This window comes from Streptomyces sp. NPDC047971, from assembly GCF_040653355.1.
In the GTDB taxonomy this organism is placed as follows: Bacteria; Actinomycetota; Actinomycetes; order Streptomycetales; family Streptomycetaceae; genus Streptomyces.
This window is the reverse complement of the sequence record NZ_JBEZNW010000008.1, coordinates 107,420-162,933: the sequence shown is the minus strand read 5'-3', so window position 1 is coordinate 162,933 and position 55,514 is coordinate 107,420. Positions and strand designations below refer to the sequence as shown.

Here is a 55,514-nt window from a genome sequence, read left to right as displayed (position 1 = left end):
GGGTGCGGAGCGGTCGGCGGCAGCGGGATGTGCGTGGGGTAACGGTCGGTGAAGGCCCGGTTGCGTCCGGCTCCGCGGCCGCGGCTCGCCACGTCGTGGAGGTCGTCCTCCGCGCCGGCCCGGAGGTCGTCCTCGGGGTCGGCCGGGTGGTCGTCCTCGGGGTCGCCCTCCGAGCCGCTTCGGAGGTCGCCCTCCGGGAGGGCGTCGGCGTGTGCCCCCGGGGCCGGTTCCGCGCCGTCCGTCCCGGTGGCGCGGGACGCGGCGCCCTCCGCCCCTTCCCCGGCGGGGTCGCCCTGGGTGCCGTCGGGCCGTGTCCGGGCCTGGGCGCCGGTGTCCGTGCCGTCCGGCCCCGTCCCGGGGGCGGAGCGGCCTTCGGACCCGAGCGGGCCGGGTGCCGCGTCGGGGGCCGGACCCTCCGGTCGGCCCGCGCCGCGGGGTTCCGGGCTCGGCCGCTCGGGAAGGGTGCGTGCCGGCCCCGGGATGCCCGGCAGCGAGGCGACGTCACGGAAGCCCGGCTCACGGACCGGGACGCGCAGGACGGTGCCGCAGGCGCAGCCCAGCTCCGGGTGCGGCCACTCGTCCTCGCGCCCGCAGGAGACGCAGCGCACCGCGACCCATTCGTCCGTCCAGTTGCGGTGCGTGACCGGCTCGCCCGTCGCCCCGGGTATCACCGGCGGCACCACCGGCGTCCCACAGGCGCACGGGAAGACCGGCGCAGCGTACGGCTGCGTACGGAGGCATTCCGGGCAGCGCACCGGCACCGACTCACCCACACCGAAACCCACGCCGAACCCCCTGTCGTCCCGCCCCCATCGTCCACCAATCCGCCACGGGAAGGGAGGGAGTTCGGCCAACGTCCGAGCCCCGTCCCTTGACGGCCCTCGGCCCCCCGACCTACATTGCTTCCACATAGTAGAACAATACTTCCGCAATACGGAAACAGCCGCCGAGATGGTGGGCGACTCGTTTCCGCCTGGCCGAAGCAGGAGCCCTCCCATGCCTCGTATGACCGCCGCCGCAGCGGCCGTTGAGATCCTCAAGCGCGAAGGCGTCACCAACGCGTTCGGCGTGCCCGGCGCGGCGATCAACCCCTTCTACCGCGAGCTCAAGAACGTCGGCGGGATCAACCACACGCTCGCTCGCCACGTCGAGGGCGCGTCCCACATGGCCGAGGGCTACACCCGCGCCGAGGCCGGCAACATCGGCGTCTGCATCGGCACCTCCGGCCCGGCCGGCACCGACATGATCACCGGCCTGTACTCCGCGATCGCGGACTCGATCCCGATCCTGTGCATCACCGGCCAGGCCCCGGTCTCGAAGCTCCACAAGGAGGACTTCCAGGCCGTCGACATCGCCTCGATCGCCAAGCCGGTCACCAAGGCCGCCACCACGGTCCTGGAGGCCGCCCAGGTCCCCGGCGTCTTCCAGCAGGCCTTCCACCTGATGCGCTCCGGCCGTCCCGGCCCGGTCCTCATCGACCTGCCGATCGACGTCCAGCTGACCGAGATCGAGTTCGACCCGGAGACCTACGAGCCGCTGCCGGTCTACAAGCCGTCCGCGACCCGTGCCCAGGCCGAGAAGGCCCTGAGCTTCCTCCTGGAGGCCGAGCGCCCGCTGATCGTCGCCGGTGGCGGCATCATCAACGCCGACGCCTCCGACCTGCTGGTCGAGTTCGCCGAGCTGACGAACATCCCGGTCATCTCCACCCTCATGGGCTGGGGCACCATCCCGGACGACCACGAGCTGGCGGCCGGCATGGTCGGCGTCCAGACCGCGCACCGCTACGGCAACGCGACCTTCCTGGAGTCGGACACCGTCATCGGCATCGGCAACCGCTGGGCCAACCGCCACACGGGCTACAACCTGGAGGCGTACACCAAGGGCCGGAAGTTCGTCCACGTCGACATCGAGCCCACCCAGCTGGGCAAGATCTTCGCCCCGGACTACGGCGTCGCCTCCGACGCCAAGGTCGCCCTGGAGCTCTTCGTCGAGATCGCCAAGGAGTGGAAGGCCGCGGGCAAGCTGCCGGACTTCTCGGCCTGGGCCGCCTCGGCGCAGGAGCGCAAGGCCACCCTGCAGCGCCGTACGCACTTCGACAACGTCCCGATCAAGCCGCAGCGTGTCTACGAGGAGATGAACAAGGCCTTCGGCCCGGAGACGCGCTACGTCACCACCATCGGCCTCTCCCAGATCGCCGCCGCGCAGTTCCTGCACGTCTACAAGCCGCGCCACTGGATCAACTGCGGCCAGGCCGGCCCGCTCGGCTGGACCATCCCGGCCGCGATCGGCGCCGCCACCGCGCAGCCGGACACCCCGGTCGTCGCCCTCTCCGGCGACTACGACTTCCAGTTCATGATCGAGGAGCTGGCGGTCGCCGCCCAGCACAAGGTCCCCTACGTCCACGTCCTCGTGAACAACGCCTACCTGGGGCTGATCCGGCAGGCGCAGGGCGGCCTGGGCATCAACTTCGAGGTCAACCTCGAGTTCGAGAACATCAACACCCCGGAGATCGGCGCCTACGGCGTCGACCACGTCAAGGTCGCCGAGGGCCTGGGCGTCAAGGCGATCCGCGTCACCGACCCGGAGAAGCTGGGCGAGGCGTTCGAGCAGGCCAAGAAGCTGGCCGTCGAGCACCAGGTCCCGGTCGTCGTCGAGGCCATCCTGGAGCGCATCACCAACATCGCGATGAGCAAGACGGTCGACATGAGCGACGTCACCGAGTTCGAGGAGCTCGCCACCGAGCCCGGTCACGCTCCGACGGCGATCAAGGCCCTGAAGGTCTGATCATCCGCCAGAGGTGACGGCCCCCGCTCCGAGAGCACCGGAGCGGGGGCCGCTCCGCGTCCGCGCCCCCGCGCGGCCGCTCACCGCGACGCCGGTCCCTGCGCCGCTCACCGCGACGCCGGTCCCTGTGCCCGTACCAGCGTCGCCCCCGCCTCCGTCCAGTCGTAGAGGACGGACCTTCCCGCCCGCCTCCGCCGTACGAGACGGGCGTCGAGCAGCACCTTCAGATGCCGCCCCACCGAACCGAGCCCCTGTCCGGTCAGTGCCACCAACTGGCTGGTGGACTTGGGTGTTTCGAGGCGTACGAGCACCCCGGCCCGCGCGCTCCCCAGGAGGACGCCGAGCGCCTCGGGGACGGCCGGGCCCTCCGCGTCGGCCAGCGCGCCCGCGCACGGGTAGACGATCGCGAAACGCTCCGTGCCCTCCCACGACACCCATCCCCGGCGCGGCGTCACCGGTACGAGGAACAGGCGCCCGCCCGCGGCCGACCGGGGCGGAAAATCACGGGTGTTGACCTGCAGCCGCCCCTCGCCGAGCCAGCGCGTCCGCCCCGGTGCCAGCTCGTCGAGCGCCGCCGCCCACCCGCCGGCGGTCAGCCGCGCGGTACGGGCCACCACGTCCGCCTCCAGGACGCGCCGCCGCCGCGGCCAGGTCGGCAGGACCGCCTCCCGCCAGACCCAGGCCAGCAACTCCGCCATCCGGTGCGGCAGATCGGTCGCCGACGCGAGCGGTTCCGGCACCGGGCCGCCCAGCGAGACCGCCAGATCCGCCGACGCCGCCGAGGGCGGGGTCTCCCGGATCCTGGCCAACTCCTCCTCGAAGGACGGCTCGCCCTCGCCCAGGGGAGTCGGGGTCACGAAGTCCGCGTTCCACGCGGTCCCGAGCGCGGCCCGCACCAGCGCGGCGTCGAGCGGCTCGGCCGCCAGCCGTGCCCGGTAGGCGGGCAGACGGTCCGTCAGCCACGCGCGCTCGCCCGGATGGGCGGGGTCCGGCAGGTCCAACGCCTGCAGCGCCGCGATGGTCTCGGCCAGCGGGGACACCAGGAACCGACTGCCCGCGAGCGCGTCGGCGTCGATCTGCCACCAGCCCATGTTTCGCCTCCCCGCGAAACAGTACCGGCGGCCCCCTCGCCCTCGGAGACTCCGGCCCATGCGCAGCTATCAGGAGCTCTTCCGCACACCGGAGTTCACCCCGCTCTTCCTCACGGCGGCCGTGCAGGTCGCGGCCCAGACGATGGCCGGTCTGGGTCTCGCCACGCTCGTCCTGCGGTCGACCGGCTCCCCGTTCCTCTCCGCCCTCGCCCTCTTCGGTCCCGCGCTCGCCCAGGTCGTCGGAGCCGCGACGCTCCTCTCGGCCGCCGACCGGCTGCCGCCGCGCGCCGCGCTGGCGGGCATCTCGCTCGTCTTCGCCCTCGGCACCGCGGCCCAGGCCGTGCCCGGGCTGCCGACGGGCGCCGTCTTCGGCCTGCTGCTGGTCCAGGGCCTCGTCGGCTCCGTGGGCGGCGGGGTGCGCTACGGACTCCTCGGCGAGGTCCTTCCCCGCGCGGGCCATCTGCTCGGCCGCTCGGTGCTGAACATGGCCGCCGGCGTCTGTCAGATCGCCGGGTTCGCGGCCGGCGGGGTGCTGGTGGCGACGGTCTCGCCACGCGGAACGCTGCTGATCGCCGCCGGTCTCCACCTCGCCGCCGGGCTCCTCGCCCGTCGCGGCCTGTCCCGCCGCGGGCCGCGCGCGACCGGCCGCCCCTCGGCCGCCGAGACGTGGCGCACCAACGCGCGTCTGTGGTCCTCCCGCCCGCGCCGCCTCGTCTACCTCGCCCTCTGGGTCCCCAACGGGCTGATCGTCGGCTGCGAGTCGCTCTTCGTCGCGTACGCCCCCGACGCCTGGGGGCCGTCGGGGACTCCCGACAGCGCCGGGCTGCTCTTCGCCTGCGCCGCGCTCGGGATGCTGATCGGGGACACCGTGGTCGGGCGGCTGCTGCCGACGGAGCGGCGGGCCGGGCTCGGCCCGCCGCTCCAGGCGCTCCTGGCGGCCCCGTACCTGCTCTTCGCGCTCGACCCGGGGCTGCCGCTCGCCCTGGTCGCGGTGACGGTGTCCGGCGTGGGCTACGGCGCGAGCCTGATCTTCCAGGAGCGGCTGCTGGCGCTGGTGCCGGACGAGCTCCGTGGTCACGCGCTGGGGCTGCACTCCGCGGGGATGCCGGCGCTCCAGGGGCTGAGCGCGGCGCTGGCCGGCGCCGTCGCCCAGCTCACCTCGCCCGCGGTGGCGATGACGGTGCTCGCCGCCGTCTCACTGGCGGTCGGCGGGGCGCTGGTGCTCACCGAGGGGCCGTCGAGCGGACCACGACCGTCTCCTCGCAGGGCCCGTCGGCGAACAGCTTGAGTGCCTCCACCTCGTCCTTGTCGGCGCTCAGTCCCCAGCGCAGCTTGGTGCCCAGCCATTCGGCGACGTAGCGGCAGTACTGGGCCGAGGAGGACGGGACCCATCCGGCGGGGTCGCGGCCGGCCTTGTCCCGCTGGCTGCGGGCGGTGACGGCGGTCAGGGTGCCGGGGGCGCCGAGGTCGTTGGCGTACTTCTCGCGCCGGGCCGTGGTCCAGCCCGAGGCGCCCGATTCCCACGCCTCGTCGAGGGAGACGACGTGGTCGACGCGGAGGGCGGCCGGATCGGTGACGGTCTGGCCGTCGTAGTACGAGGTCCACCTGCCGCCCGTCAGGGTGCAGCCGGGGCCGGTCTTCGGTGCGTCGACGGCCTCCTCGAGGAGGACCTCGGCGCGGGTGTCGCAGCCGTCGGCGGGGTCGAGCCCCTTGTTCCAGTGGGGGAAGGCGGACGCCTGGTATCCGGCGGGGTTCTCCGCCGCCTCCGTGAGGTCGGCGAGCGCGTCGGGGAAGAGGACCACGTTCGCGGAGAGCGCGGGGGAGGGCACGGCGACGGGGGACAGGATCAGCGCGAGCGGAGCCAGGCCCCGCACCAGGTTCTTGATCATGTACGAGTGGATAGCGGCGGCGGAGGGGCGCACAGGGGGAGAACCGCGGTGCGCTCGCCCGTGCGGGTGTGGATCTTCACCGCAGAAACGATGCGCTGTCCGGCGCGGGTGGAGGGCATGCGAAAGAGCGCGGAACCAGGGACCGTAAACCTGGTTCCGCGCTCTCGTTGTGCCCGCCCGACGGTGCGAGGCTGGCGCGACAGGACGTTCGCGCCGCCGGGCGGAGTCTTGGGGGGAGGTGGGGCGTTGGGACCGCGGCGGTGACGACGGGCTGATCGGGGATCCCTTCCTTCAGGTCAAGAAGGGGCCCGTTCCGCCCTTACCACCGCACTGGCTCGCACACCGCCGCGGTCCTCACGCTGTCCGTTCCGCCGGCCACCCCTCATCCGGGCCGTCGGTCCGGACGGCGTACGGCAGCTGACCTCCCGTCAAGTGCCGTACGCGGTCTGGAAACCGGGATCAGTCCTCGCGCAGGGCGCGGACCGCCTCCTCCACGCGCTTGCCGTAGTCCGCGTCGGCGGCGGCGAAGTGCGCGATGTTCTTCTCGATGACGTCCTCGCGGGAGACCTGGGAGAGGCCACCGGCGATGTTGGCGATCAGACGCTGCTTCTCGGCCTCGGACATCAGGCGGTAGAGCTCGCCGGCCTGGAAGAAGTGGTCGTCCTTGGCGTGCTCGGGCGCCGCGTGGGTGCCGGTCCAGCCGTGGATCGCCAGCGGGGCGGAGGGCGCCTCGTCGGTCTGCGCCGGGCCGGAGTACGAGTTGGGCTCGTAGTTCTTGTCGTAACGCGAACCCTGGCGGGTCGCCATGTAGCCGTCGCGGCCGTAGTTGTCGGCCACCGTCGCCTTCGGCGCGTTCACCGGCAGCTGGGTGTGGTTGACGCCGAGGCGGTAGCGGTGGGCGTCCGCGTAGGCGAAGAGGCGGCCCTGGAGCATCTTGTCCGGCGAGGGGCCGATGCCCGGCACGAAGTTGTTCGGGGAGAACGCGGCCTGCTCGACCTCGGCGAAGACGTTGTCCGGGTTGCGGTCGAGGACCAGGCGGCCCACGCGCTGCAGCGGGTAGTCGCTGTGCGGCCACACCTTGGTGAGGTCGAACGGGTTGAAGCGGTAGTCCGCGGCCTCGGCGGCCGGCATGACCTGGACGTACAGGGTCCACGAGGGGTTCACACCGCGCTCGATGGCCTGCAGCAGGTCGGTCTGGTGCGAGTTCGCGTCCTGGCCGACGAGCTCGGCGGCCTGCTCGGCGGAGAGCGAGCGGATGCCCTGGTTCGTCTTGAAGTGGTACTTGACGAAGAAGGCCTCGCCCGCCTCGTTGGTCCACTGGTAGGTGTGGGAGCCGTAGCCGTTCATGTGGCGGTACGAGGCCGGGATGCCGCGGTCGCCCATGAGCCAGGTGATCTGGTGCGTCGCCTCGGGGGCGTGCGCCCAGAAGTCCCAGACGTTGTCCGGCTCCTGCTTGCCCGTGAACGGGTCACGCTTCTGGGAGTGGATGAAGTCGGGGAACTTGATCGGGTCCTTGATGAAGAACACCGGGGTGTTGTTGCCGACGAGGTCGTAGTTGCCCTCTTCGGTGTAGAACTTCAGGGCGAAGCCGCGCGGGTCACGGACGGCGTCCGCGCCACCGAGCGAGTCGGCCACGGTGGAGAAGCGCAGGAACGTCTCGGTCCGCTTGCCGACCTCGGAGAGGAAGTCGGCCTTGGTGAAGCCGGTGACGTCGTCGGTCACCTCGAAGTAGCCGTACGCGCCGGAGCCGCGGGCGTGCACCACGCGCTCCGGGATCCGCTCACGGTTGAAGCGCGCGAGCTTCTCCAGCAGGTGCTGGTCCTGGAGGAGGATGGGGCCACCGACGCCGGCGGTGGCGGAGTTCTGGTTGTCGGCGACGGGGGCGCCGGACTCGGTCGTAAGCACGCGCTTCGACATCGTGACCTTCCGTACGGGAGCTGCACTGCTGGGTGCTCTGGAGCGTAAATACGCCCGGAACGAGACGTCAACAGTTTGTTGAAAATGAAGTGTGGTGTTCCGGACGGCGGCGGCGCCTGGGCGCGACAGGACAGTTGTCAGCGCCGCCGCCGTCCGGAAATCAGGGCCCCGTGAGGGGGTGCGTCAGACCTGCTGGCCGGAGAGGCGCTCGACGGCGCGCAGCAGGGCCGAGTGGTCCAGGCCACCGTCACCCTGCGCACGCAGGGAGGCGACGAGCTGGGCGACGACGGCACCGACCGGGAGGGCCGCGCCGACGTTGCGGGCGGCGTCGGTGACGATGCCCATGTCCTTGTGGTGGAGGTCGATCCGGAAGCCGGGCTTGAAGTCCCGGTTCAGGAAGTTGTCCTTCTTGCGGGTCAGGACCGTGGAGCCGGCCAGGCCGCCGTTGAGGACGTCGAGCGCGGCGTTCAGGTCCACGCCGGACTTCTCGAGGAAGACCACGGCCTCGGCGCACGCCTGGATGTTGACGGCGACGATCAGCTGGTTGGCGGCCTTCACGGTCTGACCCGAGCCGTGCGGACCGCACAGCACGATGGTCTTGCCGAGGGCCTCGAGGATCGGCAGGGCCTGGTCGAAGTCGGCCTGCTCGCCACCCACCATGATCGACAGGACGGCCTCGATGGCGCCGGCCTCGCCGCCGGAGACGGGGGCGTCGATGACGCGGATGCCCTTCTCCTTGGCGTTCTTCGCGAGGTCCACGGAGGTCTGCGGGGTGATCGACGACATGTCGACGATCAGCGCGCCCTGCTTGGCGTTCTCCAGGATGCCGTCGGGGCCGTAGGAGATGGCCTCGACCTGCGGGGAGGCGGGCACCATCGTGACGATCACGTCGGCGTCCTTGACGGCCTCGGCGATCGACGGGGCGGCGGCGCCGCCGGCCGCGGCGAGACGGTCCAGCTTGTCCTGCTCCAGGGTGAAGCCGGTGACGGAGTAGCCGGCCTTGATCAGGTTCTCGGACATGGGGGAGCCCATGATGCCGAGGCCGATCCACGCGATCTTGGGGAGGTTGCTCATTGGGGGTACCTCTCGGGGTTGTGCGATGTCAGGGGGAGCTGACGCCCGGCTGGGGCGGGCGGGGGTGTCGGCCCCCGTCCGGTGTCAGCGGGCGGCGCGGGCCTCGGCCGGGAGCCACTCGAAGGACGCGGCGGCGTCGGCGGCCTTGTACTCCAGGCCGACCCAGCCCTCGTAACCGGCCTTCTTCAGCTCGTCGAGGAGCTGCTCCAGCGGCAGGTCGCCCGTGCCCGGCGCGCCACGGCCCGGGTTGTCGGCGATCTGGACGTGGCCGGTCTTGTCGGCGTACTGCGCGATGACCTGGCTGACGTCCTCGCCGTTCATCGACAGGTGGTAGATGTCGAGGAGGAACTTGGCGTTGCCGAGCCCGGTGGCCTGGTTGACCTTGTCGACGACCTCGATCGCGGACGGGGCGCTCACCAGCGGGTAGAGCGGCGACTCCGGCTTGTTCAGGGTCTCGATCAGCAGGATCGCGCCGATCCGGTCGGCCGCGCGGGCGGCCAGGACCAGGTTCTCCAGGGCGAGGGCGTCCTGGATCTGCGGGTCGACGCCTTCCACGCGGTTGCCGTAGAGCGCGTTGAGCGCCTTGCAGCCCATCGAGGCGGCGAAGTCCGCCGCCACCTCGATGTTGGCGCGGAAGCGGTCCGACTCCTCACCCGGTACGGAGAGGGCGCCGCGGTCGGGGCCGGGCAGCCGGCCGGCGTAGAAGTTCAGGCCCACCAGCTGGGTGCCGGCGTCGTCCAGAGCCTTCTTGAGCGCGTCGAGCTCGCTCTGGTCGGGGGTGGCGGTGTCGATCCAGGGCCACCACAGCTCGACCGCGGTGAAGCCCGCCGCGGCGGCGGCCGCGGGGCGCTCCAGGAGCGGGAGTTCCGTGTAGAGGATCGACAGGTTCACATCGAAGCGCTGGTCCGTGTATCCCATGAGGGGCGGCGCTCCTTCCGTATTGCGGAAGTAAGTTTCTGTCTGACGGAATGTTGCAAGCGGTGCGCCCCACTTGTCAAGAGGGTCCGGCAGCTCAGGGCTGCCGTCGGCCGACTCCTGGCCAGTAGCGTGGGGGCATGGTGCGTTTGAAAGTGGAGTTCACGACCGAGCCGTTCGACCTCGACGAGGCGCCGGCGCACGCGGTCGTGGCTCGTGAGGTCATCCAGGCGGCTCGGCTGGACGCGGTGGATGTCGGTCCCTTCGGAAACACGGCGGAAGGGGGCGCCGACGAGGTGCTGACGGCCGTGGACGCGCTGCTGCGCAAGTCCCTCGCGGCCGGCGCGACCCGTGTCTCCCTCCAGGTCAACGTGATCGGGGAGGAGTCGTGATCGAACATCCGCTGATCGCCGCGGTGAAGCCGCTGGCCGACGCGATGGGCGCCGAGATACTGGGCCCCGAGCAGGCCGAGCGCGACGACGTGGTGCTCGCCTGGGAGGGGGAGGACGTCCTCGCCGTGCGCCTGCCGCAGCTCTCGGAGTCGCTGGACCACATTCTCGCCGCCATGGAGCGCAGGCACGGGATGCCACTGGCGGAGCTGGACCGCAAGACGAAGCAGGAGGCCGTCCGGATGCTGGAGGCGCGCGGCGCCTTCTCCGTGCGGCACGGCGTGGAGACGGTGGCCGGGGCACTGGGTGTCAGTCGCTTCACCGTGTACAACTACCTGAACAGGGAGACCGCCCTGAGCAGGGAAAAGGCCCCCAAGGAGGGCTAGTTGATCATGTGGGGCCACGGGCCGTCGTCCAGATGTCGGGACGACGGCTTTTGTGTCACCGAGTTTTCAACAAAGTGTTGACGTGATGTCGGCAAAGGGCGTTAGCTATCCGCAGCCCGTCCGACGCACAGCGAAAAACAGCCACGGAGGCTTCCCGTGACTTCAGGTACGACACCGGGCCTCACCCGGTTCAACACCTCGGCGGACAGCGACGCTGTCGCCGCGCTCCACGAGGTGTGTTCCAGCTCGGCGTGGGGGAGCAAGGTTCTCGCCCAGCGCCCGTACACCACCGCCGAAGCCCTCTTCCTCGCCAGCGACGCCGCCATGGCCGAGCTGACCGCCGAGGATCTGGCCGAGGCGATGGCGGGCCACCCGCCGATCGGTCGTCCGAAGGCAGGGGACCCGACCTCCTCCCGCGAGCAGAGCGGGATGGCCGGGGCCTCCGAGGCGCTCAAGGCCGAGATGCTCGAACTCAACCTGGCCTACCAGGACAAGTTCGGTCATGTCTTCCTGATCTGCGCGACCGGCAAGACCGGTGAGCAGATGCGCGACGCGGTCCGTGAGCGGATCGAGCACTCGCCCGAGCAGGAGCGGGAGATCGTCCGCACCGAACTGGGCAAGATCAACCGCATCCGGCTGACCGGTCTCGTAGAGCGCGCAGAGAACGAGGAAGAGAACGCATGAGCACCGACACCACCGCTTCGGTGTCCACCCACATCCTGGACACCAGCATCGGCCGCCCCGCCGAGGGCGTGGCCATCACGCTCGCGGCCCGCAGCGGCTTCGACGCGCAGTGGGTCACGCTCGGTGGCTCCGCCACCGACGCGGACGGGCGCTGCAAGGACCTGCCGGCCCTGCCGGAGGGCACCACCCACGTACGTCTCGACTTCGAGACCGAGGCGTACTTCTCCAAGAAGCAAGCCGAGGCGCAGCAGGACGCCCCCCGCGTAAGGGACAGCGGTGCGTTCTTCCCGGAGGTGGCGATCACGTTCGCCGTCACGCCGGGCGAGCACTACCACGTACCGCTGCTGCTCAACCCGTTCGGCTACTCCGTTTACCGAGGGAGCTAGCAGACATGCCCACGATTCTCGGCCAGAACCAGTACGGCAAAGCAGAGAACCGCGTCGTCAAGATCACGCGGGATGGCGCCACCCACCACATCAAGGACCTGAACGTCTCCGTCGCCCTCTCCGGCGACCTCGACGACGTCCACCTCACGGGCTCGAACGCCCACTGCCTGCCCACCGACACGACCAAGAACACCGTGTACGCCTTCGCCAAGGAGTACGGGATCGAGTCGGCCGAGCAGTTCGGCATCCACCTGGCGCGTCACTTCGTGACCAGCCAGGAGCCGATCAAGCGGGCGCGCATCCGGATCGAGGAGTACTCCTGGGAGCGGATCGCCAGCTCCGACGCCAACTCCAAGTTCATCGGCTCGGACGAGGTGAACCACTCCTTCGCCCGCAAGGGGCAGGAGACCCGCGTCTCGCAGATCACCTACGACGGTGAGAAGTGGGAGGTCATCTCCGGCCTCAAGGACCTCATCGTCATGAACTCCACCAACTCGGAGTTCTGGGGCTACATCAAGGACAAGTACACGACCCTCCAGGAGGCGTACGACCGCATCCTGGCCACGCAGGTCTCCGGTCGCTGGCGGTTCAACTGGACCGACGACGAGCAGCGGATGCCCAACTGGGAGCGGTCGTACGAGCAGACCCGCAAGCACATGCTCGAGGCCTTCTCCGAGACGTACTCCTACTCGCTGCAGCAGACGCTGTACCAGATGGCCACCCGGATCATCAACCACCGTTCGGAGATCGACGAGGTCCGCTTCTCGCTCCCGAACAAGCACCACTTCCTGGTGGACCTGGAGCCCTTCGGGCTCAAGAACGACAACGAGGTGTACTTCGCCGCCGACCGCCCCTACGGCCTCATCGAGGCCACGGTGCTGCGGGACGGAGCCACGGCGCAGATCCCGGTCGACATGACCAACCTCTAAGCGGCACCTCGTGGCCGCCCCCGCCCGCCCGCAGTCGGGCGGGGGCCGCCACCACCGGAGGGACCTACCCATGGCACAGCCAGCATCGGGGCCGGCATCCGCAGAAGGCCCGTGTTCCACACCGTCGGAGACCTCGACGGCCACCTCTTCGGCCGTTCTCGCAGAGGTCCACCCGGTGGACGAGAAGCTCCCCGCCTCACGGCTCGTCCCCGCCGCGCTCCAGCACATCGCCGCCATGTACGCGGGAGTCGTCACGCCCCCGCTGATCATCGGGCAGGCTGTCGGCCTGGACGCCGCCGGAATGACCCGGCTCATCGCCGCGAGCCTCCTCATCGCCGGCTGCGCCACCATCCTCCAGACCCTCGGGGCCGGCCGTTTCGCCGGAAACCGGCTCCCGTTCGTCAACGCCGCCTCGTCCGCGGGCATCGCACCGATGCTGGCCATCGCGGAGACCAGCGCTCCTGGCCACCAACTCCCCGCCATCTACGGTGCGGTGATGGTCGCCGGCGTGTTCTGCCTCGCCGTCGGGCCCTTCTTCGGCAGACTGCTCCGCTTCTTCCCGCCGCTCGTCACCGGCGTCGTGATCACCCTGATCGGCGTCACCCTGATGCCCGTCCCGGTGAGCTGGGCGCAGGGCGGGAACAAGGAAGCCGCCGACTTCGGCGCCATGAAGTACCTGGCGCTCGCCGCCTTCACGCTCGTCGTGATCCTGCTCTTCCAGCGCTTCGCCAAGGGCTTCGTCAAGCAGATCGCCCTCCTGCTGGGCCTCTTCATCGGCACGCTCGCCGCGATCCCCTTCGGGATGGCCGACTTCACCGCCCTGCGCGAGGCGCCCGTCGCCGCCCTGCCCGGACCCTTCGCCTTCGGCGCACCGGAGTTCCAGCCCGCGGCGATCCTCTCGCTGTGCATCGTGATGCTGGTGCTCATGACCGAATCCAGCGCCGGGATGCTCGCCCTCGGTGAGATCTGCGAACGCCGGAGCGACGGACGTACGATCACCCGCGGTCTGCGGACCGACGGGATCGCCACCCTGATCGGCCCCGTCTTCGGAGGCTTCCCCACCTCCGCCTTCGCCCAGAACGTCGGAGTGGTCTCGCTGACCCGGGTCCGCTCCCGCTATGTCGTCGCCGTCGCCGGGTGCGCCCTGCTCGTCCTCGGCGCCTTCCCGGTCCTCGGCGCGGTCGTGTCGATGGTCCCCATGCCGGTCCTCGGGGGTGCCGGCATCGTCCTCTTCGGCTCGATCGCCGTCTCCGGAATCCGTACCCTGTCGGAAGCCGGACTCGACGACAGCTCCAACATCATCCTGGTGGCGGTCGCGCTCGGAGCGGGCATCATCCCTCTCGCCGCGCCCACCTTCTACGCCGAATTCCCGGCCTGGGCACAGACCGTGCTCGGCTCCGGCATCAGCGCCGGAGCGCTCGTCGCGGTCACGCTCAATCTGTTCTTCCACCATCTCGGCACCCGGACCCGTCACGCGGCTCCGGCACTCAAATCCTCCTAGGGTCCTGCCGTGCCCTCCCCCTACGACGTCGTCGCGGGGGAATCCCAACCCCCGAGGAATGAAGGAAGCACCGCCATGGCAGCACCTTCGACTGTCGAGCGCATCGTCATCGAGAACTGTGCGATCGCGACCGTAGACGCCAACGACACCGAGTACGCCACCGGTCACCTCGTCGTCGCCGGCAACAAGATCGAGTCCATCGGAGCCGGCAAGGCCCCCGAGGGCCTGGAGAACGTGGTCCGCCGGATCGACGCCACCGGTCATCTGGTGACGCCCGGTCTGATCAACACCCACCACCACTTCTACCAGTGGATCACCCGGGGCCTGGCGACCGACCACAACCTCTTCAACTGGCTGGTCGCGCTCTACCCGACCTGGTCGCGCATCGACGAGTCGATGGCCCGCGTCGCCGCGCAGGGCTCGCTCGCGATGATGGCCCGCGGTGGTGTCACCACCGCCATGGACCACCACTACGTCTTCCCGCAGGGCTCCGGCGACCTGTCCGGCGCCATCATCGGCGCCGCCAAGGACATGGGTGTCCGCTTCACCCTCGCCCGCGGTTCCATGGACCGCAGCGTCAAGGACGGCGGCCTGCCGCCGGACTTCGCCGTCGAGACCACCGAGGGCGCCCTCGCGGCCACCGAGGAGACGGTCAAGAAGCACCACGACGCCTCCTTCGACGCGATGACCCAGGTCGCCGTCGCCCCCTGCTCCCCGTTCTCCATCTCCACCGAACTGCTCAAGCAGGGTGCCGAGCTGGCCCGCCGCCTCGGCGTGCGGATGCACACGCACGGTTCGGAGACGGTGGAGGAGGAGAAGTGGTGCCACGAGCTCTTCGGCATGGGCCCCACCGACTACTTCGAGTCGACCGGCTGGCTCGGTGAGGACGTGTGGATGGCGCACTGCGTCCACATGAACGACTCCGACATCGCGGCCTTCGCCCGCACGAAGACCGGTGTCGCCCACTGCCCCTCCTCCAACGCGCGGCTCGCCGCCGGCATCGCCCGCGTCCCGGACATGCTGCGCGCCGGCGTTCCCGTCGGCCTCGGCGTCGACGGCACCGCCTCCAACGAGTCGGGCGAGCTCCACACCGAGCTGCGCAACGCGCTCCTCATCAACCGCCTCGGTGCCCACCGTGAGGCCGCGCTCAACGCCCGCCAGGCGCTGCGCCTCGGTACGTACGGTGGCGCCCAGGTCCTCGGCCGCGCCGACAACATCGGTTCTCTGGAGCCCGGCAAGCTCGCCGACTTCGTGCTCTGGAAGATCGACGGCATCGGCCACTCGTCGATCGCCGACCCGGTCACCGCGATCGTGTTCGGCGCCGCTGCCCCGGTGACGGCCTCGTTCGTCAACGGCAAGCAGATCGTCGAGAACAACCGCCTGCTGTTCGCGGACGAGGAAGCGATCGCCCGCGACGCGCGCGCGGAGGCCCAGCGCCTGGCCCGCATCACGGCCCAGGGCTGATCCTCCCCAAGGAGTCCGACCGAGGGGGACGGCCCTCGGTCGGTCGCCACGGACCCGAGCGGGGCCCGTGGCCGGCTGGACGGGGGGTGCCCGTACGTAAAGAGGTACGGCACCCCCCGGACAGTCGATGTGTGTCAGCCCTCCCGGCCTCCCCGGACACACGACGCCGTACCCGAGGACGCAGAACCCCCCACCACCTCATGAGCCCGCACCCGTGAGGCGCACCGCACCGCTTTGCACCACCTCCATGACACCCACGTCACCGCCGACGTGTTACCCGACCGGAGGAACCTCCGTGGCCTTCAAGCCCAGGTTTCGCAGTGATGCGCAAGACGCAGGCGCCGACACCGACGACCAGAAGCATCCGGTCGACGAGACTCTGCCGCCCCTGAAAATGTTCACCAGCGGTCTCCAGCACGTGGCCGCCATGTACGCGGGGGTCGTGGCCCCGCCCCTGATCGTCGGCGCGGCCGTCGGACTCTCCGGCACCGAGCTGACCTTCCTCACCGGAGCAAGCCTCTTCACCGCGGGACTCGCCACCTTCCTGCAGACGCTCGGCGTCTGGAACATCGGCGCCCGCCTGCCGTTCGTCAACGGCGTCACCTTCGCCGGTGTCGCCCCCATGCTGGCGATCGTCGACACGACGGACGACAAGTCCGACGCGCTGCCGATCATCTTCGGCGCGATCATCGTCGCGGGTCTCCTCGGCTTCATAGCCGCCCCGTACTTCTCCAAGCTCGTCCGCTTCTTCCCGCCCGTGGTCACCGGCACGGTCATCACGCTCATCGGCGTCTCGCTCCTCCCGGTCGCCTTCGGCTGGGCCCAGGGGCCGAATCCATCGGCCGAGGACTACGGTTCGACGACCTATCTGACCCTCGCGGCGATCACGCTCGTCGTCGTGCTGGTCCTGAGGCGCTTCACCCGCGGGTTCCTGAAGCAGATCGCCGTCCTGGTCGGTCTGGTCATCGGCACCGTCATCGCGATCCCCTTCGGTGTCACGGACTTCGGTCCGGTGGCCGAGGCGTCCGTGATCGGCTTCCCGTCGCCGTTCCACTTCGGCGCCCCGCAGTTCGCGCTCGCCGCGATCATCTCCATGATCGTCGTGATGCTGGTCTCGATGACCGAGTCGACCGCCGACATGCTGGCGCTCGGTGAGATCGTCGAGCGGCCGGCGGACGAGAAGACCATCGCGGCCGGGCTGCGCGCCGACACCCTCGGCTCCGCCATCAGCCCGTTCTTCAACGGCTTCATGTGCAGCGCCTTCGCCCAGAACATCGGTCTGGTCGCCATGACGAAGATCCGCAGCCGGTTCGTGGTCGCCTGCGGCGGCGGCTTCCTGGTCCTCATGGGTCTGTCGCCGGTCGCGGCCTCGCTGATCTCGGTCGTCCCCCGTCCGGTGCTCGGCGGCGCGGGCGTCGTCCTCTTCGGCTCGGTCGCCGCGAGCGGCATCCAGACGCTCGTCAAGGCCGGTCTGGAGAAGGACAACAACGTCCTCATCGTCGCGGTCTCGCTGGCCGTCGGCATCATCCCGATCACGGCGCCGGAGTTCTACCACGCCTTCCCGGAGACCGCGAAGATCATCCTGGACTCGGGCATCTCGACCGGCTGCGTGGCGGCGGTCCTGCTCAACCTGGTCTTCAACCACCTCGGCAAGCGCGGAGACGAGGACACGGTCACCGCGCCCATGGAACCGGGCGAGGAGATCTCCGAGACCCGCGCGGGCAAGACGGCGCACGTCCACTGAACAGGCCCCGTCCCTCCGACGCTCCGGTCCCCGCGTCCCCCGCGGGGACCGGAGTCGTGCGTGGGTCCGCGGAACCCGGCGGACGCGCGGACGCACGGGCGCGGTCCACGGCCTCCGCCGACCCCGCCGCGGTGCGCACCGTCGTCCTCGTCAACCCCAACTCCTCGACGGACACCACCGCGATGATGACCGCCATCGCCCGGCGGACACTGGGGCCGCGGGTCCTCGGGGTGACCGCGGAGCGCGGCCCCCGGATGCTCACCGACCCGGCCGCCCTGCGCGCGGCCGCCCCGGAGGTGGTCGCCGCCGGCCGGCGGGCCCTCGCCTCCGGGACCTGCGGGGCGCTCCTGGTGGCCGCGTTCGGCGACCCGGGGCTCGCGGAACTCCGGGCCCTCACCCTGGCCTCGGCGCGGGGGCCCGTGCCGGTCGTCGGCATCGGAGAGGCGGCCCTGCTGGAGGCCGCCGCCTCCGGGCGGAGCTTCGGCATCGCGACGACCACGCCGCTGCTGGAGGGGGCCATCGTGGAACGCGTCGCCGCCCTGGGCCTCTCCGACCGCTTCACGGGACTCCGCCTGACCGAGGGCGACCCGGAGGCCCTGTCCGCCGATCCAGAGTCGCTCCGCGAGGGACTGGCGCGCGCGGTCCGGCAGTGCGTCGTACGGGACGGGGCGCGGGCCGTCGTCATCGGCGGAGGCCCACTCGGCGAGGCGGCCGACTCCCTGCGAGCCCGGTTCGAGACACCGGTGATCGCCCCGATCCCGGCGGCCTGCCGCAGGCTGGCACGACTCCTCGCGGCCACCCCCGGCACCGCGTGGTGATCATCGTCTCTACGCTCTGACCATGACGATCGACTGGACGGCCGAGGCCCGACGCCTGCACCAGGGACACCGCTTCGACGCGTGGAGCGGCCGGACCTGGGAGCAGTACCGGGAGCCGACCCCGCCGCCGCTGTCCGCGTCGGAGGTCCAGGAAGCGGAGGAGGAGCTGGGGATCACCTTCCCCGCCGAGTACCGGGACCACCTGCTCCGCCACAGCGCCGGAGGCGGAGTGAACCGGCTCCGCCGAGGAACCGCCGGCTGGGTCTGGCACGGCGACTCCGAGACCAACTACGACCTGCTCACCACGGATTTCCCCCACCCCGACTCCTACCGCGCCTACGAGGACGAACTCGACGAGCGCGAGCCGCTGAGGGAGCACTTCGGGGACGACGGCCCCTTCCAGCGGGCCTGGGACGACTGGGAGGCCGCATACGAGGTCCACCAGGAACGCAAGACCGCGGGAGCGGTGTTCATCCGGGAGCACGGCTGCGGCTTCCACGCCCTTCTCGTCGTCACCGGACCGCACCGGGGCACGATGTGGTTCGACGGGCGGGCCACCTGCGACCAGATCCTTCCCTTGACCCTGGGCGGCCGCCCCCTGTCGTTCGCGGACTGGGTCGACCAGGGGCAGCCGATGCCCTGGTGAACGACGCGGGGCGGCCCGCCATGGCCGCCCCACGGTCGGGACGCGTGCGCGCGCCGGCCGGATCGGCGGGCCGGCGCACGACCGTCGGATCAGGACGCCGATCAGGACACGGGCGGTCGCCAGTCCGGCCGTCGGCCGCTCAGGCCCACCACCCGGTCGAGCGGGGGCGCGTCGTCCGGGACCGGGACGACCGGGCCGAAGAAGCCCTCCCCGTCCGACCCGTCCTCCTGCGGGGTCAGCAGAGCCTCGGACACGGCCAGTTCCCCCTCGCTCACCTCGTACGCCTGGCCCGTGGAGCGCGCCAGGTCCCAGCCGTGGATCACCAGCTCGTTGAGCGCGACCATGCCCATCACGGACGCGGGCATGCCGACGCCGCCCGCCTCGGTGTCCCCCTCCCAGGCCCCCGGCTCGCGCCAGGCCGCCGCCAGTTCGTCCAGGGCCTTCGGCAGGGCCGTGCGCCAGTCGTCCTCCAGAACCGGCCGGACCGAGCCGGGCGGTGTGCCGGTCGTCGCCCCGAAGTCCTTGCGGGCCGCGTCGCGGAAGGCCACGCTCAGGCTCGCGACATGGGCGAGCACCTCCCGTACCGCGTACTCGGGACAGGGGGTCGGGTCCCCGAGCCGCTCGTCGCCGATGCCTTCGGCGAGCCGTGCCACGCGCTCCGCGGCCGTTCCCAGATCGATGTGCTCCGTCGTCTCCATACCCCTTGAGACCGGCGGGGGCGCCGGAACTCATCGCTCGGCTCCGATCCGGCGCCCGCACTCCGTCGCCAGGGCGGGGTAGGCCGCCGCGATCGCTTCGTACAGCCGCCTGTCCAGCAGCCGTTCCGCCTCGGCCCGGCCCGTCGCTCCGTACAGCCCGTCGAGCAGCGTCTCGTACCGCGACAGCGCGTGCCGCAGAAAGCTCACCTGCCACCGCACCAGCGCTCCTGCCGCGACCCCTCCGGGACTGCGGGCGCCGAGCAGATGGCGATGGCGCACGGCCCGCCGCTCCAGCTCGGCGGCGGGGAGGCGTGGCACCCGGATCGGCTCGGCGCGGATCGCCGCGAGCACCGCCTGCCGACGGGCCTCGGCCCCCGCGCGCGCGGCAGCCGATCGGCGGCCCGCGACGGCGGCGCACCGTGCGAACTCCGGTGTCCGCTCCACCGCCTCCACCCGCTCCAGTCGGTAGAGCCGCACCGGTGCGACCGACCACCGGCGCGGATCCCGCCCCTGCACATCGGGCGCCCCCAGCAGGTCCCGCACCATCGCGTCGCTCCATCCGCGCCCGCGGAGCCCGGCCGGCGTCACATAGGTCGTACGGTCCGTCATGAATTCCCCCTCTATTGCTCACGGAGAGTGACGAATCCAGTGAAGCGCACCCGACTGACAACGACCCCTTGCCGAGACCCTCCCCTCCGTGCCATACAGGTCTGGACCATTCCGACGGACGGAGGCATTCCTGTGCAACGCCCGCTCGCCGCAAGCGTGTTGACCGTCGCCGCCCTCGCCGTCGCGGCCTGCTCCAGTGGACCCGAGACGGACACCCGGAGCCCCGCCGCCCCCACCGGAGTCACCGCTTCCGCGGGCAGCGCGAGCACCGTCCACGTGATGTGGAACGCGGCCACCGACGACCGCGGGGTCACCGGCTACGAGGTCTACCAGCAGGGCCGCAAGGTGAAGGACCTCCCCGCCACGACGCTCATGGTCGACATCGTGAACCTCGCCCCCGCCACTCCGTACACCTTCACCGTCCGCGCCCGCGACGCCGCCGGGAACCGCTCGGCCCCCAGCCCTCCCGTCCCCGCCACCACCCTCGCCGCGACCGCCCAGGACCGCACACCCCCGACGACCCCGCAGGCGCTGCGCGCCACCCCCGACGGCAGCCACGCGGCCACCCTGACCTGGACCCCGGCCCGCGACGACACCAAGGTCACCGCGTACGACGTCTACCAGGCCGACGCCCGCGTCCACACCGTCCCCGGCACGGCGACGACCGCCCGCGTCACCGGCCTGCGTCCCGGCACGGTCTACTCCTTCACCGTCCGCGCCCGCGACGCGGCGGAGAACTCCTCCCCGGACAGCGACCCCGCCGACATCACCACCGCCCCGGCTCCCGGCGCCGGCCCCAGCACCGCCCCGACGAACCTGAAGGCGACCGCCCGCAAGGGAGAGATCACCCTCACCTGGACCCCGCCCGGCACCGGCGCCCCGGTCAAGGAGCACCAGCTCTACCTCGACGAAGCCTTCGCCACGACGATCATCTGGGGCGCCGACCCCCCACCCGGCACCGCCACCTACACCTTCACGGTCCCCACCGGCCCCGGCACCCGCTACAGCGTCAAACTCCGCGCCCGCCTCCCCGACGGCACCTGGGGTGACTTCTCCGCCCAGCGGACCGTTGTCGTCCCATGACGGCACCGCCACAGGCGTCGTCGTCCGGCGCGTGCCGGAACTACCCTGGGAAAGGTGGCAGGGACCGTGCTCTCCAACACCGGGCTCGACGCGTTCCTCGACGGAACACCGGAGCTCCGCGACCCTCCGTCCGCGCGCGCCGCCGACGCCGTGCTCGCGTTGTTGTCACTGCGCGGGGCCGACCGGAGGAGCGGGCTGCCCGAGCCGACCGTCCCCCTCGTGCGCCACCTGCTGATCGAGGACGTGCCGGCGTTCGTCTACGCGACGCCCGAGGAGCTGGCGGCCTATCCCGCCGTGCTCGTGGCGCTCACCGAGCGCGTCCGGGAGGCCGGACGGCTCAACGGGAAGCGGCAGGCGCGGATCGTGGCCGCCGTCCAGGAGGCCGTGCCCGACTTCGAGCGGGCGATGCGGGACCCCGGCAATCTGACCTGGCAGCGCTGGTACGCCTCGCTGCTGCGGGCCGACGGGGCGGACGCCGGGGACCCCGCCGCCGTACGGGCGTGGCTCGCCGCCCACGACGGGGTCACCCCGCCGGACGGCCTGCGCAGGGCCGACCTGATGAACCGCAGCGAGGTCGCCGACATGGTGCTCGCCGAGGCGCTCACCGGCGCGTACGTGCGCGAGGCGGAAGCACCCTCGCCCGCCGGGCCGCTGCTCGCCGACGGGGACGTCTCGCACGGGGTCGGGGAGCTGGCGGGCCGGCTGGTCGACCGCTGGACCGCCGAGGGGCTCGCCGCCGCGCTCTCGGGGCCGTACGCCCATCTCGCTCCCGGCCCGGACGCCTTCCCGCACCTCGTCCTCGCCGACACCCTCCTCGACGAGCACCTGAACTACTACGAGGACTCCGCCGTCCCCCTGCCGCCGCCGCCCGTCGAGGCCCACGACCCCCAGCGGTCCGTCGAGGCCGGTGCCGACCTGCTCGCCGCCGCGGTCGAGGAGATGAAGAGCGAGTCCGGCGGCCTCTACGACGGCGAGGCCGCCCACCTGCTGTACGCGCTCTTCCAGCGGGGCTCCTGCGCCGAGTCCGTCGCCCGCAGGGCCGCCGAGTTCGAGGACTGGCCGGTCGACCCGCGGCTGGAGGACGCGCCGGTGCTCGTCCCGGCGAAGGCCCATGACGCCTATGTGGTCCCGCCCGCCGACGAGCTGTCCCGGCTCGTCGGGGCGCCCGTCACCGACGACGACCGCGCCCGCCTCGAACCGTCCGCGCGGGCCATGGCCGACACCGTCGACCGGCTGGCCGGGACCGGCATGGTCTTCCGGACCGGCGACGCCTTCGGACTCACGCCCTGGGGCGTCGAGGTCCTGCACTACCTCCTGCGGGTCCGGGGGGTCGCGGCGCCCGACGCCGCCGAGACCCTCGCCTGGGACGCCTCGACCGTGATCGCCGCCGCCGAGGGCTGGTCCGCCTCCGCCGCCACGCGCGTCCTGACCGACTGGCTCCACGCGCGCGCGGACACCGACGACGCCTGGTCCCAGCTGCTCGCCGCCCTCGGCACCGTCAACGCCGGGACGTACGAGGCCGCCGACACCCGCGCCGTCTTCGGCTTCCTCGACCCGGCCGCCGCGCCCGTCGAGGCCCTGCGCGGAGCCCTCGGCGACCCGGTGATGGGGGCGTACGCGTACGGCGTCCTGCGGGCCAGGGGCGAGCCGGCGGACGAGACCCGCGTGCCGCTGTCCGCCCGAGCCGTGCTGATCCTGGACCGGCTCTCCCGCCGCACGGCCGGGCGGGCGGTCCTCGACTCCGCCGCCGAGGGCTGGCCCGGTGGCGTCGACGCCCTGGTGAAGGAGATGGCCGCGGCCGACCCGTACCGGGCGGAGCGGACGCTCGGCGCGCTCGGGATCGCGGTGCCCGGCATCCGGGTGTCCGGGGCGGGGACGGGGACGGGGAAGCCGCGGGCACGGCGCCGGAGCCGGGGGAGGCGCCGCGCCCGCTGAGCGACCCCGTGGGGGTCGAGCGACGGCCGTCAGGAGACGGGCGTCAGGTACATGCCGGAGGACCCGGTGCCGGCCGTGTTGCGGCAGGAGAAGTTCCCGCTGGGCTGGGCGTGGATCAGCGTCAGGCAGCGGCCGAGCGCCGACTGGCCGTAGTGGTTGGGGTGCACGTTCTCCTGGATCGGTCCCTGCGTCTGGTTCTGGTCGATCCAGCGCACCCACTCGCTGGTCGCGGCTGAGGCCGGCACCGTCGCGCTGACCTGCTTGCTGGCCTTCGCGCAGACCTCACGGCCCTGCAGCATGTCCCGCAGATCCATGAACTGCACGCCCTTGGCCGCGGCGACCCCCTTGAGGCGGTCGGCGACCTGCGGGACGAGCGAGTCCCTGGCCCAGTCGGAGTCCAGGTTCCAGAACGGGCAGCCACCGGTGTTGGTGCGGCTCCAGCCGCTCTCTCCGTAGCGGTTGTCCGCGGCGCGCGGGATGGGGGAGGGGTACGACTGGAGCACGATCCGGTACGAGGAGGCGGCGTACCCGGCGCCGGACATCACCGCCCGGATCTCGTCCACGGACTTGGCGACGCCCGCCATCGCGGTGTCGATCCGCGCGTCGACCTCCTCCTGCTGGTCGTCGTGGCAGTACGAGTACCAGACGATGTAGTCGGTCGCGCAGCTCCGGATGATGTCGGCGAAGCCGAGGTCGTTGCCGCCGATGGACAGCACGATCGTCCTGACGTCGTGGGAGGCCGCGACCGCGGCGAGCTGGTCGGCCTGCGGAGCCTCGCCCTTGAAGGCCCTGCCGCCGTTCGACGCCCGGAAGACGTTCTCCGTCGTGGCGCCGGAGCAGGCCAGGTTGATCAGCGCGGAGGCGATCCCGGAGGCGCCCTTCACCTCGGCCCCGTCGGAACGGTGACAGCCGTTGGCGGCCGTGGAGCCGTACACCCGGGAGGGGTCGTACCCGCTGCCCGTCCAGGCCCGGTCGGTCCCGTTGCGGCTGCCGCTCGTGGTGAGGCTGTTGCCCTGCCAGCGCCCCGCCTCCCCGGAGATGTAGCTGTCGCCCATCGAGACGACGGCGGTGGGTCCGGAACCCGAACTCGCGGCGGCCGGGGAGGTGCCGCCGGCGGTCACCAGGCCGGTGACGGCCAGTGCGGCGGCGAGAACCGCGCGCACGGCACGGTGAGGGGAGAGGCGGGGGGTGGGCATGGCTGCGCTCCTGCGTCCTTGCAGTGGAGTGAGGGACAGCCGCCGGCCGGTGGCAAGGCGGAATCTGGCACGCCATGGCTTGTTACCGCTAGGTAGCTGCGGATCTCGGTTGCGTCACATGCCCTGTGAAACGCACTGGAGCGAAAATGGCCCCGCCCCCGGTGCTGTGCGTTCACCGGGGGCGGGGCCTGTTCGTGAGGTGACCGGAGCTGGTGCTCGGCCGCTGTGCGGGCGGTCGGGCGGTGGGTCAGCCGGTCAGCTGGTCGTACGCCGGGAGGGTCAGGAAGTCGGCGTAGTCGGCGTCGAGGGAGACGTGCAGCAGCAGGTCGTGGGCCTGCTGCCACTTGCCGGCCGCGAAGGACTCCTCGCCGATCTCCTCGCGGATCGCGGCCAGCTCCTCCGCCGCGACCTTGCGGGCCAGCTCGGGGGTCGCCTTCTCGCCGTTCTCGAAGACCACGCCCGCGTTGATCCACTGCCAGATCTGCGAGCGCGAGATCTCGGCGGTGGCCGCGTCCTCCATCAGGTTGAAGATGGCGACGGCGCCGAGGCCGCGCAGCCACGCCTCGATGTAGCGGGTGCCGACCTGGACGGCGTTGCGCAGGCCCTCGTACGTCGGCTTCGCGTCGAGGGAGTCGATGGCGATCAGGTCGCCGGGCGCCACCGAGACGTCCTCGCGCAGCCGGTCCTTCTGGTTCGGCCTGTCGCCGAGCACAGCGTCGAAGGAGGCCATGGCGATCGGGACCAGGTCCGGGTGGGCGACCCAGGAGCCGTCGAAGCCGTCGCCGGCCTCGCGGTCCTTGTCCGCCTTGACCTTCTCGAAGGCGACCTTGTTGACCTCGGCGTCCTTGCGCGACGGGATGAAGGCCGCCATGCCGCCGATCGCGTGCGCGCCGCGCTTGTGGCAGGTGCGGACGAGGAGTTCGGTGTAGGCCCGCATGAACGGGGCCGTCATGGTGACCGCGTTGCGGTCCGGCAGGACGAACTTCTGCCCGCCGTCACGGAAGTTCTTGACGATGGAGAAGAGGTAGTCCCAGCGGCCCGCGTTGAGGCCCGCCGCGTGCTCGCGGAGCTCGTAGAGGATCTCCTCCATCTCGTACGCGGCCGTGATGGTCTCGATCAGGACGGTGGCGCGGACGGTGCCCCGCGGGATGCCGACGTACTCCTGGGCGTAGACGAAGATGTCGTTCCAGAGGCGGGCCTCCAGGTGCGACTCCGTCTTCGGGAGGTAGAAGTACGGGCCCTTGCCGAGATCGATCAGTCGCTGGGCGTTGTGGAAGAAGTACAGCCCGAAGTCGACGAGCGCGCCGGGAACCGGGCGGCCCTCGAAGGTCAGGTGGCGCTCCTCCAGGTGCCAGCCACGCGGTCGCATGACGACGGTGGCCAGCTCGTCGGCCGCCTTGAGGGCGTACGACTTGCCCGACTTCGGGTCGGTGAAGTCGATGTTCCGGGTGTACGCGTCGATCAGGTTGACCTGGCCGAGGACCACGTTCTCCCAGGTGGGGGCCGAGGCGTCCTCGAAGTCGGCCAGCCAGACCTTGGCGCCCGAGTTCAGGGCGTTGATCGTCATCTTGCGGTCCGTCGGACCGGTGATCTCGACCCGGCGGTCGTCGAGCGCCGCCGGGGCCGGTGCGACGCGCCAGGAGTCGTCCGCGCGGATGGCGGCGGTCTCCGGGAGGAAGTCGAGGGTCGACGTGCGGGCGATCTCGGCGCGGCGCTCCGCCCGGCGGGCGAGGAGCTCGTCCCGGCGAGGCGTGAACCGCCGGTGCAGCTCCGCCACGAAGGCGAGGGCCGCGTCGGTCAGCACCTCCTCCTGCCGCGGCAGGGGCTCGGCTTCGACGACGGCCAGGGGGGACGGCGCTGGTGCGGACATGAACTGTCACTTCCTTCAGCGGGCTTCACGGTCGGTGCCTTGCGGCCGCCGGGCGTCGCGGATCGGCACGGAGTGCCGCAGGCGCCGAGATACGACCGCGAGCGCCGTCAGAGGATCAGGCGCTTCTGAACAGTGGATACTAGTTTCCTCATGGTGGAAGTTCAATCGTTTGTTGATATCGAGATTCTTCGGATCGACAGAAGGTGGCGCACAGTGCCACGTTCTTCACTCCAGGTGGGCCAGATCCGCCTCCGTGTCGATGTCGTAGGGCTCGGCCACATCCGAGCAGTCCACGAGCGTGATCGCATCCCGGTGCGCCTTCAGATAGTCACGTGCCCCCTGGTCGCCGACCGCACCCGCCGTGATGCCCGCCCAGCGGTCCGCGCCGAACAGCACCGGATGCCCCCGCTCGCCCTCGTAGGAGGCCGCGGCGAGGGATGCGCGGGAGCGGTACGCCGACCGGACCCGCGCCACCGCCTCGGCGCCGATCCCGGGCTGGTCGACCAGCGAGACGAGCGCGGCGTCCACCGGCAGCGCCTCGGCTGCCAGCGAGGCCAGACCGACCCGCAGCGACGAGCCCATGCCCTCGGCCCACTCGGGGTTGTCCACCAGCACGCAGCCCGGCAGCTGCGCCCGCTCCCGTACGCGATCGGCCGAGGCGCCCAGGACCACGTGGACCACCTCGCAGCCCCCCTCCCGCAGCACCCGCACCGCGTGTTCGACCAGCGGGCGGCCACGATGGGTCAGGAGGGCCTTGGGGCGGCCGCCGAGGCGCCGCCCGCCCCCCGCGGCCAGCAGGAGACCGGCGACCTGCGGGACGGAGTCGGTTGTCTGTGTCATGAGGACTGCATACCCCATGCGCCCCCGTGCGCCGGGCGTGCACACGGACGCCTGAATTACGTCCATGGAGTGGCGCACCCGGCGCGCGATGGCGTTAACTGGCTCGCGACTCCGGGCGCCTGACCATCGTTCGACGGGTCCGGTCGGTGTGGGGAGTTCGCCGCACAGTGTCGTGCGAGGGGGAGAACTTTGTTGCGAAGCGTTGGGCAGAGGCGTGTGAGGACCGGCAGCGGCGAGGACCCGAGGGTGGCTGAGCTGCGCGCCGCCGTCTCCCGGCTCCGTCGCGAACTGGCGGGCCACCCGGTCGAGTTCGCCGACCGGGGCATCGCCGAGGACGAACTCGCCGCGCTGGACGCGATGGCCGCCGGCGGAGTCCCCGAGGTACGGCGCCTGCGCCGCTCCCTGCTGCTGATCGCCGGTTCGATCGGTTCCGTCAGCGCCCTGTCGAACGGCCTCACGAGCGTCCGCCGGGCCGTCGAGCTCTTCGGAGAGCCCCCGCACGAGCTTCGCTGACGTCGTCGCGCCCGACGGGCCGGGCCGCGGCTTGCGGGGCGGCGGCGACTGTCCCATAGTCCGAGGTATGGACGCGCGCGAGGCGGCGCTCCGTCAGGCGTACGACCATGCCGTCCGCTGGCTGGCCAGCCTGTCCGACCGCCCCGTCCCCGCCCGCGCTTCGGTCGACGAGATCGTGCGCGCGCTCGGTGCCGCGCTGCCCGACGGCCCCAGCACCCCCGCCGAGGTCGTCGACCTGCTGGCCACGGCCTGTGAACCGGGGCTCACCGCCTTCCCCAGCGGCCGCTTCTACGGATTCGTGGTCGGCGGCGGCGAACCGGCCGCACTGGCCACGGACTGGCTGGTCAGCGCCTGGGACCAGAACGCCGTGATGCGCACCGTGTCCCCCGCGTACGCGGCCGCGGAGGAGATCGCCGCAGCGTGGCTGCTCGACCTGCTCGGGCTGCCCGAGGGCGCCGCCGTCGGCTTCACCACCGGCGCCACGATGGCGAACTTCACCTGTCTCGCCGCCGCGCGCGACGAGGTGGTGCGGCGCGTCGGCGGGGACGTCGCCCGCGAGGGGCTCGCGGGCGGCCCGGCCGTGCGGGTCGTCGCCGGCGCGCACCGCCACATGGCCATCGACCTGGCGCTGCGCTATCTGGGCCTCGGGAGGCCCGAACCGGTGGCGGCGGACGAGCAGGGCCGGATCAGGCCCGAAGCCCTCCGGGCCACCCTGGCGGCCGGCGGGCGGAGCCCCACGCTGGTGGTCCTGCAGGCCGGGGACATCCACTCCGGAGCCTTCGATCCCTTCGACGAGGCGATCCGGGCGGCGCGCGAGGTGGACGCCTGGGTGCACGTCGACGGCGCCTTCGGACTCTGGGCCGCCGCCTCCCCGCGGTACGCGCACCTGACGGCGGGCTGCGAGTCGGCCGACTCCTGGGCGACCGACGCCCACAAGACCCTGAACGTGCCCTACGACTGCGGTCTCGCGATCGTGCGGGATTCCTCGGCGCTGCGGGCGGCCATGGGCCTGCGGGGCGACTACCTCATCCAGCACGCGCTCGGTGACCCCGTCGACAAGGTCCCCGAGCTCTCCCGGCGCGGCAGGGCCTTCCCGGTCTGGGCCGCCCTCAGATCGCTGGGCCGGTCAGGGGTGGCCGACCTCGTCGAGCGGCTGTGCCGGCACGCCTCCGCGTTCGCCACCGGCATCGCCGGCATCGAGGGCGCCACCGTCCTCAACGACGTGGTGTTCACCCAGGTCTGCGCCGACTTCGGCGACGACGCCCGCACGGAACGCGTGCTGGCCCGGCTGCTCGCCGACGGTACGACATGGATCAGCGGCTCCACCTGGCACGGCCGCCGGGTCATGCGCATCTCGGTCAGCAACTGGTCCACGACCGACGACGACGTGACACGCGCCCTCGACGCGGTCCGGCGCGCGGCCGCGGAGGAGTGACCCCGACCGGCGCCGCACCGCGCGAGCCCTCCCCGGGCGCCCAGGTTCCTGCGCCGGGCCCTCGTCCCCGGGCGCCCAGGTTCCGCGCCGGGCCCAGGTTCCCGCGCCGGGCCCACGTCCCCGGCGGCCCGGGGCCCCGGAGGCCGCGCCCGGCGGGATCGTCGACCGTCGGGAGCCTCGCCCGTCGGCCCGCGTCCCGTCGCGGCTAGCGCCTGATCAGACGGCGCGCCGTCGCCGTGGCCACCGCCGCCGTACGGGAGTCGACGCCGAGCTTCGCGAAGATGTGCACCAGGTGGGACTTCACCGTCGCCTGGCTGAGGAACAGCGCCTTGCTGATCTGCTGGTTCGACAGGCCCTCGCCCACCAGCTGGAGCACCTCCAGCTCCCGCTTCGTCAGCGCCTCCGCCGGCGTCCGCATCCGGTCCATCAGCCGGTGCGCCACCGCGGGCGCCAGCGCCGACTGACCCGCGGCCGCCGTACGGACCGCCGCCGCCAGCTCCTCCGGCGGCGCGTCCTTCAGCAGATAGCCGGAGGCGCCCGCCTCGACCGCCGCCAGGATGTCCGCGTCGGTGTCGTACGTGGTCAGGACCAGCACCCGCGGCCCGCCCGCCCGGGCGGTGATCGCCGCCGTGGCCTCCGAGCCGTGCATCCCGGCCCCGAACTGCAGGTCCATCAGCACCACGTCCACCCCGCCGGCCGCCGCCAGCTCCACGGCCCGCTCGGCGGTCGCCGCCTCGCCGACCACGGAGAAGCCCGGCTCCGTGTCCAGCACCGCGCGCAGCCCGGCACGGACCACCGGGTGGTCGTCGGCCAGCAACAGACGAATCGTCATGTCGACACTCCAGCGGGAAGGGGGAGGGAGACGGCGACGGCGGTGCCTTGTCCGGGCGCCGACTCCACCGTGAACGTGCCACCGAGCGACTCCGCCCGCGACCGCATCGCCGGCAGCCCGAATCCGCCCTCAGGGGAGGGCGCGAGCAGCGCCGGGTCGAAGCCCTTGCCGTCGTCGACCACGTCCAGCGTCACCGAGGAGTCCATGAAGGACAGCGTGACCTCCGCGCGAGCGGCCGAGGCGTGCCGCACCGTGTTGGCGAACGCCGACTGCGCGATGCGCAGCAGCGCCACCTCGTACGGGGTCGGCAGCTCCACCGGCGTCCCGCTGAGCGTGAAGCGCGCCCGCAGCGGCGCCCCCGGGCTCGGCTCGCACAGCCTCTCCAGCGCCGCGGCCAGCGAGCCGCGCTCCAGATCCGGCGGCGACAGCGCCCGGACGAACCGTCGCGCCTCCGCGAGGTTGTCCTGCGCCGCCCGCCGCGCCCGCTCGATGTGCCCGGCGGCGGGCGAGCCGTCCGGCAGGGCCCGCTCGGCGGCCCGCAGCAGCAGCTGGATCGACGAGAGGCCCTGCGCCAGGGTGTCGTGGATCTCGCGGGCGAGGCGCTCGCGCTCCGCCAGCGTGCCCGCGTGACGCTCGGCCGCCGCCAGCTCGGCCCGCGTCTCGATGAGCTCCTCCACCATCCGCCGTCGCCGCTCGCTCTCCCGGTACAGCGCCTGGTAGCCGAGCACCGTCGCCACCGCCACCGCCGCGCCGAGCAGCGGCCCGATGAAGACACCGGGGTTGAGCTGGGCGCCGTGCCGCACGTACGAGAGGATCGCCGCCACCGCCGTCAGTCCGACGGCCGGCAGCGCCCATCGCGTCGGCAGCAGGTGAAGCTGGAGGAAGTACAGCGGGAACGCCACCCACAGGCCGTCGGGGGTGGTCCACAGCAGCGCAAGCCAGGACGCGCACAGCGCCGCCAGCCACAGCGCGGCGGCCCGCTGGGAGTCCCGTACGGACGGCAGGGCCGAGCCCGCCGCGTACACCGCTCCGGTCAGGACCGCGAGCACCACGCCCGCTCCCGAGTCCGCGCGGACGGCCGCCAGCGCGAGCAGGCCCGCCATCAGCAGATGCAGACAGAGGCGCAGCGCGCGCAGGGCGGGGGTGAGGGAACGCGGGTCCATGATCTGTCCAGCGTAGGCGGGCGCGGACAATCCGGACTCAACCGAAAGTTTGATTGCGGAGCCATCCGTGGCGCGATGCCGCGGGCCGCCGGCCGCCGCAAAGCTTGGTCCCATGTTCGTGGCATGGAGAGACCTGCGCTTCGCCAAGGGGCGATTCACCCTGATGGGCACGGTGATCGTGCTCATCACCCTGCTCGTCGGGCTGTTGTCCGGGCTGACCTCCGGGTTGGCCCGGGAGAACATCTCGGCGATCACGGGACTGCCCGCGGACCGGCTGTCCTTCGCGGCCCCGCCCTCCGGCCAGTCGGTCTCCTTCACCAATTCGACGGTGACGGAGAGCGAGTGGCGGCGGTGGGCGCAGAGGCCCGGTGTGACCAGCGCGCAGCCGCTCGGCATCCGTACGCTCAACGCCGCCGCCGGGGACCGTACGGCGGCGGTCTCCGCCTTCGGCACGGAACCGTCGGCCGGTCTCGCACCGGAGAGCCGGAAGCTCGGGCCGGGCCGGGTCGTCCTGTCCGAGTCCGCCGCAGAGGAGCTCGGTGTCGCGGTGGGCGGGGCGGTCCGCGTCGGTCCGCTGGAGGCCACCGTCGCGGCCGTGGCGGGCGACGCCTCGTACAGCCACACACCGGTCGTCTGGACCTCGCTGGACGACTGGCAGCGGCTGGGCCACAACGGCACCACGCCCGAGGAGCAGGCCACGGTGATCGCGCTGAGCCTCGCCGGGGGCGCGGACCTCGAAGCGGGTGACGCGGCGCTCGGCACCGAGTCCCGGACGATCGACGAGGCGCTGACCGCCATAGGGTCCTACCAGGCGGAGAACGGCTCGCTCCAGATGATGCGCGGCTTCCTCTTCGTCATCTCCGCGCTGGTCATAGGGGCCTTCTTCACCGTCTGGACCATCCAGCGCAGCGGGGACGTGGCCGTGCTGAAGGCGCTCGGCGCCTCGACCCCGTACCTGCTCAAGGACGCGCTGGGGCAGGCGGTGCTGATGCTCACCGCGGGCACGCTGCTCGGCACCGGCCTCGCGGTCGGCGCGGGCACGCTGATCAGCGGCGGCGACGTGCCCTTCGTGTTGGAACCGCTGACCGTGCTCGGCCCCGCCGCCGTGATGATCGTGCTCGGCGTCCTCGGCGCCGCCCTGTCCATCCGGCGGATCACCGCCGTCGACCCGCTGACCGCGCTCGGGAGCGCCCGATGACCCTGTTGCTCGAAGACGTGACCCTGACGTACCCGGACGGCGAGGGACGGCTCACCGCCCTCGACTCGGTCTCCCTGGAGGTCCCGGCCGGCCGCATGACCGCGGTCGTCGGTCCCTCGGGCTCCGGAAAGTCCAGCCTGCTGGCGGTCGCCGCGACGCTCGTGACCCCGGACCGGGGCCGGGTGGTCGTGGCCGGGACGGAGACGGGTCGGCTGGACGCGGCGGGGCGGGCGGCGCTGCGGCGCGAGCGGGTCGGGATCGTCTTCCAGCAGCCGAATCTGCTGGGGTCGCTGACGGCGGTGGAGCAGTTGCAGGTGATGGCACACCTGTCGGGAGCCAGGCCGAAGGCGGTACGGGAGAGGGCCCTGGGCCTCCTGGACGCGGTCGGCCTCGTGGACCTGGCGGGGCGCCGCCCGCATCAGCTCTCGGGTGGCCAGCGGCAGCGCGTCAACATCGCGCGGGCGCTGATGAACGAACCGTCCGTGCTGCTGGTCGACGAGCCGACGAGCGCGCTGGATCACGAGCGGGGGGCGGACGTCGTCGCCCTGCTGGCGACGTTGACGCGGGAGCGGGCGACGGCGACGGTGCTGGTGACGCACGACCACACGCATCTGGCGTCTGCGGACGGGACGGTGCTGGTCCAGGACGGACGGGTGGCGGAGCGGACGCCGGTCTGAGGCGACGGGACGCCCGCTCCCGTCGTCCACCCGGAGCGGAAGAACGCCTGTCCGCGACCACCCCGGGTGGTCGCGGACAGGCGTTCTTCCGTGGAGAGCCCGCCCCGACGGGGCCGGGCGCCTGCCCGTGCCTCGCCCCGGACGTCGCTACGCGCCGCCGTTGGTCGCCGACGTGTTCGCCAGCGCCGTCGAGAGTTCCTGGGCGACCTCCTGGAGGATCGGGACGATCTTCTCCGTCGCGGCCTCCGTCACACGTCCCGCCGGGCCCGAGATCGAGATCGCGGCCGCGGTGGGGGAGTTGGGGACCGACACCGCGAGGCAGCGGACTCCTATCTCCTGCTCGTTGTCGTCGACCGCGTACCCCGCGTCCCGGACCAGCGCGAGCGCGTCCAGGAAGCCCTCGGGCGTGGTGATGGTCTTCTCGGTGGCGGCCGGCATCCCCGTACGGGAGAGCAGCGCGCGCACCTCCTCCGCCGGGGTGTAGGCGAGGAGCGCCTTGCCCACGCCGGTGGAGTGCGGCAGCACGCGTCGGCCGACCTCGGTGAACATGCGCATCGAGTGCTTGGACGGCACCTGGGCGACGTACACGATCTCGTCGCCGTCGAGCAGGGCCATGTTCGCGGTCTCGCCCGTCTCCTCGACGAGCCGCGCGAGGTACGGGCGCGCCCAGGTGCCGAGCAGCCGGGACGCGGACTCGCCCAGGCGGATCAGCCGGGGGCCGAGGGCGTACCGGCGGTTGGGCTGCTGGCGTACGTAACCGCAGGCCACGAGCGTGCGCATCAGCCGGTGGATGGTGGGCAGCGGGAGTCCGCTGCTGGCGGAGAGTTCACTCAGCCCGACCTCGCCGCCCGCGTCGGCCATCCGCTCCAGGAGATCGAAGGCACGCTCGAGCGACTGGACGCCACCGCTCGCGGCGGCGGGCTTGGCGGCGTCGGTGGTGCTGGCGCTGGACGTCGGCACGTCAAGGTCCTTTCGGGGCAGGCGGGCAAGGCAGCAGCCTACCGGGCCGTGCGTTGGGACACACGGTCCCGGTCCGGGTGTACGGGCCGGTCAGGGGGTGTTTGTCCGGTGTCTGCGGCTGCCCGGCGACATCGGCCTCGTCCCCGCCTGTACGGAGCTACGTTCTACTGTACGAAATTCGCATTCCACTTCATGGAAACCTCCAAGTGGGCCACGCTGCGGGCGGCGGCGACGGGGCCATGCTGGAAGTGTGCCCTTGACGACATGTCGTCCCGAGTGAAGACTCCTTCAACAGTTCGTTGAAATTCTGCTGGAAAGGGGTACGGGTGGACGTCAACCTGGTACTGCGCTCGACACGCGTCATCACCCCCGAGGGGACGGGGCCCGCGTCGATCGCCGTCTCCGGCGGGACCATCGCCGCCGTGCTGCCGTACGACGCCGAGGTCCCGGAGGGCGCTCGGCTGGAGGACGTCGGCGACGACGTCGTCCTGCCCGGGCTCGTCGACACCCACGTGCATGTGAACGACCCCGGCCGCACCGAGTGGGAGGGCTTCTGGACCGCCACCCGCGCCGCGGCCGCCGGTGGCATCACCACCCTCCTCGACATGCCGCTCAACTCGCTCCCCCCGACCACCACGGTGGAGCACCTCCGGATCAAGCAGGACGTCGCCCGCACCAAGGCGCACATCGACGTCGGCTTCTGGGGCGGCGCGCTGCCGGACAACGTCAAGGACCTGCGCCCCCTGCACGACGCCGGTGTCTTCGGCTTCAAGTGCTTCCTGTCGCCGTCCGGCGTCGACGAGTTCCCGCAGCTCGACCAGGAGCAGCTGGCGACCTCCCTCGCCGAGATCGCCGGCTTCGACGGCCTCATGATCGTGCACGCCGAGGACCCCCATCACCTGGAGGCCGCCCCGCAGAAGGCGGGCGAGAAGTACGCCGACTTCCTCGCCTCCCGGCCCCGTGACGCCGAGAACACGGCGATCGAGAACCTGATCAACCAGGCCCGCCGCCTCAACGCCCGCGTGCACGTCCTGCACCTCTCCTCGTCGGACGCGCTCCCGTTGATCGCCGCCGCCAGGGCCGAGGGCGTCAAGCTCACCGTCGAGACCTGCCCGCACTTCCTCACCCTCACCGCCGAGGAGGTCCCGGACGGCGCGACCGAGTTCAAGTGCTGCCCCCCGATCCGCGAGGCATCCAACCAGGACGCCCTCTGGAGCGGCCTCGCCGACGGGACGATCGACTGCATCGTCTCCGACCACTCGCCCTCCACGGCCGATCTGAAGACCCCCGACTTCGCCTCCGCCTGGGGCGGCATCTCCTCCCTCCAGCTCGGCCTGCCCGCCATCTGGACCGAGGCCCGCCGTCGCGGCCACAGCCTGGAGGACGTCGTCCGCTGGATGTCCACGGGGCCGGCTCGTCTCGCCGGACTGGAGAGGAAGGGCGCGATCGAGGCCGGCCGGGACGCCGACTTCGCCGTCATCGACCCCGACGCGACCTTCACCGTCGACCCGGCCGAACTCCAGCACCGCAACCGCGTCACCGCCTACGCGGGCAAGACCCTGCACGGCGTGGTCACCTCCACCTGGCTGCGAGGCCGGCGGATCGTCGACCACGGCACCCTCACCGAGCCCTCCGGCAGCCTCCTCGAAAGGAACAACTGACGTGTCCGCCATACCCAGCTTCACCGGCGACGCCAGCCCCTACGGCGGCGGTGACCCGTACGCCGACTACCGCACGGCGGACTTCTCCTTCACGCAGTACGCGGACCTCGCCGACCGCCGGCTCGGCGCCGGTGTGATCGCCGCCAACGACGAGTTCTTCGCCGAGCGCGAGAACATGCTCAAGCCCGAGGCCGCGGAGTTCGACCCCGAGCACTTCGGGCACAAGGGCAAGATCATGGACGGCTGGGAGACCCGCCGCCGCCGTGGCGTCTCCGCCCAGCAGCCCCACCCGACCGAGGACGACCACGACTGGGCGCTCGTACGCCTCGGTGCCCCCGGCGTCGTACGCGGCATCGTCGTGGACACCGCGCACTTCCGCGGCAACTACCCGCAGGCCGTCTCGGTGGAAGCCACGTCCGTCGCCGGCTCGCCGTCGCCCGAGGAACTCCTCGCGGACGACGTGAAGTGGACGACGCTCGTCCCGCGCACCGCCATCGGCGGCCACGCCGCCAACGGCTTCGCCGTCGACGTCGAGCAGCGCTTCACCCACCTCCGGGTCAACCAGCACCCCGACGGCGGCATCGCCCGCCTCCGCGTGTACGGAGAGGTCGCCCCGGACCCCAAGTGGCTCGGCGTCCTCGGCACCTTCGACCTCGCCGCGCTCGAGAACGGCGGCCAGGTCGAGGACGCGTCCGACCGCTTCTACTCCCCGGCGACCAACACCATCCAGCCGGGCCGCTCCCGCAAGATGGACGACGGCTGGGAGACGCGCCGCCGCCGCGACAAGGGCAACGACTGGATCCGCTACAGCCTGGTCGCCGAGTCCGAGATCCGCGCGGTCGAGATCGACACCGCGTACCTCAAGGGCAACAGCGCGGGCTGGGCGGCCCTCTCGGTGGCCGCCGAGGGCTCCGAGGACTGGACCGAGATCCTCCCCCGGACCCGCCTCCAGCCCGACACCAACCACCGCTTCGTGCTGGACACGCCGGCGGTCGGCTCCCGGATCCGGATCGACATCTACCCCGACGGCGGCATCTCCCGCCTCCGCCTCTTCGGTTCGCTCACCGACGAGGGCTCGGCGCGCCTGACGGCCCGCCACCAGGAACTGGGCGGGTAACGACACCCCGCCCGGCCCGCGAGGGCGCACCGGCCGACAGCACCGGCGCGCCCTCGCGCACAACCCTCCTTCTTTCGGGCTCGGTTCGCCTCCGGGCGCTGGAGCCGGGCTCACGGCCCCGACCGTGCTCGACCCGCTCGCCGGCGCCCGTGTCTGCCCTACGCCGCGTGGCCGCCGTCCACCGAGAACTCCGCACCCGTCACGTACGCCGCCCCCGGGCCCGCCAGGAACGCCACCGTCGCGGCGACCTCGGCCGCCGTGCCGAAGCGGCCCAGCGCCGTCAGGGACGCCTGGTCCGCCGCGTACGGCCCGTCCGCCGGGTTCATGTCGGTGTCGACCGGGCCCGGGTGGACGATGTTCGCCGTGATGCCGCGGCCGCCCAGCTCTCGCGCCAGCGCCTTGTTCAGCCCGATCAGCGCCGACTTGCTCATCGCGTAGAGCGTGCCGCCGGGCCCGGGGACGCGCGTCGTCATGCACGAGCCGATCGTGATGATCCGTCCGCCCCTGTCCATCCGCGCGGCCGCCGCCTGCGCGGCGAGGAAGGCGCCCCGTACGTTCACGGCGAGCACCCGGTCGACATCGGCCAGGGCCAGCGACTCCAGCGGGGCGACCACGCCCACCCCGGCGTTGTTGACCAGGACGTCGAGCCGGCCGAGGGCGTCCGCCGCCCACTCCACGGCCCCCGCCGCGTCCCCGGCGTCCGAGGCGTCGGCCCGCAGCGGCAGCGCCTTGCGCCCGGCCGCCTCGATCCGCGCCGCGACCTCCCGCGCCCGTTCCTCGCCCGCGACATAGGTGAAGGCGACGTCCGCGCCCTCCTCGGCCAGCCGCAGTGCCGTGGCGGCACCGATCCCGCGGCTGCCGCCCGTCACCAGGACCGCCTTGCCGTCCATGCCGTTCATGCCGTTCATCGTGGACATCCCGAAACCTCCTGAAAAAGCACTGAGTGGTTGCGAGTTCAATCAAAGGTGTCGGGCCGTTCCGATGCTGGCGGCAATCGGACACCGAGGCTCCGTCGCCCACCGATGACTTTCGCCGAGCGGTGGAGTCGAAGCTTGTGAGACACGATGGACCGGGGGATCCCGGCAGAAGCGAAAGGGCAGCACCATGGGCACGCTCTCCCTCACCCAGTTCGTGACGATCGACGGCGTCTACCAGGCACCGGGAGGGCCCGAAGAGGACCCCAGCGGCGGCTTCGAGCACGGCGGATGGTCCGTCCCCTACGGCGACGAGGACTTCGGCGCCTTCATGGACGAGGTCTTCCGGCGTCCGGCCGCCTTCCTGCTCGGCCGCCGCACGTACGACATCTTCGCGAGCTACTGGCCGAAGCAGACCGACCCCGACAACCCCGTCGCCACGAAGCTCAACGCCCTCCCCAAGTACGTCGCCTCCACCACCCTCACGACGGCCGACTGGGCCGGCACCACCGTCCTCGGTGGCGACGTGGTCAAGGAGGTCGCCGCCCTCAAGGACCGCGTCGACGGCGAGCTGCAGATGCACGGCAGCGGGGGTCTCGCCAAGACCCTGCTGGCCGCCGACCTCATCGACACGCTCCATCTGCTCGTCTTCCCCGTCGTCCTCGGTACGGGCCTGAACCTCTTCGACGGCGCCCGGCCCACCGCCTTCCGCAATGTCGGGACCAGGACCACCGGCTCGGGCATCGCCATCAGCACCTACGAGCTGGCGGGCCGTCCCGAGTACGGGAGCTACGCCTAGCGGAAACGTGTAGCCGCCAACCGCTTCTCCGGGTACGGTGATCGTCCCGCGTGCGAGCCACCGAAGTCTCCACCCCGTACGACGAGTTGGAGCAGGCCCGCGATGACGTCGATTGCCGCTTCCGTACCCCTTCGTACCCCGCGCCGCGCCTGGCTCACCGACCTCCCGGTGCTGCTCGTCGCCGTCGTCTGGGGTGCCAGCTACCTCGCCGCCAAGGGCATCACCACGACCCACACGGTCGTCGCCGTCCTCGTCCTGCGCTTCGCCGTGGTCCTGCCCGCCCTCGTCGTCGCCTGCCGGCGCGGGCTGCGGGCGCTGACCCCCGGTCAGTGGCGCGGCGCCGGCCTCCTCGGTCTGATCCTCAGCGGGATCTTCCTCCTGGAGACCTACGGAGTCGTCCACACCTCGGCCACCAACGCGGGTCTGATCATCAGCCTCACCATGATCCTCACGCCCCTCGCCGAGGCCGCCGTCACCAGAACCCGGCCGCCTCGCGCCTTCCTGGCCGCCGCCGGGCTCTCGGTGGCGGGAGTGGTGCTGCTGACCCAGGGCGGAGGCTTCACCACCCCCTCCCTCGGCGACCTGCTGATGCTGTTCGCCGCCCTCGCCCGGACCGTGCACGTGCTGGCCATGTCCCGCTTCAAGGCGGCCGAGGGCGCCGACTCGCTCTCCCTGACCACCGTCCAACTGGGCTCCGCCGTCCTCGTCTTCGCCCTGCTCGCCGCCGTCCCCGGCACCGGCGCGTCGCCCTGGTCGGTGGCGCTCGACTTCGGCCCGCGGGAATGGGCCGGGCTGCTCTTCCTCTCCGTCTTCTGCACCCTCTTCGCCTTCTTCGTGCAGATGTGGGCCGTCCGCCGCACCTCTCCCTCGCGGGTCAGCCTCCTGCTCGGCACCGAGCCCCTGTGGGCCGCGGCCGCCGGCATCGCGATCGCCGGGGACCGTCCGGGCATGCTCGGCGTCGCGGGCGCGGCCCTGGTCCTCGCGGGCACGAGCTGGGGCCGCCGGGCCGCCGGTGAGAGCGGCCGGTAGGTTCTGACGCCATGCGTTCACTCTCGTACGACATAGAGTTCCGCGCCCGCGCACGGCGCACCCAGGGCTGGGGGCTCGGGCTGCTGGCCGTCGCCGGACTGATGTGGATCTGGCTGGCCGTCCTGATCTTCTCGCCGTACGAAGCCGAAGGGGGCAACTACAGCAGGGACTGCGTCTCCCGCTGGAGCAGCGAGAACCTGCACAACAGCGACAGCAGGTGCGTCAACGAACGGGACTGGCCCGAACTCCTCGCCGTCCTCGGCGGCTCGGTCCCCGCTGCCGTCGTCGGCAGCGTCCTCTACACCAGCGGTTCGGTCTCCCACCGCATGGCCGAGCATCTCGCCGAGGTCACCCGGCTCAACGAGGCGAGCGCCTGACCCCGGGCGGGTGCCCGGCCGTCCCCCGCCGACCACGGGGGAGCCGGCCGGGTCAGGGGCGTTCGGAGAACTGCAGCATCCCGCCGACGGCGAAGCACACGGCTCCCGTGAGGGTGCCCCAGTTCGCGATGTCGGCGTTCACCAGGCTGCCGGTCGCGGGCCGGGTGAAGGCGGCCAGTGCCGACACCATGAAGAGGACCGACCCGAGCTGGTTGATCGCGACGATCCACCAGGCGAGGTCGTGCGCGCGCACCCGTGGCCTGCCGTGGCAGACCTCCACCAGGGCGAGGTGTCCCGAGACCAGGAAGAGGGTGCACCCCACCATGTCGGGGGCCCACACGAGCCGGTTCAGCTGCTGCACCGAGAGTCCCTGGAGCAGGGAACTCAGCAGATTGACACCGAAGACGAGCGTGCCGGCGAACAGCAGGAAGGCGCTCAGCCAGTCGATCCGGGCCGGTTCGTAGCGCCACCACGACCAGGGCCGCGCGGTGAGCCTGCCCGCCTCGCCGTCCCGGCGGGGCGTGTTGACGCACTGGAGGAGCGAGGCGTACCCGCCGGTGTTGAAGAAGAGGCCACCGGTGAAGTAGATCCAGGCGCTCGTCACGTCACCGGGGCCGAACTGCGCGAGCCCGGCCCCGAGGGCGAACAGCGTGCCGCCGACCGTGAACGCCCCCGCGGCGACGGCGTTCAGCCGGCGCATACGGGCGACGGCCACCGCGTCCGCCCGCCGGGCGCGCGCCGCCGCCTCACCCGCGGCCCGTACGGTCAGCCGCGCTCGCTTCCGTGCCAGGCGGGACTCCCAGACCGCGGTGCCCCCCTCCCGGGGGCGCCACGTGAGCCGGGTCGTGAACGGTCCCGCGCCCTCGGCGTGCTCCTCGGCTCTGCCCACCAGCCGACTGTATCCCGCAGGCGACAAAAGGCGCCTTCCGGGCGCACGTCAGGGGGTGTCCTGTCGGCCGGGCGGGGCTCGCGGGACACCCCTAGGTCAGCACGTTGACGGCGCGGGCGACGACGAGGCCGAGGATGAGCAGGGAGACGAGCGACTGCAGCGCCATGGTCATCTTGGCCCAGGGGGCCAGCGGCATGACGTCCGTCGGACTGAAGGCGGTCGCGTTGGTGAGGCCGAGATAGAAGTAGTCGACGAAGCGCGGGCGCCAGCCGGGGGCGCTCAGCTCGGGACTGAGCTGCTGGGGGAAGGCGAGCGCGGGAGCCGAGGGCATGTGGTGGGCGCGGGCCGCCGCGCCACCGCAGTCGAGTTCGAAGTACAGCAGGGCGAAGGCGAGGACCGTACCCGCCCACACGGTCCCGCCGGTCTGCAGCAGACTCGCCGCGGAGGCGGTCTCCTTCCCGCCGTGGATGATGTCGTCCGTCAGCTGGACGGTCGACCAGACCGCGCCGAGCGCCAGGACGCCGACCAGAGCGATCGACACGGCGCGCAGGACGGTCGAGCGGCGGTCGATCCGGCCGGGGTCACCCGCGATCAGCGCGAGCAGGAGGAGCCCCTCCACGCTGGGGAGCACCCAGACGGGGGCCAGCCGCAGATCATCCGGCAGGAGCAGGGTCAGCGTCATGGCTGCCACGACGGCGGTCGCCATCGGCCAGCGGGCCTCGCCGACGACGTCGTCCGGCCGCGGCGGCCCCGCCGGGGGATCGTTGGCGTGCTCTCGGCTCACGTCGGCAGCCCCCTGTCGGTGTCGGCACCAGCCCACTACACCTCGCCCGGTCGCGCAGCGCCCGGCATCCGTCCGGGTCAACGGGCCGACCGGAACGGCGGACGCCTCAGGTGCGCCGCCTGGTGTCGGCGATCATGACGATCGCGAAGCCGAGCACCGCGATGGCGATGTTGGTGATGATCTCCCGGCCCTGGAGGAACGAGACGTTCTCCGTCAGGAACCGGGTGAACCCCATGAACGGGAACCAGCCGGTCAGCTCACGCAGCACCCCCGCGATGCCGCCGATCAGCACCACACCGCCCACGAACTCCAGAATCCTCTTCATGCGCCGATCCTGGCGCCGCTCTCCGCACCGCCGCGTCGGCCGGTGGGACACGGCGGGTGCTACCGAAGTCTCGTACCGCGCGACTTTGGTAGCCATCGGCCGTCCACACCCGCCCACGCGCCCCTGACGTGCGTACTTTGGTTCGTATGACACGTACGGACCGCTACGCCTGGCTGCTTCCCTCGGCCATGGCCGACCCTCCGGCCGACGCCCCGGCGGGCCGGCGACCGCGCCGCACCGTACGCGACTGGGTCGTCGACACCACGCTCTTCCTCCTCGCCGTCCTCTTCGGCCTGATCGCCGCCGACGCCACCGAACAGTTCAACAGCGAAGCCGTCGCCCTGGCCGACCAGATCGTCGGCGCCGCCGCCTGCTGCGCCCTCTGGCTGCGCCGCCGGTGGCCCGTGGCCCTGGCGGTCGGGCTGGCCCTCGTCAGCGTCGTCGCCCCCCTCGCCGGCGGCGCGTTCCTCGCAGCCCTGTTCAGCCTCGCCGTCCGGCGCCCCTTCCGCCAGGTCGCCTGGGTCGGCGCCCTCTCCGTCGCCGGCACCACCGCCCAGGTCTTCGTACGCCCGGACCCCTCCACCGGGACCGTTCCCGGGATCCTCATCGGCTTCGTCCTGGTCCTCCTCGTGACCGCCTGGGGGATGCTCGTACGGTCCCGGCGCCAGCTCGTCGAGGCCCTGCGCGAACGTGCCCGGCGGGCCGAGGCCGAGGCCGAACTGCGGGCCGAGCAGGCCCAGCGGCTCGCCCGCGAGGCCATCGCCCGCGAGATGCACGACGTCCTCGCCCACCGGCTCACGCTCCTCAGCGTGCACGCGGGTGCGCTGGAGTTCCGGCCCGACGCCCCGCCCGAGCAGGTCGCCCGTGCCGCCGGGGTCATTAGGGACAGCGCCCACGAGGCGCTCCAGGACCTGCGGCAGATCATCGGCGTCCTGCGGGCCCCCGGGGAGGGCGGGGAGGGCGACCGTCCCCAGCCCACGCTCGCCACCCTCGACGCGCTGGTCGCCGAGTCCCGCGAGGCCGGCACCAAGGTCGTCCTCGACACCACGATCGACGACCCGGACGCGGTCCCCGCCTCCACCGGCCGCACCGTCTACCGGATCGCGCAGGAGGGCCTCACCAACGCCCGCAAGCACGCCCCCGGCACCGAGGTCACCCTCACCGTGCGCGGCCGGCCCGGCGACGGCCTGACCGTCGACGTCCACAACCCGGCCCCCACCGGACCCGTCCCGCACGTCCCCGGCTCCGGTCAGGGGCTCATCGGGCTCACCGAGCGCGCCACCCTCGCCGGCGGACGCCTGGACCACGGCCCGGCCCCCGGCGGCGGGTTCGCCCTGCATGCCTGGCTACCGTGGCCCTCATGACCATCCGTCTGCTCGTCGTCGACGACGACCCCCTGGTCCGCGCCGGCCTCACCTTCATGCTCGGCGGCGCCGACGACATCGAGATCGTCGGCGAGGGCGCCGACGGCCGGGACGTCCCCGAACTCGTCGCCCGCGTCGCCCCGGACGTCGTCCTCATGGACATCCGGATGCCGCACGTCGACGGGCTGACCGCGACCGAACTGCTGCGCGCCCACCCCGACGCCCCCGAGGTCGTCGTCCTCACCACCTTCCACGCCGACGAGCAGGTGCTGCGCGCCCTGCGCGCCGGCGCGGCGGGGTTCGTCCTCAAGGACACCCCGCCCGCCGAGATCGTCGCCGCCGTGCGCCGGGTCGCCTCCGGCGACCCCGTGCTCTCCCCGGCCGTCACCCGCCAGCTCATGAGCCATGTCAGCGGCCGGCCCGAGCAGCCGAGGAGCGCGACCGCGGCGGGCCGGATCGCCGAACTCGCCCAGCGGGAACGCGAGGTCGCCGTCGCCGTCGGCCGCGGGCAGTCCAACGCCGAGATCGCCGCCGCCCTTTACATGAGCGTGCCGACCGTCAAGACCCATGTCTCACGGATTCTCGCCAAACTCGGCCTCAACAACCGGGTCCAGATCGCGCTCCTCGTCCACGACGCCGGCCTCCTCGACGACGACAACGACAACGACGGCGCGTAGCGGGTGTCGTGCCCGTGAAAACAGGATGCCGGGAGACGCGTCGAGAAACGAGACTGGGCGCACCGACACCACCCCGCCCCGAAGGACATCACCGCCTGTGCAGGCCGCCGTCACCGTCACCCCCGCCCGCATCCCCGAACTGCTCCTCGGCCTCGCCACCGTGCGGCCCGTCTTCATCTGGGGGGCGCCCGGCATCGGGAAGTCCTCGCTCGTGCGGAAGTTCGCCGACTCGCTGGGCCTGGAGTGCGTCAGCCTCCTCGGTACCCAGCTCGCCCCCGAGGACCTGATCGGCGTACCGCAGATCCGCGACGGCAGGTCCGTCTTCTGCCCGCCCGAGGCCATCGCCCGCGACGAGCCGTACTGCCTCTTCCTCGACGAGCTCAACGCCGCGAGCCCGGACGTCCAGAAGGCCTTCTACTCGCTGATCCTCGACCGCCGGATCGGCTCCTACGAGCTTCCCGCGGGCTCCCTCGTCATCGGCGCGGGCAACCGCGCCACGGACAACGCGCTGGCCCGGCCCATCGCCTCCGCCCTGGTCAACCGGCTCACCCACGTGCACCTCCAGGCGTCCGCGCAGGACTGGCTGGTGTGGGCGGGCGAGCACGGGATCCACCCGTGGGTCACCGACTACCTCACCGACCGGCCCGACCACCTCTGGTCGCAGCCGCCCAAGACCGAGGAGCCCTTCTCCACCCCGCGCTCCTGGCACATGCTCTCCGACGCCCTGCACTCCTTCGGGGCGGAGCTGGACGAAGAGACGCTCAAGGTGGTCGCGCACGGCACCCTCACCCCCGCGCACGCCGTCTCCTTCTGCGGCTACGTCAAGATCGTCCGCCACACCTTCGGCATCGAGGCCATCCTCAAGGGCGACGCCACCTGGCCCGCCCGGCTCCAGGACCGCGATCTCCTCTACTACCTCGCCGAGGCGTTCCGGGGCCGCCTGCTCAAGGAGCTCCCGGCCCGGAAGGAGCACGTCTCACCCGCCCTGCGACAGGACACCCACCGCTTCAAGTCGCTGCTCGTCCAGCTCGCCGAGATCTCCGTCGAGGTGGCCCAGACCGTCATCGCCGACGACGCCGACGGCCTTCCCGTGCTGCCGGGTTGGTTCCTCATCGAGGCCGCCCGCGACATGCCCCGGCTGGTCGAGGCCCGCCGGTGAGCCGGAGCGGGAGGGGAGGGCCGCAGCGGGCCGCCACATCCGACCCGGCCACCCTCGCCTTCGCCGAGGGCCTCGCCCTGGTCAAGCGGAACCCGGCCCTCGCCGCCCTCGACGCCAAGCTGTGCCGCGAGGCAGGATGCCCGCGGTTCCCGGCCGAGGGGCTGGTCACCGTCACCTCCAACGGCGCCGTCCACGCCCATCCCACCCGACGGGCCGAACCGGGCGAATGGGCCTGGTCGATCGCCCACGCCCTCCTCCACCTCGGCTTCGGCCACGTCCCGGCCGCCAAGGACGAGGACCGGCCCCAGCCGGACCGCTTCGACCTCGCCGCCCGCTGCACGGTCGTCAACCGCTTCCTGCTGACCTTCCCCGTGGGCCGCGCCCCCGACCACCTGCCCGCCCAGTACCCCGGTGGCGACGAGGACGAGCTCGCCGCCCGCTGGCGCCGCGACGGCATTCCGGCCGCGTACGAGCACTGCGGCACCGCCGGCCGCGGCCCGGACCAGATCCTCGTCCCCTGGAAGCGGTGGGGCACCGGCGTCCCCGACTGGCAGACCGCCTTCGCCGGCGCCCTGACCCGCAGTGTCTCCGCCGCCATGGACGTGGCCGGCGGCCGTCGTGACCGGACCACCGGCGAACGCGTCGCCCAGCGCCCCTGGGACCGGGCCCTGAACTGGTTCGTCTCCTCGTACCCGCTGCTCGGCGGGCTCGCCGCCGGCCTGACCGTCGTCGCCGACGCCGAACTGGCCCGCGCCCAGGACATCGCCATCGCCGCCGTCAGCGCCACCGCCGGGGAGATCTACATCAACCCGCTGCGGACCTTCGACGACGACGCCTGGCGGTTCATCCTGGCCCACGAGATGCTCCATGCCGCCCTGCGCCACGGCGAGCGCCGCGGCCCCCGCGACCCGTACCTGCACAACGTCGCCGCCGACTACGTGGTCAACGACTGGCTGGTGGAGATGCGGATCGGCACCATGCCCGAGGGGCTGCTGCACGACCCGGCCCTGCGCGGCCTCTCCGTCGAGGAGGTGTACGACCGGATCGCCGGCGATCTGCGCCGGATGCGGCGCCTGGCCACCCTGCGCGGCAGGGGCGCGGGGGACATCCTGGGCGAGCCCCTCGCCCACGGCGCGGGGCGCCCGTACACGGATCTCGACGAGTTCTACCGGCGCGGCCTCGTCCAGGGATTCGACCTGCACCTGCGCGGCGGGCGCGGCACGCTGCCCGCCGGGCTCGTCCAGGAGATCCGGGCCCTCGCCCACCCGCCGGTGCCCTGGGACGCCCGGCTCGCCCGCTGGTTCGACGAGTACGTGCCGAGGCCGGAGGCCGTGCGGTCCTACGCACGCCCGGCGCGCCGCCAGGCATCCACCCCGGACATCCCGCGCGCGGGCCGGTACTTCCCGCCCGAGGAGACCGCCCGCTGCACCTTCGGCGTCGTCCTCGACACCTCCGGCTCGATGAACACGGCGCTGCTCGGCAAGGCCCTGGGCGCGATCGCCTCGTACGCCGAGGCCCGCGACGTACCGGCCGCGCGCGTCGTCTTCTGCGACGCGGCGCCGTACGACGCGGGCTTCGTGCCGCCGGCCGAGATCGCGGGGCGGGTCCGGGTCCGCGGCCGTGGCGGCACCGAACTCCAGCCCGGCATCGACCTGCTCCAGCGGGCCGAGGACTTCCCGCCCGAGGCGCCGCTGCTGGTGATCACCGACGGCTGGTGCGACACCCTGCGCATCCGGCGCGAACACGCCTTCCTGATCCCCGAGGGGGCCTCCCTCCCCTTCACCCCCAGGGGGCCGGTCTTCCGACTGGCGTGACCGGCGAGCGCCCGGCCGCCGACACGGACGGCCGGCCTCCCCCGGCGCCTTCTTCCCGATCTTGCCGGGCTCGCGGCGTGATCCGAGGGGAAACGACCTAGGGTGGAGCGATGTCCGTCATCGAACTGGGGGAGTGGGGCGCGGACTTCACCGCGAATCCGTATCCCTACTACGCGAAGCTCCGTGAGAGCGGTCCCGTCCACCACATCCGCATGCCCGACGGCTGGGAGTTCTGGCTCGTCGTCGGCCACGAGGAGGGGCGGGCGGCTCTCACCGATCCCCGCCTGGTGAAGTCGCCGTCCGTCATCGGCGTCGTTCCGGTCGACGAGGAGGTGATCGGCCCCAACCTGCTCGCCGTCGACCCGCCGGACCACGCCCGGCTGCGCAAGCTCGTCGCGCGGGAGTTCACCGGCCGGCGGGTGGAGGCCCTGCGCCCCCGCGTCCAGGAGCTCGCCGACGAACTCGTCGACGCCATGGCCCCGGCCGGCCGCGCCGATCTCGTGGACTCCTTCGCGTTCCCGCTGCCCATGACCGTCATCTGCGAACTCCTCGGTGTTCCCGCGGCCGACCGGGAATCCTTCCGGCGCTGGTCGAACGAGCTGGTCGCACCGGCCGACGGAACGCCCGCGCGGGAGGTCGTCGAGGGCTTCGGCGCCTATCTCGACGCACTCATCGAGGACAAGCGGGCCTCCGGCCCCGAGGACGACCTGCTCTCCGCGCTGATCGCCACCCGCGCCGAGGACGGCGACCGGCTCTCCCTGCCCGAACTGCGGGCGATGTGCTACCTGTTGCTCATCGCCGGTCACGAGACCACCGTCGGCCTGATCTCCAACACGATGCGGGCGCTGTTCGCCCACCCCGACCAACTCGCCGCGCTCCGAGCGGACTTCGGGCTGCTCGACGGGGTGATCGAGGAAGGGCTGCGCTACGACGGGCCGGTGGAGACCACCACCTTCCGGATCGCCGCGGAGGCGACCACCATCGGCGGTACCGACATCCCCGCCCGCTCGGCCGTCTTCGTCTCCCTCGCGGCCGCCGACCGCGACCCCCGGCGCTTCCCGGAACCGGACCGCTTCGACATCCATCGCGAACCGCGAGGCCATCTGGCCTTCGGGCACGGCATCCACTACTGCCTCGGCGCCCCGCTCGCCCGCCTTGAGGGCACCATCGCGATCCGGACGCTCCTGGAGCGTTTCCCGCGGCTCGAACTCGACCCGGAGGGCCCTCCCTGGGAGTGGATGCCCGGCCTCCTCGTCCGCGGCGTGCGCCGCCTTCCCGTCCGGTGGTGACCCGATGACCGATCCCTCGCGCGACCTCGATCTCGATCTCGCCCGGAAGGTCCTGGACGCCCAGCCGTTCAGCCGGCTCGTCGGCGCCCGGATCACGGCCTTCGGCGACGGCGCGGCCACCCTGGAGGTGGACCTCCGGGAGGAGCTCCGGCAGCAGAACGGCTTCGCGCACGGCGGCGTGCTCTCGTACGCCGCCGACAACGCGCTCACCTTCGCCGCGGGCACCGCGCTGGGCGCGGCCGTCCTCACCGCGGGGTTCTCCATCCAGTACGTCCGCCCCGCGCGCGGCCGCACGCTCGTCGCCCGCGCGAGCGTGGTCCACGCGGGACGACGGCAGGCGGTGGTCCGGTGCGACCTGCTGACGCTGGACGACGAGGGCGAGGAGACCCTGTGCGCGGTGGCTCAGGGGACGGTGCTCTCCGCGAGCGGCTGAGGGTGCGCCGCGCCCGGATCTCGCCCCCGGTCGTGCCCGGAAGGTCCCGCGCCCGGCTCGCGACGCCCGCGGCCGGACGGCGACACCCTCCCTACGACGGGATCTCGGCGAGCGCGACCGGGCGCCGTTCGCGCCGTGAGCGCTCGCAGCCCTCCGCGATCCGCAGCGCCTCCAGGGCCTCGCGGCCGTCGCAGGGGTTGGCGGCCTCGCCCCGCACCAGGCGTACGAAGGCGTCCAGCTCGGCCTCGTACGCCGGGGCGAACCGCTCCAGGAAGCCCGGCCAGGGCTTGACGGGGGCGGGCGGTCCCGCCGGCTCCACCGAGGTGAGCGGGGTCCGGTCGTCCAGGCCGACGGCGATCTGGTCCCGCTCGCCCGCCAGCTCCATGCGCACGTCGTAACCGGCGCCGTTGCACCGGGTCGCCGTCGCCGTGGCGAGCGTGCCGTCGTCGAGGGTGAGCGCCGCCGCCGCCGTGTCCACGTCGCCCGCCTCCCGGAACATCGCGGGACCCGCGTCCGAGCCGGTCGCGTACACCTCAACGACCTCCCGCCCGGTCACCCAGCGCAGCATGTCGAAGTCGTGCACCAGACAGTCCCGGAACAGACCGCCGGAGAGCGGCAGGTACGCGGCGGGCGGCGGGGCGGGGTCGGAGGTCGCCGCCCGTACGGTGTGCAGCCGGCCGAGCCGCCCGGACCGCACGGCCTCCCGGGCCGCCGCGTACCCGGCGTCGAAGCGGCGCATGAAGCCGAGCTGCAGCTCCGTACCCGCCGACTCGACCGCCCGCAGCGCGCCGAGCGTGCCCGGCACGTCCAGGGCGATGGGCTTCTCGCAGAACGCCGGGAGCCCGGCGCCCGCCGCGCGGGCGATCAGCTCGGCGTGGGCGGCGGTGGCGGAGGCGATGACGACGGCGTCGAGCGCGTGGCGGGCCAGGAGGGCGTCGACGTCCGGCGCCACCTCCGCGCCGAGCGCCCCGCCCACCCGCGCCGCACGGTCCGCGTCCGCGTCCGTCACCACCAGCGACTCGACCTCCGGATGGCGCGTGAGCACGCCCGCGTGGAAGGCCCCGATACGACCCGTTCCGATCAGTCCGATACGCATGGCCCCAAGGTGGTGCCGCACCGGGACCCTGTCAAGGATTTGTCAGGACAATCGGACTTCACCACTTCCTGTCATCTGCCCCTCGGGCTACGCTCCCGTCCGTGTCCAAGCCGTCGTCCGCCCCGCTGCCACCCCTCTCCGTGGACCGCACCAGCCCGGTCCCGCTCTACTACCAGCTCGCCCGGCAGCTGGAGGCGGCGATCGAGAACGGGGTCCTGACCCCCGGCAGCCTGCTCGGCAACGAGATCGACCTCGCCACCCGTCTCGGCCTCTCCCGGCCCACCGTCCGCCAGGCCATCCAGTCGCTCGTCGACAAGGGCCTCCTGGTCCGTCGGCGCGGCGTCGGCACCCAGGTCGTGCACAGCCAGGTCAGGCGCCCGCCGGAGCTGAGCAGCCTCTACGACGACCTGGAGGCGGCCGGCCTGCGCCCCGCCACCCGCGTCCTGGCCGACCGCGTCGAACCCGCCACCGCCCGGGTCGCCGCCGCCCTCGGCGTACCGGAGGGCAGCGACGTGCGCTACGTGGAGCGGCTGCGATCCGCGCACGACGAGCCGATGGCGTACCTGCGCAACCACCTGCCGGCCGGACTGCTCGACCTGGACCCGGGGCGACTGGAGACCACCGGCCTCTACCGCCTGATGCGCGGCGCCGGCATCACTCTGCACAGCGCCCGCCAGACCGTCGGCGCCCGGGCCGCCACGGCGGCCGAGGCGGAACTGCTCGCCGAGCGGGAAGGAGCCCCGCTGCTCACGATGGAGCGCACCACCCTGGACGACACCGGTCGTGCCGTCGAGTTCGGATCCCACCTCTACCGGGCCTCGCGGTACACCTTCGAATTCCAGCTCCTGGTGCGTCCATAACCCCTCATTCAGCCCCGCGAGGAAGCGCGCGACCCCCATGACCGATACTGCAATGCACGCAGAAGGACACAAAGGAGGGCACGGCCTCGTGACCAGGCTTCGGACAGGAGGGGTACGCGCCGCGGTCGGCGCCGTGCTCGCGGTGGCACTCACCGCCGCACTCGCAGGGTGCAGCAGCACCGGCGGGAAGCGCGCGGAGGACGCCCGCAAGGCGGCCGCCGCCCAGGGGAAGGCGGCGGTGAACACCCCCCGGTGGACCTTCGCGATGGTGACCCACTCGGGCGACGGCGACACCTTCTGGGACATCGTCCAGAACGGCGCCGAGCAGGCGGCCGCCAAGGACAACATCAACTTCCTCTACGCCCACAGCGACGAGGCGCAGCAGCAGGCCCAGCTCATCGACTCCTACATCGCCAAGGGCGTCGACGGGCTCATCGTCACCCTCGCGAAGCCCGACGCGATGAAGACCGCCGTCGAGAAGGCGGTCAAGGCCGGCATCCCGGTGATCACGGTGAACTCCGGCTCCGAGCAGTCCAAGGCCTACGGCGCGCTCACCCACATCGGCCAGGACGAGACCGTCGCGGGCGAGGCCGTCGGCGACCAGCTCGACGAGCGGGGGAAGAAGAAGGCCCTGTGCGTCCTGCACGAGCAGGGCAACGTCGGCCACGAGCAGCGCTGCGCGGGCGCGAAGAAGACCTTCGACGGCGATCTTCAGAACCTGTACGTCGACGGCACCAACATGCCCGACGTCCAGGCGTCCATCGAGGCCAAGCTGCAGTCCGACCCCGCCATCGACGCCGTCGTCACCCTCGGCGCGCCCTTCGCCGACGCCGCCGTCCAGGCGAAGCGGACGGCGGGCTCCCGGGCGGAGGTCGACACCTTCGACCTGAACGCCAAGGTGGCCACCGCGCTCTCCGCCGGCACCCTCGGCTTCGCCGTGGACCAGCAGCCCTACCTCCAGGGCTACGAGGCCGTCGACCTGCTCTGGCTGTACAAGTACAACGCCGACGTCCTCGGCGGCGGCAAGCCGGTCCTGACCGGCCCCCAGATCATCACCAAGGACGACGCCGAGGCGCTGAAGGGCTACACGGAGCGGGGCACCCGATGAGCGCGACCGCACCGCCGGACCTCGACCACGTCGACGAGCGGCTGCTGCGCACCACCCCCCTGAAGAAGCTGCTGGCCCGCCCCGAGCTCGGCTCGGTGGTCGGCGCGGCCGCCGTGTTCGTCTTCTTCTCGCTGGTCGCCGACAGCTTCCTGCGCGCCTCCAGCCTCGGCACGGTCCTCTACGCGGCCTCCACCCTCGGCATCATGGCGGTGCCCGTCGCGCTGCTGATGATCGGCGGGGAGTTCGACCTCTCCGCCGGCGTGATGGTCACCACCTCGGCGCTGGTCTCGTCGATGTTCAGCTACCAGATGACGGCCAACGTCTGGGTCGGCGTGGGCGTCTCGCTGCTCGTCACCCTCGCCATCGGCTTCTTCAACGGCTTCATGCTGACCCGCACCAGGCTGCCGAGCTTCATCATCACCCTCGGCACGTTCCTGATGCTGACCGGCCTCAACCTCGGCTTCACCAAGCTGATCAGCGGCACGGTCTCCACCAAGTCGATCGCCGACATGGAGGGCTTCCCCTCCGCCGGAAAGCTCTTCGCCTCGCAGCTGACCATCGGCGGCGTCGAACTCAAGGTCACCATCCTGTGGTGGATCGGCCTGGTCGCACTCGCCACCTGGATCCTGCTGCGCACCCGCTTCGGCAACTGGATCTTCGCCGTCGGCGGCGGCGCGGACGCCGCCCGCGCGGTCGGCGTCCCGGTCTCCAGGACCAAGATCGGCCTCTACATGGGCGTGGCCTTCTGCGCCTGGATCTCCGGCCAGCACCTGCTCTTCTCCTTCGACGTCGTCCAGTCCGGAGAGGGCGTCGGGAACGAGCTGATCTACATCATCGCGGCCGTCATCGGCGGCTGCCTGATCACCGGCGGCTACGGCTCCGCCATCGGCTCGGCGGTCGGCGCGTTCATCTTCGGCATGACCAGCAAGGGCATCGTGTACGCGGAGTGGAACCCGGACTGGTTCAAGTTCTTCCTGGGAGCGATGCTCCTGCTGGCGACCCTGCTGAACGCCTGGATCCGCAGGCGCGTGGAGGCAACCGCATGACCACCCCCGAGTCCACCGCGCTCGTCGAGCTCGACGACGTCAGCAAGTACTACGGCAACATCCGGGCCCTCGAAGGGGTCTCCCTGGAGGTCCACGCGGGCGAGATCACCTGTGTCCTCGGCGACAACGGAGCCGGCAAGTCCACCCTCATCAAGATCATCGCGGGGCTGCACCGGCACGACGGAGGCGGCTTCCGCATCGAGGGCGAGGAGGTCTCCCTCGCCAGCCCGCGCGAGGCCCTGGACCTCGGCATCGCCACCGTCTACCAGGACCTGGCCGTCGTCCCCCTGATGCCGGTCTGGCGGAACTTCTTCCTCGGCTCGGAGCCCACGAAGGGCAAGGGTCCCTTCAGGCGCCTGGACGTCGAGCTGATGCGCGAGACGACCCGTGCGGAGCTGCTCCGCATGGGCATCGACCTGCGCGACGTCGACCAGCCCATCGGCACCCTCTCCGGCGGCGAGCGCCAGTGCGTGGCCATCGCCCGGGCCGTCCACTTCGGCGCCAAGGTGCTCGTCCTCGACGAGCCGACCGCCGCCCTCGGCGTCAAGCAGTCCGGAGTGGTCCTGAAGTATGTGGCCGCCGCCCGTGACCAGGGCCTCGGAGTGGTTCTCATCACGCACAACCCGCACCACGCCTACCTCGTCGGCGACCGGTTCGTCCTGCTCAAGCGGGGTGTCATGGCGGGCAGCCACACCAAGGACTCGGTCTCCCTGGACGAGTTGACCCGGCAGATGGCGGGCGGCAGCGAGCTGGAGGACCTCCGGCACGAGCTGGAGCGCCCGACACCCCCGTAGCCGCCGCGCGGCGGTCGTGAACGGCCGCCCGACACCGCACCTGGCAGAATCGAGCCGATGAGTACCTACCGCGATCTGACCCAGCGCGGGGCCTCCCGGGGCGCCGCGCTGCGGACCGTCGGCACCCGGGAGCGGCGCTCCCACCTGACCGCGCCCCGGGTGCCCACCGTGGGCATCGACATCGGCGGCACGAAGGTCATGGCCGGAGTCGTCGACGCGGACGGCACCATCCTGGAGAAGGTCCGCACCGAGACCCCCGACAAGTCCAAGAGCCCCAAGGTCGTCGAGGACACCATCGTCGAGCTGGTCCTGGACCTCTCCGACCGGCACGACGTGCACGCCGTCGGGATCGGCGCGGCCGGCTGGGTCGACGCCGACCGCGCCACCGTCCTCTTCGCCCCGCACCTCGCGTGGCGCAACGAGCCGCTGCGCGACTCCCTCCAGTCCCGGCTGGCCGTCCCCGTCATGGTCGACAACGACGCCAACACCGCCGCCTGGGCCGAGTGGCGCTTCGGCGCGGGCCGGGGCGAGGACCACCTCGTCATGATCACCCTCGGGACCGGCATCGGCGGGGCGATCCTGGAGGACGGCCGGGTCAAGCGCGGCAAGTACGGGGTGGCCGGCGAGTTCGGCCACATGCAGGTCGTCCCCGGCGGGCACCGCTGCCCCTGCGGCAACCGCGGCTGCTGGGAGCAGTACAGCTCCGGCAACGCGCTGGTCCGCGAGGCCAGGGAACTGGCCGCCGCCGACTCCCCGGTCGCGTACGGCATCATCGAGCGGGTGAAGGGGCACGTCCCCGAGATCACCGGCCCGCTGATCACCGAGCTGGCCCGCGAGGGCGACGCCATGTGCGTCGAGCTCCTCCAGGACATCGGACAGTGGCTCGGCGTCGGCATCGCCAACCTCGCCGCCGCCCTCGACCCGTCCTGCTTCGTCATCGGCGGAGGGGTCAGCGCCGCCGACGACCTGCTCATCGCGCCCGCCAGGGACGCCTTCCGGCGCCACCTCACGGGCCGCGGCTACCGCCCCGAGGCCCGGATCGCCAAGGCCCAGCTCGGTCCCGAGGCCGGCATGGTCGGCGCCGCCGACCTCGCCCGGCTCGTGGCCCGCCGCTTCCGCCGTGCCAACCGCCGCCGCGTCGAGCGTCACGAGCGATACGAGCGCTACGCCCAGGTACTGCGCGGCGGCGCCGAAGGCCGTACCTCCCGCACCACCCAGGACCCGGACTCATGACCGTTCCCTCCCCGACCACCTCGCCCGAGCAGGAGACCAAGCTGCCGGAGGACAGGCGTCACATGATCCGCCGCCGCATCCTGACGGCGATCATCATCGTCCTGCTCGTGGGCATCCCCGCCGGCTATCTCGTGATCTCCGCCGGGCAGAGCCGCGACAGCGGCCGCGACAAGGAACGCGAGTCCTCGGCCACCGGGCTGGTCGACAACTGGCCCTCGCAGATGAAGCGCCGCGTGTTCGAGGTGCCGATCCCCGCCGGCAGCACCGGGGTCGCCTACTTCGAGACCAGCAACTGGAAGACCAGCCGGCTGTACGTCCAGTTCACGACGAACGCCGGCCGGCTCGACACCTTCCTGAACGACGTCGGCTCCAGCCGCTCCGAGCTGGTCCCCGGAGAGATCTCCATCGGCGACCGCGACGCCGCCATCGTCGGCTGGGACTTCACGACGGACCGGAGCTGGTCCGGCACCACCGTCCGCAAGGACAAGCCGAGGCCCAGCCAGGACATCACCGTCGACCTCACCGACCCCGCCGCACCGAAGGTGTTCGTGGTGTCCACCACCACGCCGTGACGGGCCCGGCGGAGTCCGCACGGGGCCGGGCAGGACGACGGAGGGGCCTCGGCGCACCGGCCGAGGGCGACCGTCCGGCGGTGGGATAGGGTCCGGCTGCGACGAACCCGCCCGAGCCGCGCCAGGGCCGGAGCCGGCGGCCGCCCGAGGGGAGCTGGATGCTGCAGGCACTGGGACTGGGCCTGGCCGAGGAGGCCGTCTACACCGCGCTGCTGGCCCGGCCGACGGCCTCGGCCGGGGACATCGCCCGGGAGACCGGGCTGGAGCGGGCCGAGACGACCCGCGTCCTGCACGAGCTGGCGGCACGCGGCCTGGTCGCCGTCGCGTCCGAGGCCGACGGCGGGGCACCCGACGGCGCCGACCGCCGGCCCGCCCGGTACCGGCTGACGCCGCCCTCCGTCGCCCTGGCGCCGTTCCTCGTCGAACAGCGTGACGCGCTGCACCGCGCCGAGACCGCGTTCTCGATGCTCACCGAGCAGTACCGCAGCACCGCCGCCCACCCCGCCGCGAACGTCGTGGAGGTGGTCGTCGGCGTGGAGCAGGTCGCG

Annotated in this window: 54 protein-coding genes and 1 pseudogene (2 of these 55 running past the window's edge); 36 read left to right on the top strand and 19 right to left on the bottom strand. The window is 72.3% G+C overall.

Annotated features, from left to right (window positions below; translation table 11 throughout):
- Nucleotides 1-11 (bottom strand): annotated as a pseudogene (locus AB0D99_RS11180) (hypothetical protein) (its annotated part extends 391 nt beyond the left edge of the window); the annotation flags it as partial.
- Between the two features lie 985 nt (nt 12-996).
- On the opposite strand from AB0D99_RS11180, the gene gcl reads away from it, so the two are divergent.
- Nucleotides 997-2,784 carry a glyoxylate carboligase gene (gene gcl / locus AB0D99_RS11175; protein ID WP_362358979.1) on the top strand — a complete coding sequence of 596 codons (1,788 nt, stop codon included), beginning with the start codon at nt 997-999 and terminating at the stop codon, nt 2,782-2,784.
- A 107-nt stretch (nt 2,785-2,891) separates the two neighbouring features.
- Here the strand turns inward: gcl and AB0D99_RS11170 are convergent, their stop codons facing one another.
- Nucleotides 2,892-3,875 (bottom strand): transcriptional regulator, encoded by a 984-nt coding sequence (locus AB0D99_RS11170; protein WP_362358977.1) that lies wholly within the window; start codon nt 3,873-3,875, stop codon nt 2,892-2,894.
- Nucleotides 3,876-3,933: 58 nt separating this feature from the next.
- Here AB0D99_RS11170 and AB0D99_RS11165 point away from each other — a divergent pair, with 58 nt between their 5' ends.
- Nucleotides 3,934-5,163: an MFS transporter gene (locus tag AB0D99_RS11165; protein WP_362358975.1), complete on the top strand. Its 1,230-nt coding sequence runs from the start codon at nt 3,934-3,936 to the stop codon at nt 5,161-5,163.
- Here the strand turns inward: AB0D99_RS11165 and AB0D99_RS11160 are convergent.
- From AB0D99_RS11160 to AB0D99_RS11145, 4 genes are all read right to left on the bottom strand, one after another.
- The gene (locus tag AB0D99_RS11160) at nt 5,099-5,764 is read right to left on the bottom strand and encodes a DUF1524 domain-containing protein (RefSeq protein ID WP_362358973.1); all 666 of its coding nucleotides are present in this window, start codon (nt 5,762-5,764) and stop codon (nt 5,099-5,101) included. The two genes, AB0D99_RS11165 and AB0D99_RS11160, sit on opposite strands and share 65 nt — an antisense overlap.
- 459 nt (nt 5,765-6,223) lie before the next feature.
- Nucleotides 6,224-7,681, bottom strand: a complete 1,458-nt coding sequence (locus AB0D99_RS11155; protein ID WP_362358971.1) for a catalase — start codon at nt 7,679-7,681, stop codon at nt 6,224-6,226.
- A 183-nt stretch (nt 7,682-7,864) separates the two neighbouring features.
- Nucleotides 7,865-8,755, bottom strand: coding sequence for a 2-hydroxy-3-oxopropionate reductase (locus AB0D99_RS11150; RefSeq protein ID WP_362358969.1), 891 nt, complete (start codon nt 8,753-8,755; stop codon nt 7,865-7,867).
- An 84-nt stretch (nt 8,756-8,839) separates the two neighbouring features.
- Nucleotides 8,840-9,673 carry a TIM barrel protein gene (locus AB0D99_RS11145; RefSeq protein ID WP_362358967.1) on the bottom strand — a complete coding sequence of 278 codons (834 nt, stop codon included), beginning with the start codon at nt 9,671-9,673 and terminating at the stop codon, nt 8,840-8,842.
- Nucleotides 9,674-9,813: 140 nt separating this feature from the next.
- Here AB0D99_RS11145 and AB0D99_RS11140 point away from each other — a divergent pair, with 140 nt between their 5' ends.
- The 10 genes from AB0D99_RS11140 to AB0D99_RS11095 all read left to right on the top strand — a co-directional run bounded on the left by AB0D99_RS11140 (nt 9,814) and on the right by AB0D99_RS11095 (nt 18,617).
- Nucleotides 9,814-10,062, top strand: a complete 249-nt coding sequence (locus tag AB0D99_RS11140; RefSeq protein ID WP_362359105.1) for a thiamine-binding protein — start codon at nt 9,814-9,816, stop codon at nt 10,060-10,062.
- A 44-nt stretch (nt 10,063-10,106) separates the two neighbouring features.
- Entirely contained in the window at nt 10,107-10,445 is a 339-nt protein-coding gene (locus tag AB0D99_RS11135) for a helix-turn-helix domain-containing protein (protein ID WP_362359103.1), read from the top strand.
- A 156-nt stretch (nt 10,446-10,601) separates the two neighbouring features.
- Entirely contained in the window at nt 10,602-11,129 is a 528-nt protein-coding gene (gene uraD / locus AB0D99_RS11130; RefSeq protein WP_362358965.1) for a 2-oxo-4-hydroxy-4-carboxy-5-ureidoimidazoline decarboxylase, read from the top strand.
- Nucleotides 11,126-11,515: a hydroxyisourate hydrolase gene (gene uraH / locus AB0D99_RS11125; protein WP_362358963.1), complete on the top strand. Its 390-nt coding sequence runs from the start codon at nt 11,126-11,128 to the stop codon at nt 11,513-11,515. The genes uraD and uraH overlap by 4 nt, the downstream gene beginning before the upstream one ends.
- A 5-nt stretch (nt 11,516-11,520) precedes the next feature.
- The gene (gene pucL / locus AB0D99_RS11120; RefSeq protein WP_362358961.1) at nt 11,521-12,444 is read left to right on the top strand and encodes a factor-independent urate hydroxylase; all 924 of its coding nucleotides are present in this window, start codon (nt 11,521-11,523) and stop codon (nt 12,442-12,444) included.
- A gap of 70 nt (nt 12,445-12,514) precedes the next feature.
- Nucleotides 12,515-13,945 (top strand): nucleobase:cation symporter-2 family protein, encoded by a 1,431-nt coding sequence (locus AB0D99_RS11115; protein ID WP_362358959.1) that lies wholly within the window; start codon nt 12,515-12,517, stop codon nt 13,943-13,945.
- A 75-nt stretch (nt 13,946-14,020) separates the two neighbouring features.
- On the top strand, nt 14,021-15,409 hold the full coding sequence (locus tag AB0D99_RS11110) for an 8-oxoguanine deaminase (RefSeq protein ID WP_362358957.1): 1,389 nt from the start codon (nt 14,021-14,023) through the stop codon (nt 15,407-15,409).
- Between the two features lie 394 nt (nt 15,410-15,803).
- On the top strand, nt 15,804-17,153 hold the full coding sequence (locus AB0D99_RS11105) for a nucleobase:cation symporter-2 family protein (protein ID WP_362358955.1): 1,350 nt from the start codon (nt 15,804-15,806) through the stop codon (nt 17,151-17,153).
- A gap of 56 nt (nt 17,154-17,209) precedes the next feature.
- Nucleotides 17,210-17,971, top strand: a complete 762-nt coding sequence (locus tag AB0D99_RS11100; RefSeq protein ID WP_362358953.1) for an aspartate/glutamate racemase family protein — start codon at nt 17,210-17,212, stop codon at nt 17,969-17,971.
- A gap of 22 nt (nt 17,972-17,993) precedes the next feature.
- On the top strand, nt 17,994-18,617 hold the full coding sequence (locus tag AB0D99_RS11095) for an SMI1/KNR4 family protein (protein ID WP_362358951.1): 624 nt from the start codon (nt 17,994-17,996) through the stop codon (nt 18,615-18,617).
- A 101-nt stretch (nt 18,618-18,718) separates the two neighbouring features.
- Here the strand turns inward: AB0D99_RS11095 and AB0D99_RS11090 are convergent, their stop codons facing one another.
- Nucleotides 18,719-19,315: a TIGR03086 family metal-binding protein gene (locus tag AB0D99_RS11090; RefSeq protein WP_362358949.1), complete on the bottom strand. Its 597-nt coding sequence runs from the start codon at nt 19,313-19,315 to the stop codon at nt 18,719-18,721.
- Between the two features lie 30 nt (nt 19,316-19,345).
- A complete protein-coding gene (locus tag AB0D99_RS11085) occupies nt 19,346-19,924 on the bottom strand; it encodes a hypothetical protein (RefSeq protein WP_362358947.1) in 579 nt (192 codons plus the stop codon).
- A 132-nt stretch (nt 19,925-20,056) separates the two neighbouring features.
- Here AB0D99_RS11085 and AB0D99_RS11080 point away from each other — a divergent pair, with 132 nt between their 5' ends.
- Complete coding sequence (locus tag AB0D99_RS11080) at nt 20,057-21,007, top strand: fibronectin type III domain-containing protein (RefSeq protein WP_362358945.1); 951 nt, start codon at nt 20,057-20,059, stop codon at nt 21,005-21,007.
- Nucleotides 21,008-21,061: 54 nt separating this feature from the next.
- Nucleotides 21,062-22,942 carry a hypothetical protein gene (locus AB0D99_RS11075; RefSeq protein WP_362358943.1) on the top strand — a complete coding sequence of 627 codons (1,881 nt, stop codon included), beginning with the start codon at nt 21,062-21,064 and terminating at the stop codon, nt 22,940-22,942.
- A gap of 29 nt (nt 22,943-22,971) precedes the next feature.
- Here the strand turns inward: AB0D99_RS11075 and AB0D99_RS11070 are convergent, their stop codons facing one another.
- The 3 genes from AB0D99_RS11070 to AB0D99_RS11060 form a co-directional block, all read right to left on the bottom strand.
- Nucleotides 22,972-24,138: a GDSL-type esterase/lipase family protein gene (locus AB0D99_RS11070; RefSeq protein WP_362358941.1), complete on the bottom strand. Its 1,167-nt coding sequence runs from the start codon at nt 24,136-24,138 to the stop codon at nt 22,972-22,974.
- A gap of 247 nt (nt 24,139-24,385) precedes the next feature.
- The gene (aceB, locus tag AB0D99_RS11065) at nt 24,386-26,008 is read right to left on the bottom strand and encodes a malate synthase A (protein WP_362358939.1); all 1,623 of its coding nucleotides are present in this window, start codon (nt 26,006-26,008) and stop codon (nt 24,386-24,388) included.
- Between the two features lie 225 nt (nt 26,009-26,233).
- A complete protein-coding gene (locus AB0D99_RS11060) occupies nt 26,234-26,848 on the bottom strand; it encodes a nucleotidyltransferase family protein (RefSeq protein WP_362358937.1) in 615 nt (204 codons plus the stop codon).
- Nucleotides 26,849-27,037: 189 nt separating this feature from the next.
- Here AB0D99_RS11060 and AB0D99_RS11055 point away from each other — a divergent pair, with 189 nt between their 5' ends.
- Complete coding sequence (locus AB0D99_RS11055) at nt 27,038-27,361, top strand: DUF5955 family protein (protein ID WP_362358935.1); 324 nt, start codon at nt 27,038-27,040, stop codon at nt 27,359-27,361.
- A 67-nt stretch (nt 27,362-27,428) separates the two neighbouring features.
- Nucleotides 27,429-28,796, top strand: coding sequence for a pyridoxal-dependent decarboxylase (locus tag AB0D99_RS11050; protein ID WP_362358933.1), 1,368 nt, complete (start codon nt 27,429-27,431; stop codon nt 28,794-28,796).
- 205 nt (nt 28,797-29,001) lie between these two features.
- Here AB0D99_RS11050 and AB0D99_RS11045 read toward each other — a convergent pair whose 3' ends face one another.
- Together AB0D99_RS11045 and AB0D99_RS11040 are read right to left on the bottom strand one after the other, a co-directional pair.
- Nucleotides 29,002-29,628 carry a response regulator transcription factor gene (locus AB0D99_RS11045; RefSeq protein ID WP_362358931.1) on the bottom strand — a complete coding sequence of 209 codons (627 nt, stop codon included), beginning with the start codon at nt 29,626-29,628 and terminating at the stop codon, nt 29,002-29,004.
- Nucleotides 29,625-30,791 (bottom strand): sensor histidine kinase, encoded by a 1,167-nt coding sequence (locus AB0D99_RS11040; protein ID WP_362358929.1) that lies wholly within the window; start codon nt 30,789-30,791, stop codon nt 29,625-29,627. Before AB0D99_RS11040 ends, AB0D99_RS11045 begins: the two co-directional genes overlap by 4 nt.
- A gap of 112 nt (nt 30,792-30,903) precedes the next feature.
- Between AB0D99_RS11040 and AB0D99_RS11035 the strand changes: the two genes are divergently transcribed.
- Nucleotides 30,904-31,989 carry an FtsX-like permease family protein gene (locus AB0D99_RS11035; protein WP_362358927.1) on the top strand — a complete coding sequence of 362 codons (1,086 nt, stop codon included), beginning with the start codon at nt 30,904-30,906 and terminating at the stop codon, nt 31,987-31,989.
- Complete coding sequence (locus AB0D99_RS11030; protein WP_362358925.1) at nt 31,986-32,666, top strand: ABC transporter ATP-binding protein; 681 nt, start codon at nt 31,986-31,988, stop codon at nt 32,664-32,666. Before AB0D99_RS11035 ends, AB0D99_RS11030 begins: the two co-directional genes overlap by 4 nt.
- Before the next feature lie 147 nt (nt 32,667-32,813).
- On the opposite strand, the gene AB0D99_RS11025 is transcribed toward AB0D99_RS11030, so the two are convergent.
- Complete coding sequence (locus tag AB0D99_RS11025; protein ID WP_362358923.1) at nt 32,814-33,626, bottom strand: IclR family transcriptional regulator; 813 nt, start codon at nt 33,624-33,626, stop codon at nt 32,814-32,816.
- A gap of 326 nt (nt 33,627-33,952) precedes the next feature.
- On the opposite strand from AB0D99_RS11025, the gene allB reads away from it, so the two are divergent.
- Nucleotides 33,953-35,287 (top strand): allantoinase AllB, encoded by a 1,335-nt coding sequence (allB, locus tag AB0D99_RS11020; protein WP_362358921.1) that lies wholly within the window; start codon nt 33,953-33,955, stop codon nt 35,285-35,287.
- Nucleotide 35,288: 1 nt separating this feature from the next.
- Nucleotides 35,289-36,404: an allantoicase gene (gene alc / locus AB0D99_RS11015; protein ID WP_362358919.1), complete on the top strand. Its 1,116-nt coding sequence runs from the start codon at nt 35,289-35,291 to the stop codon at nt 36,402-36,404.
- 158 nt (nt 36,405-36,562) lie between these two features.
- Here the strand turns inward: alc and AB0D99_RS11010 are convergent, their stop codons facing one another.
- Nucleotides 36,563-37,321, bottom strand: coding sequence for an SDR family oxidoreductase (locus AB0D99_RS11010; protein ID WP_362358917.1), 759 nt, complete (start codon nt 37,319-37,321; stop codon nt 36,563-36,565).
- A 187-nt stretch (nt 37,322-37,508) separates the two neighbouring features.
- Between AB0D99_RS11010 and AB0D99_RS11005 the strand changes: the two genes are divergently transcribed.
- The 3 genes from AB0D99_RS11005 to AB0D99_RS10995 all read left to right on the top strand — a co-directional run bounded on the left by AB0D99_RS11005 (nt 37,509) and on the right by AB0D99_RS10995 (nt 39,523).
- The gene (locus AB0D99_RS11005) at nt 37,509-38,117 is read left to right on the top strand and encodes a dihydrofolate reductase family protein (protein ID WP_362358915.1); all 609 of its coding nucleotides are present in this window, start codon (nt 37,509-37,511) and stop codon (nt 38,115-38,117) included.
- 102 nt (nt 38,118-38,219) lie between these two features.
- On the top strand, nt 38,220-39,146 hold the full coding sequence (locus AB0D99_RS11000; protein WP_362358913.1) for a DMT family transporter: 927 nt from the start codon (nt 38,220-38,222) through the stop codon (nt 39,144-39,146).
- Between the two features lie 11 nt (nt 39,147-39,157).
- Nucleotides 39,158-39,523, top strand: a complete 366-nt coding sequence (locus AB0D99_RS10995) for a hypothetical protein (protein WP_362358911.1) — start codon at nt 39,158-39,160, stop codon at nt 39,521-39,523.
- Nucleotides 39,524-39,575: 52 nt separating this feature from the next.
- Here AB0D99_RS10995 and AB0D99_RS10990 read toward each other — a convergent pair whose 3' ends face one another.
- From AB0D99_RS10990 to AB0D99_RS10980, 3 genes are all read right to left on the bottom strand, one after another.
- Nucleotides 39,576-40,412, bottom strand: coding sequence for a hypothetical protein (locus tag AB0D99_RS10990; protein ID WP_362358909.1), 837 nt, complete (start codon nt 40,410-40,412; stop codon nt 39,576-39,578).
- 91 nt (nt 40,413-40,503) lie between these two features.
- Nucleotides 40,504-41,196 (bottom strand): hypothetical protein, encoded by a 693-nt coding sequence (locus AB0D99_RS10985; protein WP_362358907.1) that lies wholly within the window; start codon nt 41,194-41,196, stop codon nt 40,504-40,506.
- A gap of 106 nt (nt 41,197-41,302) precedes the next feature.
- Nucleotides 41,303-41,521: a hypothetical protein gene (locus AB0D99_RS10980; protein WP_362358905.1), complete on the bottom strand. Its 219-nt coding sequence runs from the start codon at nt 41,519-41,521 to the stop codon at nt 41,303-41,305.
- Between the two features lie 146 nt (nt 41,522-41,667).
- Between AB0D99_RS10980 and AB0D99_RS10975 the strand changes: the two genes are divergently transcribed.
- The 6 genes from AB0D99_RS10975 (at nt 41,668) to AB0D99_RS10950 (ending at nt 48,257) form a co-directional block, all read left to right on the top strand.
- A complete protein-coding gene (locus AB0D99_RS10975) occupies nt 41,668-42,885 on the top strand; it encodes a histidine kinase (RefSeq protein ID WP_362358903.1) in 1,218 nt (405 codons plus the stop codon).
- Nucleotides 42,882-43,562, top strand: a complete 681-nt coding sequence (locus AB0D99_RS10970) for a response regulator transcription factor (RefSeq protein WP_362358901.1) — start codon at nt 42,882-42,884, stop codon at nt 43,560-43,562. The genes AB0D99_RS10975 and AB0D99_RS10970 overlap by 4 nt, the downstream gene beginning before the upstream one ends.
- A 97-nt stretch (nt 43,563-43,659) precedes the next feature.
- Nucleotides 43,660-44,721, top strand: coding sequence for a MoxR family ATPase (locus tag AB0D99_RS10965; protein ID WP_362358899.1), 1,062 nt, complete (start codon nt 43,660-43,662; stop codon nt 44,719-44,721).
- Complete coding sequence (locus AB0D99_RS10960; protein ID WP_362358897.1) at nt 44,718-46,535, top strand: hypothetical protein; 1,818 nt, start codon at nt 44,718-44,720, stop codon at nt 46,533-46,535. The genes AB0D99_RS10965 and AB0D99_RS10960 overlap by 4 nt, the downstream gene beginning before the upstream one ends.
- A gap of 110 nt (nt 46,536-46,645) precedes the next feature.
- Nucleotides 46,646-47,824 (top strand): cytochrome P450, encoded by a 1,179-nt coding sequence (locus AB0D99_RS10955; protein WP_362358895.1) that lies wholly within the window; start codon nt 46,646-46,648, stop codon nt 47,822-47,824.
- A gap of 4 nt (nt 47,825-47,828) precedes the next feature.
- Nucleotides 47,829-48,257, top strand: coding sequence for a PaaI family thioesterase (locus AB0D99_RS10950; protein WP_362358893.1), 429 nt, complete (start codon nt 47,829-47,831; stop codon nt 48,255-48,257).
- A 91-nt stretch (nt 48,258-48,348) separates the two neighbouring features.
- On the opposite strand, the gene AB0D99_RS10945 is transcribed toward AB0D99_RS10950, so the two are convergent.
- On the bottom strand, nt 48,349-49,353 hold the full coding sequence (locus tag AB0D99_RS10945) for a Gfo/Idh/MocA family oxidoreductase (protein ID WP_362358891.1): 1,005 nt from the start codon (nt 49,351-49,353) through the stop codon (nt 48,349-48,351).
- Nucleotides 49,354-49,493: 140 nt separating this feature from the next.
- On the opposite strand from AB0D99_RS10945, the gene AB0D99_RS10940 reads away from it, so the two are divergent.
- From AB0D99_RS10940 to AB0D99_RS10910, 7 genes are all read left to right on the top strand, one after another.
- Nucleotides 49,494-50,213, top strand: coding sequence for a GntR family transcriptional regulator (locus AB0D99_RS10940; protein ID WP_362359101.1), 720 nt, complete (start codon nt 49,494-49,496; stop codon nt 50,211-50,213).
- An 88-nt stretch (nt 50,214-50,301) separates the two neighbouring features.
- Nucleotides 50,302-51,321, top strand: a complete 1,020-nt coding sequence (locus AB0D99_RS10935; protein WP_362358889.1) for a sugar ABC transporter substrate-binding protein — start codon at nt 50,302-50,304, stop codon at nt 51,319-51,321.
- Entirely contained in the window at nt 51,318-52,367 is a 1,050-nt protein-coding gene (locus AB0D99_RS10930) for an ABC transporter permease (protein WP_362358887.1), read from the top strand. The genes AB0D99_RS10935 and AB0D99_RS10930 overlap by 4 nt, the downstream gene beginning before the upstream one ends.
- A complete protein-coding gene (locus AB0D99_RS10925; protein ID WP_362358885.1) occupies nt 52,364-53,161 on the top strand; it encodes an ATP-binding cassette domain-containing protein in 798 nt (265 codons plus the stop codon). Before AB0D99_RS10930 ends, AB0D99_RS10925 begins: the two co-directional genes overlap by 4 nt.
- Nucleotides 53,162-53,218: 57 nt before the next feature.
- On the top strand, nt 53,219-54,394 hold the full coding sequence (locus tag AB0D99_RS10920) for an ROK family glucokinase (RefSeq protein ID WP_362358883.1): 1,176 nt from the start codon (nt 53,219-53,221) through the stop codon (nt 54,392-54,394).
- A complete protein-coding gene (locus AB0D99_RS10915; protein ID WP_362358881.1) occupies nt 54,391-54,966 on the top strand; it encodes a hypothetical protein in 576 nt (191 codons plus the stop codon). The genes AB0D99_RS10920 and AB0D99_RS10915 overlap by 4 nt, the downstream gene beginning before the upstream one ends.
- A gap of 158 nt (nt 54,967-55,124) precedes the next feature.
- Nucleotides 55,125-55,514 carry the start of a helix-turn-helix domain-containing protein gene (locus AB0D99_RS10910; RefSeq protein ID WP_362358879.1) on the top strand. 627 nt of this gene lie beyond the right edge of the window, so the window shows 390 of its 1,017 coding nt (coding positions 1-390); its start codon is at nt 55,125-55,127; the stop codon falls past the right edge of the window.

Excerpts from the sequence above, each read along its gene's own strand:
- AB0D99_RS10950 (WP_362358893.1), top strand. The coding sequence starts at position 47,829 with ATGACCGATCCCTCGCGCGACCTCGATCTCGATCTCGCCCGGAAGGTC.
- AB0D99_RS11000 (WP_362358913.1), top strand. The coding sequence starts at position 38,220 with ATGACGTCGATTGCCGCTTCCGTACCCCTTCGTACCCCGCGCCGCGCC.
- AB0D99_RS10925 (WP_362358885.1), top strand. The coding sequence starts at position 52,364 with ATGACCACCCCCGAGTCCACCGCGCTCGTCGAGCTCGACGACGTCAGC.
- AB0D99_RS10975 (WP_362358903.1), top strand. The coding sequence starts at position 41,668 with ATGACACGTACGGACCGCTACGCCTGGCTGCTTCCCTCGGCCATGGCC.
- AB0D99_RS11070 (WP_362358941.1), bottom strand. The coding sequence starts at position 24,138 with ATGCCCACCCCCCGCCTCTCCCCTCACCGTGCCGTGCGCGCGGTTCTC.
- AB0D99_RS11010 (WP_362358917.1), bottom strand. The coding sequence starts at position 37,321 with ATGTCCACGATGAACGGCATGAACGGCATGGACGGCAAGGCGGTCCTG.
- AB0D99_RS10995 (WP_362358911.1), top strand. The coding sequence starts at position 39,158 with ATGCGTTCACTCTCGTACGACATAGAGTTCCGCGCCCGCGCACGGCGC.
- AB0D99_RS11145 (WP_362358967.1), bottom strand. The coding sequence starts at position 9,673 with ATGGGATACACGGACCAGCGCTTCGATGTGAACCTGTCGATCCTCTAC.
- AB0D99_RS11050 (WP_362358933.1), top strand. The coding sequence starts at position 27,429 with ATGGACGCGCGCGAGGCGGCGCTCCGTCAGGCGTACGACCATGCCGTC.
- AB0D99_RS10930 (WP_362358887.1), top strand. The coding sequence starts at position 51,318 with ATGAGCGCGACCGCACCGCCGGACCTCGACCACGTCGACGAGCGGCTG.
- AB0D99_RS11105 (WP_362358955.1), top strand. The coding sequence starts at position 15,804 with ATGTTCACCAGCGGTCTCCAGCACGTGGCCGCCATGTACGCGGGGGTC.
- AB0D99_RS10980 (WP_362358905.1), bottom strand. The coding sequence starts at position 41,521 with ATGAAGAGGATTCTGGAGTTCGTGGGCGGTGTGGTGCTGATCGGCGGC.
- AB0D99_RS10970 (WP_362358901.1), top strand. The coding sequence starts at position 42,882 with ATGACCATCCGTCTGCTCGTCGTCGACGACGACCCCCTGGTCCGCGCC.
- AB0D99_RS10955 (WP_362358895.1), top strand. The coding sequence starts at position 46,646 with ATGTCCGTCATCGAACTGGGGGAGTGGGGCGCGGACTTCACCGCGAAT.
- AB0D99_RS11110 (WP_362358957.1), top strand. The coding sequence starts at position 14,021 with ATGGCAGCACCTTCGACTGTCGAGCGCATCGTCATCGAGAACTGTGCG.
- AB0D99_RS11150 (WP_362358969.1), bottom strand. The coding sequence starts at position 8,755 with ATGAGCAACCTCCCCAAGATCGCGTGGATCGGCCTCGGCATCATGGGC.
- AB0D99_RS11060 (WP_362358937.1), bottom strand. The coding sequence starts at position 26,848 with ATGACACAGACAACCGACTCCGTCCCGCAGGTCGCCGGTCTCCTGCTG.
- AB0D99_RS11135 (WP_362359103.1), top strand. The coding sequence starts at position 10,107 with ATGGGCGCCGAGATACTGGGCCCCGAGCAGGCCGAGCGCGACGACGTG.
- AB0D99_RS11090 (WP_362358949.1), bottom strand. The coding sequence starts at position 19,315 with ATGGAGACGACGGAGCACATCGATCTGGGAACGGCCGCGGAGCGCGTG.
- gcl (WP_362358979.1), top strand. The coding sequence starts at position 997 with ATGCCTCGTATGACCGCCGCCGCAGCGGCCGTTGAGATCCTCAAGCGC.
- AB0D99_RS10945 (WP_362358891.1), bottom strand. The coding sequence starts at position 49,353 with ATGCGTATCGGACTGATCGGAACGGGTCGTATCGGGGCCTTCCACGCG.
- aceB (WP_362358939.1), bottom strand. The coding sequence starts at position 26,008 with ATGTCCGCACCAGCGCCGTCCCCCCTGGCCGTCGTCGAAGCCGAGCCC.
- AB0D99_RS10915 (WP_362358881.1), top strand. The coding sequence starts at position 54,391 with ATGACCGTTCCCTCCCCGACCACCTCGCCCGAGCAGGAGACCAAGCTG.
- AB0D99_RS11005 (WP_362358915.1), top strand. The coding sequence starts at position 37,509 with ATGGGCACGCTCTCCCTCACCCAGTTCGTGACGATCGACGGCGTCTAC.
- AB0D99_RS11095 (WP_362358951.1), top strand. The coding sequence starts at position 17,994 with ATGACGATCGACTGGACGGCCGAGGCCCGACGCCTGCACCAGGGACAC.
- AB0D99_RS11165 (WP_362358975.1), top strand. The coding sequence starts at position 3,934 with ATGCGCAGCTATCAGGAGCTCTTCCGCACACCGGAGTTCACCCCGCTC.
- AB0D99_RS11155 (WP_362358971.1), bottom strand. The coding sequence starts at position 7,681 with ATGTCGAAGCGCGTGCTTACGACCGAGTCCGGCGCCCCCGTCGCCGAC.
- AB0D99_RS11040 (WP_362358929.1), bottom strand. The coding sequence starts at position 30,791 with ATGGACCCGCGTTCCCTCACCCCCGCCCTGCGCGCGCTGCGCCTCTGT.
- pucL (WP_362358961.1), top strand. The coding sequence starts at position 11,521 with ATGCCCACGATTCTCGGCCAGAACCAGTACGGCAAAGCAGAGAACCGC.
- AB0D99_RS11030 (WP_362358925.1), top strand. The coding sequence starts at position 31,986 with ATGACCCTGTTGCTCGAAGACGTGACCCTGACGTACCCGGACGGCGAG.
- uraH (WP_362358963.1), top strand. The coding sequence starts at position 11,126 with ATGAGCACCGACACCACCGCTTCGGTGTCCACCCACATCCTGGACACC.
- AB0D99_RS10920 (WP_362358883.1), top strand. The coding sequence starts at position 53,219 with ATGAGTACCTACCGCGATCTGACCCAGCGCGGGGCCTCCCGGGGCGCC.
- AB0D99_RS11115 (WP_362358959.1), top strand. The coding sequence starts at position 12,515 with ATGGCACAGCCAGCATCGGGGCCGGCATCCGCAGAAGGCCCGTGTTCC.
- AB0D99_RS11085 (WP_362358947.1), bottom strand. The coding sequence starts at position 19,924 with ATGACGGACCGTACGACCTATGTGACGCCGGCCGGGCTCCGCGGGCGC.
- AB0D99_RS11035 (WP_362358927.1), top strand. The coding sequence starts at position 30,904 with ATGTTCGTGGCATGGAGAGACCTGCGCTTCGCCAAGGGGCGATTCACC.
- AB0D99_RS11170 (WP_362358977.1), bottom strand. The coding sequence starts at position 3,875 with ATGGGCTGGTGGCAGATCGACGCCGACGCGCTCGCGGGCAGTCGGTTC.
- AB0D99_RS11160 (WP_362358973.1), bottom strand. The coding sequence starts at position 5,764 with ATGATCAAGAACCTGGTGCGGGGCCTGGCTCCGCTCGCGCTGATCCTG.
- AB0D99_RS11045 (WP_362358931.1), bottom strand. The coding sequence starts at position 29,628 with ATGACGATTCGTCTGTTGCTGGCCGACGACCACCCGGTGGTCCGTGCC.